The 55470-nt window shown below is 65.2% G+C and carries 57 protein-coding genes (1 of these 57 only partly in view); 37 read left to right on the forward strand and 20 right to left on the reverse strand.

The genetic code is table 11. The annotated features are described in order from the left end of the window. From DVS29_RS12635 to ptsP (DVS29_RS12660), 6 genes are all read left to right on the forward strand, one after another. Nucleotides 1-1348, forward strand: a 1348-nt coding sequence (locus DVS29_RS12635; protein WP_164707903.1) for an ammonium transporter, incomplete at its 5' end; no start/stop codon positions are given. Between the two features lie 352 nt (nucleotides 1349-1700). Beyond that, a complete protein-coding gene (gene gshA, locus DVS29_RS12640) occupies nucleotides 1701-2990 on the forward strand; it encodes a glutamate--cysteine ligase (RefSeq protein ID WP_118180809.1) in 1290 nt (429 codons plus the stop codon). Nucleotides 2991-3106: 116 nt separating this feature from the next. Next, entirely contained in the window at nucleotides 3107-4063 is a 957-nt protein-coding gene (gshB, locus tag DVS29_RS12645) for a glutathione synthase (RefSeq protein ID WP_118180810.1), read from the forward strand. Between the two features lie 320 nt (nucleotides 4064-4383). After that, on the forward strand, nucleotides 4384-4863 hold the full coding sequence (locus DVS29_RS12650) for a PTS sugar transporter subunit IIA (RefSeq protein ID WP_118180811.1): 480 nt from the start codon (nucleotides 4384-4386) through the stop codon (nucleotides 4861-4863). A gap of 47 nt (nucleotides 4864-4910) precedes the next feature. Continuing rightward, nucleotides 4911-5180 (forward strand): HPr family phosphocarrier protein, encoded by a 270-nt coding sequence (locus DVS29_RS12655; protein WP_118180812.1) that lies wholly within the window; start codon nucleotides 4911-4913, stop codon nucleotides 5178-5180. A gap of 383 nt (nucleotides 5181-5563) precedes the next feature. Continuing rightward, the gene (ptsP, locus tag DVS29_RS12660; RefSeq protein WP_118180999.1) at nucleotides 5564-7315 is read left to right on the forward strand and encodes a phosphoenolpyruvate--protein phosphotransferase; all 1752 of its coding nucleotides are present in this window, start codon (nucleotides 5564-5566) and stop codon (nucleotides 7313-7315) included. A 93-nt stretch (nucleotides 7316-7408) separates the two neighbouring features. Here ptsP (DVS29_RS12660) and DVS29_RS12665 read toward each other — a convergent pair whose 3' ends face one another. The 3 genes from DVS29_RS12665 to gpmA form a co-directional block, all read right to left on the reverse strand. Further along, nucleotides 7409-8164, reverse strand: coding sequence for a HesA/MoeB/ThiF family protein (locus DVS29_RS12665; RefSeq protein WP_118180813.1), 756 nt, complete (start codon nucleotides 8162-8164; stop codon nucleotides 7409-7411). 148 nt (nucleotides 8165-8312) lie between these two features. Continuing rightward, nucleotides 8313-9875 (reverse strand): S41 family peptidase, encoded by a 1563-nt coding sequence (locus DVS29_RS12670; protein ID WP_118180814.1) that lies wholly within the window; start codon nucleotides 9873-9875, stop codon nucleotides 8313-8315. A gap of 285 nt (nucleotides 9876-10160) precedes the next feature. Continuing rightward, entirely contained in the window at nucleotides 10161-10907 is a 747-nt protein-coding gene (gene gpmA, locus DVS29_RS12675) for a 2,3-diphosphoglycerate-dependent phosphoglycerate mutase (protein ID WP_118180815.1), read from the reverse strand. Between the two features lie 145 nt (nucleotides 10908-11052). Between gpmA and DVS29_RS12680 the strand changes: the two genes are divergently transcribed. From DVS29_RS12680 to DVS29_RS12695, 4 genes are all read left to right on the forward strand, one after another. Next, the gene (locus tag DVS29_RS12680) at nucleotides 11053-11478 is read left to right on the forward strand and encodes a rhodanese-like domain-containing protein (protein WP_118180816.1); all 426 of its coding nucleotides are present in this window, start codon (nucleotides 11053-11055) and stop codon (nucleotides 11476-11478) included. Then, nucleotides 11475-11738 carry a glutaredoxin 3 gene (gene grxC, locus DVS29_RS12685; RefSeq protein ID WP_118180817.1) on the forward strand — a complete coding sequence of 88 codons (264 nt, stop codon included), beginning with the start codon at nucleotides 11475-11477 and terminating at the stop codon, nucleotides 11736-11738. The genes DVS29_RS12680 and grxC overlap by 4 nt, the downstream gene beginning before the upstream one ends. A 135-nt stretch (nucleotides 11739-11873) precedes the next feature. Further along, a complete protein-coding gene (gene secB / locus DVS29_RS12690) occupies nucleotides 11874-12344 on the forward strand; it encodes a protein-export chaperone SecB (RefSeq protein ID WP_118180818.1) in 471 nt (156 codons plus the stop codon). A gap of 21 nt (nucleotides 12345-12365) precedes the next feature. Next, nucleotides 12366-13364, forward strand: a complete 999-nt coding sequence (locus DVS29_RS12695) for an NAD(P)H-dependent glycerol-3-phosphate dehydrogenase (RefSeq protein WP_118180819.1) — start codon at nucleotides 12366-12368, stop codon at nucleotides 13362-13364. Between the two features lie 134 nt (nucleotides 13365-13498). On the opposite strand, the gene trmL is transcribed toward DVS29_RS12695, so the two are convergent. Continuing rightward, the gene (gene trmL / locus DVS29_RS12700) at nucleotides 13499-13969 is read right to left on the reverse strand and encodes a tRNA (uridine(34)/cytosine(34)/5-carboxymethylaminomethyluridine(34)-2'-O)-methyltransferase TrmL (protein WP_118180820.1); all 471 of its coding nucleotides are present in this window, start codon (nucleotides 13967-13969) and stop codon (nucleotides 13499-13501) included. 33 nt (nucleotides 13970-14002) lie between these two features. Continuing rightward, on the reverse strand, nucleotides 14003-14818 hold the full coding sequence (locus DVS29_RS12705) for a ComF family protein (protein WP_118180821.1): 816 nt from the start codon (nucleotides 14816-14818) through the stop codon (nucleotides 14003-14005). 81 nt (nucleotides 14819-14899) lie between these two features. Here DVS29_RS12705 and DVS29_RS12710 point away from each other — a divergent pair, with 81 nt between their 5' ends. The 8 genes from DVS29_RS12710 to DVS29_RS12740 all read left to right on the forward strand — a co-directional run bounded on the left by DVS29_RS12710 (nucleotide 14900) and on the right by DVS29_RS12740 (nucleotide 22136). Then, the gene (locus DVS29_RS12710; RefSeq protein ID WP_118180822.1) at nucleotides 14900-15865 is read left to right on the forward strand and encodes a methyltransferase domain-containing protein; all 966 of its coding nucleotides are present in this window, start codon (nucleotides 14900-14902) and stop codon (nucleotides 15863-15865) included. A 253-nt stretch (nucleotides 15866-16118) separates the two neighbouring features. Next, nucleotides 16119-16595, forward strand: a complete 477-nt coding sequence (locus DVS29_RS12715) for a DUF2244 domain-containing protein (protein WP_118181000.1) — start codon at nucleotides 16119-16121, stop codon at nucleotides 16593-16595. Between the two features lie 66 nt (nucleotides 16596-16661). Beyond that, on the forward strand, nucleotides 16662-18344 hold the full coding sequence (coxB, locus tag DVS29_RS12720) for a cytochrome c oxidase subunit II (protein WP_118180823.1): 1683 nt from the start codon (nucleotides 16662-16664) through the stop codon (nucleotides 18342-18344). Between the two features lie 44 nt (nucleotides 18345-18388). Then, nucleotides 18389-20002 (forward strand): cytochrome c oxidase subunit I, encoded by a 1614-nt coding sequence (gene ctaD, locus DVS29_RS12725; RefSeq protein WP_118180824.1) that lies wholly within the window; start codon nucleotides 18389-18391, stop codon nucleotides 20000-20002. Nucleotides 20003-20129: 127 nt separating this feature from the next. Next, nucleotides 20130-20264, forward strand: coding sequence for a cytochrome oxidase small assembly protein (locus DVS29_RS37815; protein WP_240655569.1), 135 nt, complete (start codon nucleotides 20130-20132; stop codon nucleotides 20262-20264). Between the two features lie 46 nt (nucleotides 20265-20310). After that, on the forward strand, nucleotides 20311-20892 hold the full coding sequence (locus DVS29_RS12730) for a cytochrome c oxidase assembly protein (protein ID WP_118180825.1): 582 nt from the start codon (nucleotides 20311-20313) through the stop codon (nucleotides 20890-20892). A gap of 29 nt (nucleotides 20893-20921) precedes the next feature. Further along, nucleotides 20922-21143, forward strand: coding sequence for a DUF2970 domain-containing protein (locus DVS29_RS12735; protein WP_118181001.1), 222 nt, complete (start codon nucleotides 20922-20924; stop codon nucleotides 21141-21143). 135 nt (nucleotides 21144-21278) lie between these two features. After that, nucleotides 21279-22136, forward strand: coding sequence for a cytochrome c oxidase subunit 3 (locus tag DVS29_RS12740; RefSeq protein ID WP_118180826.1), 858 nt, complete (start codon nucleotides 21279-21281; stop codon nucleotides 22134-22136). 271 nt (nucleotides 22137-22407) lie between these two features. Here DVS29_RS12740 and DVS29_RS12745 read toward each other — a convergent pair whose 3' ends face one another. Next, nucleotides 22408-22617, reverse strand: coding sequence for a twin transmembrane helix small protein (locus tag DVS29_RS12745; RefSeq protein WP_118180827.1), 210 nt, complete (start codon nucleotides 22615-22617; stop codon nucleotides 22408-22410). A gap of 87 nt (nucleotides 22618-22704) precedes the next feature. On the opposite strand from DVS29_RS12745, the gene DVS29_RS12750 reads away from it, so the two are divergent. From DVS29_RS12750 to DVS29_RS12770, 5 genes are all read left to right on the forward strand, one after another. Next, on the forward strand, nucleotides 22705-23421 hold the full coding sequence (locus tag DVS29_RS12750; protein ID WP_118181002.1) for an SURF1 family protein: 717 nt from the start codon (nucleotides 22705-22707) through the stop codon (nucleotides 23419-23421). Between the two features lie 195 nt (nucleotides 23422-23616). After that, nucleotides 23617-24300, forward strand: coding sequence for an SCO family protein (locus DVS29_RS12755; protein ID WP_118180828.1), 684 nt, complete (start codon nucleotides 23617-23619; stop codon nucleotides 24298-24300). A 31-nt stretch (nucleotides 24301-24331) separates the two neighbouring features. Beyond that, complete coding sequence (locus DVS29_RS12760; RefSeq protein ID WP_118180829.1) at nucleotides 24332-25444, forward strand: COX15/CtaA family protein; 1113 nt, start codon at nucleotides 24332-24334, stop codon at nucleotides 25442-25444. Nucleotides 25445-25453: 9 nt separating this feature from the next. Then, nucleotides 25454-26359 carry a heme o synthase gene (gene cyoE, locus DVS29_RS12765; RefSeq protein ID WP_118180830.1) on the forward strand — a complete coding sequence of 302 codons (906 nt, stop codon included), beginning with the start codon at nucleotides 25454-25456 and terminating at the stop codon, nucleotides 26357-26359. 16 nt (nucleotides 26360-26375) lie between these two features. After that, nucleotides 26376-27005, forward strand: coding sequence for an SCO family protein (locus tag DVS29_RS12770; RefSeq protein WP_118181003.1), 630 nt, complete (start codon nucleotides 26376-26378; stop codon nucleotides 27003-27005). Nucleotides 27006-27059: 54 nt separating this feature from the next. Here the strand turns inward: DVS29_RS12770 and DVS29_RS12775 are convergent, their stop codons facing one another. Then, the gene (locus tag DVS29_RS12775; RefSeq protein ID WP_118180831.1) at nucleotides 27060-27350 is read right to left on the reverse strand and encodes a YciI family protein; all 291 of its coding nucleotides are present in this window, start codon (nucleotides 27348-27350) and stop codon (nucleotides 27060-27062) included. Between the two features lie 375 nt (nucleotides 27351-27725). On the opposite strand from DVS29_RS12775, the gene DVS29_RS12780 reads away from it, so the two are divergent. Together DVS29_RS12780 and DVS29_RS12785 are read left to right on the forward strand one after the other, a co-directional pair. Next, nucleotides 27726-28538, forward strand: coding sequence for a MetQ/NlpA family ABC transporter substrate-binding protein (locus DVS29_RS12780; protein ID WP_118180832.1), 813 nt, complete (start codon nucleotides 27726-27728; stop codon nucleotides 28536-28538). Nucleotides 28539-28721: 183 nt separating this feature from the next. Beyond that, nucleotides 28722-29309, forward strand: a complete 588-nt coding sequence (locus tag DVS29_RS12785) for a hypothetical protein (RefSeq protein ID WP_118180833.1) — start codon at nucleotides 28722-28724, stop codon at nucleotides 29307-29309. 177 nt (nucleotides 29310-29486) lie between these two features. Here DVS29_RS12785 and DVS29_RS12790 read toward each other — a convergent pair whose 3' ends face one another. Then, entirely contained in the window at nucleotides 29487-30434 is a 948-nt protein-coding gene (locus DVS29_RS12790; RefSeq protein WP_420816105.1) for a GNAT family N-acetyltransferase, read from the reverse strand. Between the two features lie 364 nt (nucleotides 30435-30798). Between DVS29_RS12790 and DVS29_RS12795 the strand changes: the two genes are divergently transcribed. The 5 genes from DVS29_RS12795 (at nucleotide 30799) to nagE (ending at nucleotide 38235) form a co-directional block, all read left to right on the forward strand. Then, nucleotides 30799-31533, forward strand: a complete 735-nt coding sequence (locus tag DVS29_RS12795; protein ID WP_118180835.1) for a GntR family transcriptional regulator — start codon at nucleotides 30799-30801, stop codon at nucleotides 31531-31533. Nucleotides 31534-31604: 71 nt separating this feature from the next. After that, nucleotides 31605-32708, forward strand: a complete 1104-nt coding sequence (gene nagA / locus DVS29_RS12800) for an N-acetylglucosamine-6-phosphate deacetylase (RefSeq protein ID WP_118180836.1) — start codon at nucleotides 31605-31607, stop codon at nucleotides 32706-32708. Beyond that, nucleotides 32692-33720, forward strand: a complete 1029-nt coding sequence (locus DVS29_RS12805; protein WP_205962442.1) for an SIS domain-containing protein — start codon at nucleotides 32692-32694, stop codon at nucleotides 33718-33720. The genes nagA and DVS29_RS12805 overlap by 17 nt, the downstream gene beginning before the upstream one ends. A gap of 12 nt (nucleotides 33721-33732) precedes the next feature. Next, nucleotides 33733-36318 (forward strand): phosphoenolpyruvate--protein phosphotransferase, encoded by a 2586-nt coding sequence (ptsP, locus tag DVS29_RS12810; protein ID WP_118180838.1) that lies wholly within the window; start codon nucleotides 33733-33735, stop codon nucleotides 36316-36318. A 141-nt stretch (nucleotides 36319-36459) separates the two neighbouring features. Continuing rightward, the gene (nagE, locus tag DVS29_RS12815) at nucleotides 36460-38235 is read left to right on the forward strand and encodes an N-acetylglucosamine-specific PTS transporter subunit IIBC (protein ID WP_118180839.1); all 1776 of its coding nucleotides are present in this window, start codon (nucleotides 36460-36462) and stop codon (nucleotides 38233-38235) included. Nucleotides 38236-38316: 81 nt separating this feature from the next. Here nagE and cydX read toward each other — a convergent pair whose 3' ends face one another. From cydX to rpoH, 5 genes are all read right to left on the reverse strand, one after another. Next, on the reverse strand, nucleotides 38317-38478 hold the full coding sequence (cydX, locus tag DVS29_RS12820; RefSeq protein ID WP_118180840.1) for a cytochrome bd-I oxidase subunit CydX: 162 nt from the start codon (nucleotides 38476-38478) through the stop codon (nucleotides 38317-38319). Between the two features lie 17 nt (nucleotides 38479-38495). Next, nucleotides 38496-39632: a cytochrome d ubiquinol oxidase subunit II gene (cydB, locus tag DVS29_RS12825; protein WP_118180841.1), complete on the reverse strand. Its 1137-nt coding sequence runs from the start codon at nucleotides 39630-39632 to the stop codon at nucleotides 38496-38498. A 38-nt stretch (nucleotides 39633-39670) separates the two neighbouring features. Further along, nucleotides 39671-41266: a cytochrome ubiquinol oxidase subunit I gene (locus DVS29_RS12830; RefSeq protein ID WP_118180842.1), complete on the reverse strand. Its 1596-nt coding sequence runs from the start codon at nucleotides 41264-41266 to the stop codon at nucleotides 39671-39673. Next, on the reverse strand, nucleotides 41253-41516 hold the full coding sequence (cydP, locus tag DVS29_RS12835; RefSeq protein WP_118180843.1) for a cytochrome oxidase putative small subunit CydP: 264 nt from the start codon (nucleotides 41514-41516) through the stop codon (nucleotides 41253-41255). Before cydP ends, DVS29_RS12830 begins: the two co-directional genes overlap by 14 nt. A gap of 336 nt (nucleotides 41517-41852) precedes the next feature. Beyond that, on the reverse strand, nucleotides 41853-42800 hold the full coding sequence (gene rpoH / locus DVS29_RS12840) for an RNA polymerase sigma factor RpoH (RefSeq protein WP_118180844.1): 948 nt from the start codon (nucleotides 42798-42800) through the stop codon (nucleotides 41853-41855). A gap of 359 nt (nucleotides 42801-43159) precedes the next feature. Here rpoH and DVS29_RS12845 point away from each other — a divergent pair, with 359 nt between their 5' ends. Continuing rightward, nucleotides 43160-43804 (forward strand): acyloxyacyl hydrolase, encoded by a 645-nt coding sequence (locus tag DVS29_RS12845; protein ID WP_240655573.1) that lies wholly within the window; start codon nucleotides 43160-43162, stop codon nucleotides 43802-43804. Nucleotides 43805-43849: 45 nt separating this feature from the next. Continuing rightward, entirely contained in the window at nucleotides 43850-44233 is a 384-nt protein-coding gene (locus DVS29_RS12850; protein WP_118180845.1) for a nuclear transport factor 2 family protein, read from the forward strand. Nucleotides 44234-44344: 111 nt separating this feature from the next. On the opposite strand, the gene leuA is transcribed toward DVS29_RS12850, so the two are convergent. Next, nucleotides 44345-46012 carry a 2-isopropylmalate synthase gene (gene leuA, locus DVS29_RS12855; RefSeq protein ID WP_118180846.1) on the reverse strand — a complete coding sequence of 556 codons (1668 nt, stop codon included), beginning with the start codon at nucleotides 46010-46012 and terminating at the stop codon, nucleotides 44345-44347. Nucleotides 46013-46516: 504 nt separating this feature from the next. After that, complete coding sequence (gene ybiB / locus DVS29_RS12860) at nucleotides 46517-47497, reverse strand: DNA-binding protein YbiB (protein WP_118180847.1); 981 nt, start codon at nucleotides 47495-47497, stop codon at nucleotides 46517-46519. A 293-nt stretch (nucleotides 47498-47790) separates the two neighbouring features. Here ybiB and DVS29_RS12865 point away from each other — a divergent pair, with 293 nt between their 5' ends. Both DVS29_RS12865 and maiA read left to right on the forward strand, forming a co-directional pair. Beyond that, the gene (locus tag DVS29_RS12865) at nucleotides 47791-48489 is read left to right on the forward strand and encodes a fumarylacetoacetate hydrolase family protein (protein ID WP_118181005.1); all 699 of its coding nucleotides are present in this window, start codon (nucleotides 47791-47793) and stop codon (nucleotides 48487-48489) included. Nucleotides 48490-48526: 37 nt separating this feature from the next. Further along, nucleotides 48527-49171: a maleylacetoacetate isomerase gene (maiA, locus tag DVS29_RS12870; protein WP_118180848.1), complete on the forward strand. Its 645-nt coding sequence runs from the start codon at nucleotides 48527-48529 to the stop codon at nucleotides 49169-49171. Between the two features lie 4 nt (nucleotides 49172-49175). On the opposite strand, the gene ftsY is transcribed toward maiA, so the two are convergent. Further along, on the reverse strand, nucleotides 49176-50450 hold the full coding sequence (ftsY, locus tag DVS29_RS12875) for a signal recognition particle-docking protein FtsY (RefSeq protein WP_118180849.1): 1275 nt from the start codon (nucleotides 50448-50450) through the stop codon (nucleotides 49176-49178). Between the two features lie 256 nt (nucleotides 50451-50706). Here ftsY and rsmD point away from each other — a divergent pair, with 256 nt between their 5' ends. The 3 genes from rsmD (at nucleotide 50707) to DVS29_RS12890 (ending at nucleotide 52323) form a co-directional block, all read left to right on the forward strand. Then, nucleotides 50707-51333, forward strand: a complete 627-nt coding sequence (gene rsmD, locus DVS29_RS12880; protein WP_118181006.1) for a 16S rRNA (guanine(966)-N(2))-methyltransferase RsmD — start codon at nucleotides 50707-50709, stop codon at nucleotides 51331-51333. Between the two features lie 114 nt (nucleotides 51334-51447). Continuing rightward, the gene (gene coaD, locus DVS29_RS12885; protein ID WP_118180850.1) at nucleotides 51448-51945 is read left to right on the forward strand and encodes a pantetheine-phosphate adenylyltransferase; all 498 of its coding nucleotides are present in this window, start codon (nucleotides 51448-51450) and stop codon (nucleotides 51943-51945) included. Between the two features lie 114 nt (nucleotides 51946-52059). After that, on the forward strand, nucleotides 52060-52323 hold the full coding sequence (locus tag DVS29_RS12890) for a YfhL family 4Fe-4S dicluster ferredoxin (RefSeq protein WP_118180851.1): 264 nt from the start codon (nucleotides 52060-52062) through the stop codon (nucleotides 52321-52323). Nucleotides 52324-52420: 97 nt separating this feature from the next. Here the strand turns inward: DVS29_RS12890 and hisC are convergent, their stop codons facing one another. The 4 genes from hisC to DVS29_RS12910 all read right to left on the reverse strand — a co-directional run. Continuing rightward, entirely contained in the window at nucleotides 52421-53497 is a 1077-nt protein-coding gene (gene hisC / locus DVS29_RS12895) for a histidinol-phosphate transaminase (protein ID WP_118180852.1), read from the reverse strand. A 66-nt stretch (nucleotides 53498-53563) separates the two neighbouring features. Further along, nucleotides 53564-54166, reverse strand: a complete 603-nt coding sequence (gene pth, locus DVS29_RS12900) for an aminoacyl-tRNA hydrolase (protein ID WP_118180853.1) — start codon at nucleotides 54164-54166, stop codon at nucleotides 53564-53566. Nucleotides 54167-54300: 134 nt separating this feature from the next. After that, nucleotides 54301-54933 carry a 50S ribosomal protein L25/general stress protein Ctc gene (locus DVS29_RS12905; protein WP_118180854.1) on the reverse strand — a complete coding sequence of 211 codons (633 nt, stop codon included), beginning with the start codon at nucleotides 54931-54933 and terminating at the stop codon, nucleotides 54301-54303. A 171-nt stretch (nucleotides 54934-55104) separates the two neighbouring features. Next, nucleotides 55105-55470: the end of a ribose-phosphate pyrophosphokinase gene (locus DVS29_RS12910; protein WP_118180855.1), read on the reverse strand. The gene runs 588 nt beyond the window's last position; only the last 366 of its 954 coding nucleotides appear in the window; its start codon lies beyond the right edge, outside the window; the stop codon is at nucleotides 55105-55107.

Below are 55470 nucleotides of genomic sequence, written 5' to 3' on the forward strand. Positions count from 1 at the left end.
GGCCGCGGCTGCCTCGGCGCCCGCTGCCGACGCCTCGGCGGCACCGGCGGCCAGCGCCCCGGCGGACGCCTCGGCCGCGGCTGCCGCGGCGCCTGCCGCACCGACCGCGCCGTTCTCGGTCGATTCGTCGAAGATCAATTCGGGCGACACCGCCTGGATGCTGACCTCCACCGCGCTCGTGCTGTTCATGACGATTCCGGGCCTCGCGCTGTTCTACGCGGGTATGGTGCGCAAGAAGAACGTGCTCGCAACGGTGATGCAGAGCTTCGCGATCACCTGCGTCGTGACGGCGATCTGGACGATCATCGGCTACAGCCTGGCGTTCACGCCGGGCGGCGCGTTCCTCGGCGGCTTCTCGCGCGTGTTCCTTGCCGGGATGAACTACATCCACGGCGACAAGGCGACGACGCTGACCGTCAGCCACCTTGCGCCGACGATCCCGGAAACGGTCTACTTCGTGTATCAGATGACCTTCGCGATCATCACGCCGGCGCTGATCACGGGCGCGTTCGCGGATCGCATGAAGTTCTCGGCGATGCTGATCTTCATGTCGCTGTGGTCGATCATCGTGTATTCACCGATCGCGCACATGGTCTGGGAACCGACCGGCTGGCTCGCTGCCGCTGGCATCCTCGACTTCGCGGGCGGCACGGTGGTGCACATCAACGCCGGTATCGCGGGTCTCGTCTGCTGTCTGGTGCTCGGCAAGCGCGTCGGCTACGGCAAGGACGTGATGGCGCCGCACAACCTCGTGCTGACGATGATCGGCGGCTCGATGCTGTGGGTGGGCTGGTTCGGCTTCAACGCGGGTTCGGCGGTTGCGGCTGACGGCCGTGCCGGTTTCGCGATGCTGACGACGCAGGTTGCAACGGCCTTCGCCGCGCTCGCATGGATGTTCGCCGAGTGGATCGCGAAAGGTAAGCCGTCGGTGCTCGGCATCGTCTCGGGCGCAGTGGCAGGTCTCGTGGCGATCACGCCCGCATCGGGCTTCGTCGGCGTGACGGGCGCGATCGTGATCGGTATCGCGGCGGGCGTGATCTGCTTCTGGTCGGCCACGTGGCTCAAGGGCAAGATGGGCTACGACGATTCGCTCGACGCGTTCGGCGTGCACTGCGTCGGCGGTATCGTCGGTGCGTTGCTGACGGGCGTGTTCGCGGTCAAGGACATCGGCGGCGCCGATGGCAGCGTGATCCTGCAGGCAAAGGGCGTGCTGACGACGCTGATCTACAGCGGCGTGGTGAGCTTCATCCTGCTGAAGATCATCGACATGACGATCGGTCTGCGCGTGACGGAAGAGGAAGAGCGCGAAGGTCTCGACGTGATCCTGCACGGCGAGCACGTCGAATAATCGAGCGGCAAAGAACTGACGGCGCGCCGCCTGCGCGGCTGGCGCGCCGCGACAATCAAGGTAGCAGCACAGCGAGTTTGGCCCGCCTTTCCGGCGGGCTTTTTTCTTGCCGGTCCGCCTCCATCTACACGGCATGGAGCCCGGTTCCCGCTGCCGCACTTCCTATAATCGAAAGGCCGGACCGCCGCTCGAAGGCGCTCTGGCAGCGCCGCTCCGGCGATACGCAGCGACTATCGGCCCGATAGGAATGCTTGTCGGGGAGGGGCTGGAATCCGCCTTGCGCTTTCCAGGGTTGTCCCCAAATTCAGAGGTCAGTTCCTCTACAATCGCTGCTTTAGTCCGTGAGTGCTCAATGGTTCCGCACCTCGTCACCGCGCTGAATGGTCCGCTGCTCGATCTCGAGCGCCGGATCCTGGACGCCACCCCGTCGATCGAACGCTGGTTCCGCCTCGAATGGCAGGAGCACACGCCGCCGTTCTATTGCTCGGTGGACCTGCGCAACGCGGGCTTCAAGCTCGCGCCGGTCGACACGAACCTGTTCCCGGGCGCCTTCAACAATCTGCCGCAGGAAGTGCTGCCGCTCGCGGTGCAGGCGGCGATGGCGTCGATCGAGAAAATCTGCCCGGACGCGAAGAATCTGCTGGTGATTCCGGAGCGTCACACGCGCAACGCGTTTTATCTGGAGAATGTCGCGCGGCTGGCCACGATCATGCGTCAGGCGGGCCTGCACGTGCGTTTCGGTACGCTCGACGAGGACATACACGGGCCCACCACGATCGCCCTTTCGGACGGCCAGAAGATCGTGCTCGAGCCGCTCGAACGCTCGGCGCGCCGGCTCGGGCTGAAGAATTTCGATCCGTGTTCGATCCTGCTGAACAACGATCTGTCGGGCGGCATTCCACCGGTGCTCGAGAATCTGCACGAGCAGTACGTGCTGCCGCCGCTGCATGCCGGTTGGGCCGTGCGCCGCAAGTCGACTCACTTCTCGTGCTACGACGACGTCGCGAAGAAATTCGCGAAGCTGGTCGACATCGATCCGTGGATGGTGAATCCGTACTTCGCGCATGTGGAGGGTGTGGACTTCCAGGCGCGCACCGGCGAAGAGAAGCTCGCGGAAGCGATCGACGGCGTGCTGAAGAAGATCGCGAAGAAGTACCGCGAATACGGTATCTCCGAGCGGCCGTACGTCGTGATCAAGTCGGATGCGGGCACGTATGGGATGGGCGTGATGACGCTGCACGACGCGTCGGAAGTCGCGGCGCTCACCACGCGCGAGCGCGCGCGGATGGCCGCCACGAAAGACGGTCTCGAAGTGCATGACGTGATCGTGCAGGAAGGCGTGTACACGTTCGAACGGATTGGCGAGGAAGTGGCGGAACCGGTCGTCTACATGATCGACCGCTACGTGGTGGGCGGCTTCTATCGCGTGCACGGCAGCCGCGAGCGCGACCAGAACCTGAACGCGCCGGGCATGCATTTCGTGCCGCTCGGCTTCGAACACACGGCGTTGCCGGACGCGCACGCGAAGCCGGGGGCGGCGCCGCCGAACCGCTTCTACATGTATGGAGTGGTTGCGCGGCTCGGGCTGCTGGCGGCATCGGTGGAACTGGAAAAGACTGATCCGGAAGCGATCCAGGTTTAGGCCCGGGCTCGCGCCGATGCATCCACACACGCAGGCGGAATAGCCAGCGAACGGACAGCGGCCGGCATTCCGGCCGAGGACAGGAACAGCGCCCGCGAGGACGCTTCGGGAGTTTCATGGACATTCTCTTTATCGCCGATCCGCTCGACCAGTTCCGGATCTACAAGGACACGACCTACGCGATGATGGCGGAGGCCGCGCGCCGCGGGCACACGCTTTACGCGTGCGAGCCGCACCACCTCGCGTGGACGGGCGGCGCGGTCGAAGCGCATGCGCGGCGCTTCCAGATCGTCGGCGACCAGCAGGACGGGCACCGCGACGTCTGGTACGCGGCCGAAGCCGCGAGCACGCGATCGCTCGCGAGCTTCGGCGCGGTGCTGATGCGCAAGGACCCGCCGTTCGATATGGAGTACGTGACGTCCACGTGGCTGCTCGAGATCGCCGAACGCGGCGGCGCGCGCATCTTCAACAAGCCGCAGGCGATTCGCGATCACTCGGAGAAGCTCGCGATCGGCGAGTTTCCGCAGTTCGTGTCGCCAACACTTGTTACGCGCGATCCGGCGCGGCTGCGCGCGTTCCAGGCCGAGCACGGCGACGTGATCCTGAAGCCGCTCGACGGGATGGGCGGCATGGGCGTGTTCCGCGTGAAGGCCGATGGCATGAACCTCGGCTCGATCGTCGAGATGCTGAGCCACAACGGCGCGCGCACGGTGATGGCGCAGAAGTTCATCCCCGAGATCAAGGATGGCGACAAGCGCATTCTGCTGATCGGCGGCGAGCCGGTGCCGTATTCGCTCGCACGCATTCCGCAGGGCAACGAGGTGCGCGGCAATCTGGCGGCGGGCGGCCTTGGCCGTGCGCAGCCGCTCACGCTGCGCGATCGCGAGATCGCGGAAACGCTCGCGCCGGTGCTGGCCGCGCGCGGCCTGCTGCTGGTCGGGCTCGATGCAATCGGCGACTGGCTCACTGAAGTCAACGTCACGAGCCCTACGTGTTTCCGCGAGATCATGGATCAGACGGGCTTCGATGTCGCCGCGATGTTCGTCGACGCGCTGGAGCGCGCCGTCGGTTGAAATGCTCGAACGCGCGCTGCATATCGCAGTGCGCTGCCGCACACGACTGTTGCGGCGAGCCGGTGCGCGCGTGCGGACATCAGCACGCACGGTCGGGAAGCGCGAAAATGACCCTGATACAATGCCCGTTTTCCGGTATCGACCGCGCTTCCGGCGCCGGCCGCATCCGGCGCGGACAGGGTTCCGGACGCACGCCGCTGGGCTCCACAGGCCGGGCAGGTCCATCAAACACGCGTGCGTTCCGGCCCTCGTGACTTCCGGCCAGACCTCATCCCGGCTGTTCGCCGCGCGCTGAGGCCGTTTTTCGCAGCAAGGCTGACATGGCAGGCATTCTGATCATCGCTCATACCCCGTTCGCTACCGCGCTACGGGATTGTCTCGCTCACATCTACGGCGGTTTGCCCGCGCGCATCGGTTGCATCGACGTGACGCCGAACTGCGACCCCGTGCAGGTCGTGGCGCAGGCGCATGCCGAAATCGACCGGCTTCAGGAAGAGAACGGCGCGCTCGTGCTGACCGACATGTTCGGCGCGACGCCGGCCAACATCGCCGCGCGGCTCGCGTCGCCGCAGGTGCGCGTGCTGGCGGGCGTCAACCTGCCGATGCTGGTGCGCGCCGTCTGCTACCGCGCGACGCCGCTCGATACGCTCGTCGACAAGGCGCTCGCCGGCGCGACGAAGGGCATCCACGAGGTCGGCACCGCGGCCAATGCGTCGGAGTGCGCGACGCTCGGCAACTGCGTGACGGCCATGCCGCCCGATAAATGTTTCGAAGAAAAAGCCAAACCCGTCGGTTCGTGACGACCGGCATCCTCTGTTGACCTACCCATCCGCGCCTGGAAGACCTCATGCTGCAACAGGAAACGACGATCGTGAACAAACTCGGCCTGCACGCACGTGCTTCGGCCAAACTGACGCAACTCGCGGGCAACTTTCAGTCCGAAATCTGGATGAGCCGCAATGGCCGGCGCATCAACGCGAAGAGCATCATGGGCGTGATGATGCTGGCGGCCGGCATCGGCAGCACGGTGGTGATCGAAACCGAAGGCAACGATGAGAAGGAAGCGATGGACGCGCTGCTCAAGCTGATCGCCGACAAGTTCGGCGAAGGTCAGTAAGCGCTGCTTCAACGCTTCAGCGCTCCAGCGCTTCACGTTTGCGTCGAAAAGCCGCGGTTCGCCGCGGCTTTTTTTGTTCGTCGACAATTGGCACACGCGCGAAATAACGCAAACGCGCTGCGACGAACATGTGCGTGACGCATGACCGTGGCAAGCTTCGCGCGGGCGATGAAGCGCATGGCTGACAGATGCGCGGAATTTTCCAGCAAGTTGTCAGAAACGTCGAAACACATCGAAAGCAACGGGTCGTTCCGCACGCGATGAGAGCGCGTGCGATGTTGCGGCGCACACGCCTCGCGGTGACGCGGAATTTATAATGGTCCGCGAGGTCTGAGAGCATTGCAGCGGTCTGCCGCGGCATCACACAACTAGAGGAGGTGCGCGTGTCGTTCACGCTGCATGGAATTCCCGTATCACGCGGTATCGCCATCGGACGGGCTTATCTGATTGCCCCGGCTGCGCTCGACGTCGACCATTATCTGGTCGAACCCACGCAGATCGAATCCGAGGTCGAGCGTTTTCGTGTCGCGCAGGGCGTCGTTCATCAGGAGCTCGATACATTGCGCGCGGATCTCGCGGCGGATGCGCCGAGCGAGATGGGCGCGTTCATCAACGTCCACACGATGATCCTGAACGACCAGATGCTCGTGCAGGAAACCATCGATCTGATCCGCACTCGCCGCTATAACGTCGAGTGGGCGCTCACCGAGCAGCTCGAGCGGCTGTCGCGCCATTTCGACGACATCGAAGACGAATACCTGCGCGAGCGCAAGGCCGACATCCAGCAGGTGGTCGAGCGCGTGCTGAAGGCGCTCGCGGGCGCGAACGGCAGCGTGCTGCCCAATGGCCAGCACGGCTCGTGCAGCGAGATGATCGTCGTCGCGCACGACATCGCGCCGGCCGACATGATGCAGTTCAAGGGGCAGACGTTCCAGGGTTTCGTCACGGATCTGGGCGGCCGTACTTCGCATACCGCGATCGTCGCGCGCAGCCTCGGCATTCCGGCGGCGGTCGGCGTGCAGCAGGCTAGCGCGCTGATCCGCCAGGACGATCTGATCATCGTCGATGGCGACAGCGGCATCGTGATCGTCGATCCCGCGCCGATCGTGCTCGAAGAGTACTCGTACCGGCAAAGCGAGAAGGCGCTCGAGCAGCGCAAGCTGCAGCGGCTCAAGTTCTCGCCGACGCAGACGCTCGACGGCACGCGCATCGAACTGTGCGCGAACATCGAACTGCCCGACGACGCGCAGCAGGCGCTCGAAGCGGGCGCAACGGGTATCGGGCTCTTCCGCACCGAGTTCCTGTTCATGAATCACAAGCACCACCTGCCGGAAGAAGAGGAGCAGTTCGTCGCGTACAAGCGCGCCGTGGAGCTGATGAACGGCATGCCGGTGACGATCCGCACGATCGACGTCGGCGCGGACAAGCCGCTCGACGCGCTCTCGGGCGGCGACGGTTACGAGACGGCGCCGAACCCGGCGCTGGGGCTGCGCGCGATCCGCTGGAGCCTGTCCGAGCCGCAGATGTTCCTCACGCAGCTGCGCGCGATCCTGCGCGCGTCCGCGTTCGGCTCGCTCAAGATCCTGGTGCCGATGCTCGCGCATGCGCAGGAGATCGACCAGACGCTCGACCTGATCCGCGAAGCGAAGCGTCAGCTCGACGACGCGGGGCTCTCGTACGATCCGAACGTGCGCGTCGGCGCGATGATCGAGATTCCGGCCGCGGCGATCGCGTTGCCGTTGTTTCTCAAGCGGCTCGATTTTCTGTCGATCGGCACCAACGACCTGATCCAGTACACGCTCGCGATCGACCGCGCGGACAACTCCGTCGCGCATCTGTACGACCCGCTGCATCCCGCGGTGCTGCATCTGATCGCGTTCACGCTGCGTGAAGCGAAGCGCGCGAACGTGCCGGTGTCGGTCTGCGGCGAGATGGCGGGCGACCCGGCGTTGACGCGCCTGCTGCTCGGCATGGGGCTCACCGAGTTCTCGATGCATCCGAGCCAGTTGCTGGTGGTGAAGCAGGAGATCCTGCGCTCGAATCTGAAGACACTCGAAAAGCCCACCGCCGAGGTGCTGGCGGCGTGCGAGCCGGACGAGATTCAGGCTGCGCTCAAGCGCGTGACTGGGGTGTGAGGTCGCGCGGCATCACGGCGAATTAAAACACCGCGTTAAAAGCACCGCACGGAAGGCACGCGCGTCGCTGGGTTGGCGACGCGCGTTGCCGCTTCAGCGATGCGTGCCGCCGCACACGGCGCAATCGGCCTGGCGGCCGATGCGCATCGTCGTCCATTCCATCCTCAGCGAGTCGAGCATCATCAGCCGGCCGACGAGCGTGTCGCCGATGCCGCCGATCACGCGCAACGCTTCCGCCGCCTGCATCGCGCCGATGATGCCCACCGTCGGCGCGAACACGCCCATCGTCGAACACGCCACTTCTTCGAACGGCTGATCTTCCGGGAACACGCACGCATAGCACGGCGATGCTTCGTCGCGGAAATCGAAGGTGCTGATCTGGCCGTCGAAGCGCAGTGCCGCGCCGGACACGAGCGGCACGCCGTGCTTCACGCACGCACGATTGATCGCGTGGCGCGTCGCGAAGTTGTCCGTACAGTCGAGCACGACCGTTGCGCGCGGAACGTGCCCGTCGAGCCATGCGTCGTCCGCGCGCGCGCTCACCGTGTTCACGCGCACGTCCGGATTCAGCTGGGCGATCGCATCGCGTCCCGACTCCACCTTCGCGCGGCCAACCGAAGCTGTGACATGCAGGATCTGCCGCTGCAGGTTCGTGAGATCGACGTTGTCCGCATCGACGAGCGTGAGCTGCCCGACGCCCGCGGCCGCGAGATACATCGCCGCCGGCGAACCGAGTCCGCCTGCGCCGATGACGATTGCATGCGCGTCGAGAAAGCGTTGCTGCGCCTCGATGCCGATCTCGTCGACGAGGATATGGCGGGAATAGCGGAGGAGCTGGTCGTCGTTCATGGCTTGCGCGGGTGTGAGAGCCTGGGGTCGCGCAACGGGCTGGGTGGCCAAGGAAGTGCGCAGTGTCGTGATTATTCTAATCGCGCGGGAGGGAAGACATCGCGGCCCGGCGTGGCGCCGGACCGCGATGGATGCTGCGAGCGTGCTGTCAGTTCGCCGGAGCCGAAGCCGGAGCCGGCGCGCTCGCGCCCGGCGTGACCGGATTGGACGGCTTCACCGCGACCGGTGCCGAAGCCGACTGAGGTGGCTTGTTCTGCGCGAGACGGCGTTCGAGCATCGACTTCGACTCCTGCACCGGCTTGCCTTCGAGCTTGTTCAGCGCCTGGCTCAGCATGAAGTCGTCAGCCGAACCGAACTCGACCGGCTTGCGGTCGCGATCCTTCTGACGCTGTTCCGGCGTCTTCTTGTCGTTCTCTTCCTCGAGCTGGCGCAGCTGGTCGAGACGGTCCTGCTCGCGCTGTTCCAGTTCCTTCTTCTCATTCGGATCCTGCGTGTTCGCGAGGTGGTTCGAATAGTCGACTTCGCGCGTGACGAGCGCGTCGTCCGGATCGCCGTCGGCGAACTGGTCGACCGGAATGTCAGGACGGATGCCGATGTTCTGGATCGAGCGGCCGCTCGGCGTGTAGTAGTACGCCGTGGTCAGACGCAGCGCCGTGTCCGACGTCAGCGGACGCACCGTCTGCACCGAGCCCTTGCCGAACGTGGTCTTGCCGACGATCAGCGCGCGGTGCTGGTCCTGCAGCGCACCGGCCACGATTTCCGAAGCCGACGCGGAGTACGCGTTCGTCAGCACGATCATCGGCACGGTCTTGAAGATGGGCGCCTCGTTCTTCAGCGGATCGCCGTCGAACGAAGGCAGACGGTAGTTCTCGAAGGTGTCGCGATAGACCTGCTTCGAGTCCGGAATCTGGCCGTTGGTGGACACCACGACCGAATCCGGCGGCAGGAACGCGCCCGCCACGCCGACCGCGCTCTGCAGCAGGCCGCCGCCGTTGTTGCGCAGGTCGAGGATGAAGCCCTTCAGGTTCGGCTGCTGGCGCGCGATGTCCTGCAGCTTGTCCGCGAGATCAGGCGTGGTGCGTTCCTGGAAGCTCGTAATGCGGATGTAGGCGTAGCCCGGCGCGAGGATCTTCATCTTCACGCTCTGGACCTTGATGATCGCGCGCGTGACGGTGAGCGGGAACGTGCGGTCGTCGGTCTTGCGGTAGATGGTGAGCGTGACCTTCGTGCCCGGGTCGCCGCGCATCTGCTTGACGGCTTGATCCAGCGTCATGCCGCGCACGGGCTTGTCGTTGATGCGCGTGATCAGGTCGCCCGGACGGATGCCGGCGCGGAACGCGGGCGTGTCTTCGATCGGCGAGATGACCTTGATGAGACCGTCTTCCGACGAGATCTCGATACCGAGGCCCGCGAAGCGGCCCTTGGTCTGCTCCTGCAGTTCTTCGTAGTCCGTCTTGTCGAGATACGACGAGTGCGGATCGAGGCTCGACACCATGCCCTTGATCGCGGCCGTGAGCAGCTTCTTGTCGTCGACGGGTTCGACGTACTCGTGCTTGATCTGTCCGAACACTTCAGCGAAAAGCCGCAACTGGTCGAGCGGCAAAGGCGACGACGCCGCCTGCTGAGCAGACGCGGACAACTGCAGGGTTGCAAATACGCCAGTGGCGAGGCCTGCGGCGATGAGGCCGATATTTTTCAGGTTCTTTCGCATAGAGTTGGGGAGCGTTCGGTAGCGCGTGGGTGCGTCTGGGTGGAAAGCGACGGACAAGTATAACTGCACACCCGTACGCCCTGTGCGGAAGCACAGACAATCGCGTTTCGACAGCGCACATCGGAACAGGTTCGTCGCTGGGCCGGTATCGACCAGCATGAGACGCGGGACCTGACGCGATCGTGACGTCAGGCTGGCCTGGAAGACAGTTTGAAACCAGGGCCTGCGGGCCGCGGCGTGGCCGCGTCCCGCATAGTGGGCAACTGCAGGCGCCGGGTGCCGGCGTCAGGCCTTCTTGCCCTGGTTCGCGACGGCGGCCTGCGCGGCGGCGATCGCTTCCGCGTCGCCCAGGTAGTAGTGCTGGATCGGCTTCAGGTTCTCGTCGAGCTCATAGACGAGCGGCACGCCGTTCGGGATGTTCAGCCCGACGATGTCCGCGTCCGAAATGCCGTCGAGGTACTTCACGAGCGCGCGGATCGAGTTGCCGTGCGCGGCGATCAGCACCTTCCTGCCGGACTTGATGGCGGGCGCGATCGATTCGTTCCAGATGGGCAGCACGCGCGCGACGGTGTCCTTCAGGCACTCGGTGAGCGGCAGCTGCTCGCGCGGCACCTTCGCGTAGCGCGGGTCGTTGTACGCGGTGCGCTCGTCCGACGGATCCAGCGCCGGCGGCGGCGTGTCGTAGCTGCGGCGCCAGACCAGCACCTGCTCGTCGCCGTACTTCGCGGCGGTTTCGGCCTTGTTGAGGCCCGACAGCGCGCCGTAATGACGCTCGTTCAGGCGCCACGAATGCACGACCGGCAGGTACATCAGGTCCATTTCGTCCTGCACGTGCCAGAGCGTGCGGACCGCGCGCTTCAGCACCGACGTGTACGCGATGTCGAACGTGTAGCCCGAATCCTTCAGGAGCACGCCGGCCTGGCGCGCTTCGCGGTTGCCCTGTTCGGTGAGGTCGACGTCGACCCAGCCGGTGAAGCGGTTTTCCTTGTTCCACGTCGATTCGCCGTGGCGGATGAGAACGAGTTTGTACATGGGAGTACCGGTCGGTAGTGAGGAAGCGGTGCGTGCGCAGGCTCGCCGCAATGGGGAGCCATACTCGCGTCGGACGGTTATTTTATAATGCCCGGATTGTGCGACCCGGTTTTCCTCTTCTTCTATCTCTTTCGACGGATCCTGCGTGAAGTTCTTCACCGATTACATCAACCTTGTACTCATTGCTGTCGTCCTCATCTCTGGGGGGATGCTGCTGTGGCCGACCATCCTGCGGCGCGGACGCAGCGGCATTTCCGCGGCGGAAGCCACGCAGCTGATCAACCGGCGCAACGCGGTCGTGATCGACCTGCGCTCGGCGGCGGAATTCGCGAACGGGCATCTCCCTTCGGCGCGGCAGGTCGAATTCGCCGAGCTGCAGGCGAAGGTCGGCTCGCTCGCGAAGAACAAGAGCAATCCGGTCGTGCTGGTCTGCCAGACCGGCCAGCAGTCGCATAAGGCAGTGCGCGTCGTGCAGGACGCGGGCTACGCGGAAGTCCATGTTCTCGACGGCGGCCTGAACGCCTGGGAGAAGGCCGGCATGCCGGTCGTCAAGCAAGGAGCGGCAAAGTGAAGAAAGTCGTGATGTACAGCACGCAGGTGTGCCCGTATTGCCAGATGGCCGAACGTCTTTTAAAGTCGCGCGGCGTCGATCAGATCGAGAAGATCCTGATCGACCGGGAACCGGCCCGGCGCGAGGAAATGATGTCCCGCACCGGCCGGCGTACCGTGCCGCAGGTGTACATCGGCGAGACGCACGTCGGTGGCTATGATGATCTGTCCGCGCTCGACCGCGCAGGCGGTCTGATGCCGCTGCTCGAAGCGGCCGCCTGATTTCGCCAGGTCGGCGCCTCGCGCGTTCACAGCCGCGGCCTGGTTCGCCGGCCGCGCTGCGAAAGCGCTCATCAAGAGGTGGTCTCGCGCGTTCGCGCCCGTTGCCACGCAATCCATTCAGGGAAGCAACAGATCATGTCCGACGACAACAACCAGCCGTTTTTCAACATCCAGCGCATCTATCTGAAGGACATGTCGCTCGAGCAGCCGAATTCGCCGGCCATCTTCCTCGAGCAGGACATGCCGTCCGTCGAGGTGGAAGTCGACGTCAAGGCTGAGCGTCTCGCCGAAAGCGTGTTCGAAGTGCTCGTCACGGGCACGGTCACCGCCAAGGTGAAGGACAAGGTCGCGTTCCTGATCGAAGCCAAGCAGGCCGGCATCTTCGATATCCGCAACATCCCGGTCGAGCAGGTCGACCCGCTCGTCGGCATCGCGTGCCCGACGATCCTGTTCCCGTACCTGCGCTCGAACATCGCGGACGCGATCACCCGCGCCGGCTTCCCGCCGATCCACCTCGCGGAAATCAACTTCCAGGCGCTCTACGAGCAGCGCGTTGCGCAGCTGGCCGCCCAGGAAGGCCAGCCGCAAAGCAACGCGACGCATTAAGCGCTCGCCACGGTGCCGGCTATGAAGGTTGCCGTTCTCGGCGCCGGTGCATGGGGCACCGCACTCGCGGGCCATCTGGCCGCGCGGCACGACACGGTCCTCTGGGCGCGCGACGGCGCGCTCGTTTCCACCCTTGCCACGTCCCGCGAGAACGCCCGCTATCTGGCGGGCGTCTCGCTGCCGTCCGCGCTTCGCTACGAGGCGCGGCTGGAGGCGGCGCTCGCCCATGCAAACACCGACGACGCGCTGTGCGTAGTCGCGGCGCCTGTTGCCGGGCTGCGCGACATGCTGCGCACGATGCGCGACATGCAGGCGGTGCCCGCGCATTTCGTGTGGCTGTGCAAAGGCTTCGAGGCGGAGTCGCAACTGCTGCCGCATCAGGTCGTCGCGGCTGAGTTGCCGGATCACGCGAGCAATGGCGTGCTGTCCGGCCCCAGTTTCGCGCGCGAAGTGGCGCAGGGGCTGCCGGTGGCGCTGACGGTCGCGAGTGCTTCGGTGGCGTGCCGCGATCGCACGCTCGCCGCGTTCCATCATGGTGCGATGCGGATCTACACGGGCGACGACGTGGTCGGCGTCGAGGTGGGCGGCGCGGTGAAGAACGTGCTGGCCATCGCGACGGGCATTGCCGATGGGCTCGGCCTCGGGCTCAACGCGCGCGCCGCGCTGATCACGCGCGGGCTCGCCGAGATGGCGCGGCTCGGCGTGACGCTCGGCGGCCGCACGGAGACGTTCACGGGGCTCACGGGCCTCGGCGACCTGATCCTCACCGCAACCGGCGACCTGTCGCGCAACCGCACGGTTGGCGTGCAGCTCGCGTCGGGCCGTACGCTCGACGACATCCTCGGCGCACTGGGGCATGTCGCGGAGGGCGTGCGTTGCGCGCAGTCCGTGCTGGCGCTGGCCCGCGCGCATTCGCTTGAGATGCCGATCACGCAGGCCGTCTGCGCGGTGCTGTTCGACGGCGTCGCGCCACGCGATGCGGTCAGCGCGTTGCTGCGCCGCGACGCGAAGGCGGAATAGCCCGACCTCCGACGGAGCGCTGGGTTTCCGTCGATCGGTTGCTGCGTCTACGGTTTTCCCTTTTTCGATAGATGAAGCGACGCCGTGCGGATCGCGCTGAGCGCGCCGCGCCGCGCGGCCGTTGCCGTTCGTCGCTACGCTCCGCCTTCGAAGCCGGCTTGTCGCCATGCCTCGAACACCACCACCGCCACCGTGTTCGACAGGTTCAGGCTGCGGTTGCCGGGTCGCATCGGCAGGCGCACGCGCTGTTCCACCGCGAAACGCTCCAGCAGCGCGGCGGACAGGCCGCGTGTCTCGGCGCCGAACACGAACCAGTCGCCGGGCCGGAAGGACTTCGAATGGAACGGGCTCGAGCCGCGCGTGGTGAACGCGAACATACGCGCCGGGTCCGGGCGTTCGCTGTCGATCAGCGCGTCCCAGTCGCGATGCACGCGCATTTCCGCGTACTCGTGATAGTCGAGGCCCGCGCGGCGCATTTTCGCGTCGTCGAGCGGAAAGCCGAGCGGCTCGATCAGATGCAGCCGTGCGCCGGTGTTCGCACACAGGCGGATGACGTTGCCGGTATTCGGCGGGATTTCCGGTTCGACCAGTACGACGTTGAACATGACTTCGATCGCTTGGGAAGCTCGTTTAGACAGCTAGTTTTTCGGAGTACGCAGCGCGACGAAGTTCGTCACGCGCCGCGCGCCGGCGTGTTTAAGCGCGATGGCGACGGCTTCGAGCGTGGCGCCCGTCGTCATCACGTCGTCGACGATACCGACGTGCAGGTCTTGCACCGAAGCCGCCACCTGAAATGCGCTCGCAACGTTCTGACGCCGCGCGTCGAGATCGAGCCTCGACTGCGGCGCCGTATCGACCACGCGGCGCAACAGCGTCGCGCTGCCACGAACGCGCAGTGCGCTGGCGAGCGGCTTTGCGATCTGCCACGCCTGGTTGTGGCCGCGCTCGATCAACCGTTGCCACGCCAACGGCACGGGCGCGATCAGGTCCGGCAACGCGCTCGCGCCGGGTTCGTCGGCGGCTTCCCGTGCGCGGTGCGCGAGACATCGACCGAACCCGGTTGCCAGCATCAGGCGCGCGCGAAACTTCAGACCGAGCGCGAGGCGATCGAGCGGCGGACGATAGTCGGCGAGCGCGAACGTGGCGTCGAACGGCGGCGGTGCGGCAACGCAGTCGGCGCAACGACGTTCAGCATCGCGCATGCCGTGGCTCGCTCCCGCGTGTTGACGTCGATTTCGCGCGAGCGGCACGGCGCACACGTTGCAGCGCAAGCGAGGCTCGTTCCAGTACGCGTCGTCGCAACCGGCACACACCGGTTGCTGCGACATATTGCCGCACAGCGCGCACACATTCGGCAGCACGACCTGCAGCGCGCGGTCGAGTGACGACGAAATGCGTTTCGCGAACCTCGCGATGCCCGCATCCTGTCGGAGTCGAAAATCGGCGTAGCGCATGCGTCGCGACCCGCGAAGGCCCTCGCTCTGAATGCTTCGGAGCGAGCGAGTATACTTCGCACACTTCGCCCGTAGACCGCCATGTCCCCTGTATCCGCCAAATCTGGCCGTCCGGCCTATGACGCCCGGCGCCTGCGGCGCATTTTCGACCGTCGCGCAGCGGCCTTCGAAGACGTCGCCTTCCTGCCGCGCGAAATCGCGCTTCGCATGAACGAGCGCCTCGACTACATCAAGATTTCACCGGCCAGCGTGCTGGATGCCGGCTGCGGCGCCGGCGACGACATCCCCGCGCTGCGCACCCGCTTTCCCGAAGCGCCCGTGTTCGGCGCGGATCTCTCGCATGCGATGCTGACGCGCGCGCTGCGCCACGACACGGACGACACCGGCTGGCGCCGATTCCTGCCGGCGTCGATCGGCAAGGCGCTCGGCAACCGCGGTCCGCGTTTCGCGCAGGCCGACTTTTCCGCGCTGCCGTTCGCGCATGGCGCGTTCGAACTCATCTGGTCCAATCTCGCGCTGCACTGGCATGCGCGCCCCGACCTCGTATTCCCGGAGTGGCAGCGCGTGCTGAAGGTGAACGGTCTGCTGATGTTCAGCACGCTCGGCCCCGATACGCTGAAGGAGTTGCGCGGCGCCTGGGCAGAGATCGACGCCGCGCATGGTCTCGGGTCGCGCGCACATGTGATCGACTTCGTCGACATGCACGATCTCGGCGACATGCTGGTCGAGAGCGGCTTCGAGATTCCCGTGATGGACCAGGAAGTGATCACGATCACCTACAAGTCGCCGGAATCGCTGCTGGCGGACGTGCGCCGCTGGGGCGCCTATCCGTTCGAGCGCGAAGCGGCTGCGGCGCGTGTGTCGCGCAGGCTGCACAAGGCCTTGCTGGCCGCGCTGGAAGCCCGCAGACGGCCGGACGGCACGCTCGCGCTGACCTTCGAGGTGATCTACGGACACGCGTGGAAGGCCGTGCCGCGCACCACTGCCGAGGGGCACGGAATCGTGCGGATCGAGGACATCGGACGGGGTCGGGCAAGGAATCGGTAAGCGGGTAAAGGGGCCATCCGTTATGTCAGAAATTACCGGTCCAGAAGGCGGGCAAAAGGTGCGTCAAAAGGGCGCAGAGGCTTGTCGCGCCTGGCTTTTCGGCCGATAGCCGTTTGCTTGTGGATGCCATTGAACGCGCCTATAATGCGTCAGTTTGTCGCCCGGGGTCCCCATATTTGGGGTGGCAGGCCCGAGTGTTGAACGACGAGCACGAGATGTGATTCCATCGGTCGTGTCGGCGGAGGAGGCAGCGATGCATGCAACCGGTCTGCTGGCGGAGCAGGAGCCCGTCCTCAAGGACTGGCTCATGAAGCGCAACTGCTCCGTGTCGCCCCGACAGTTCGTCTACTTCTACATCTCGCTTGCGCTGTTCTCGCTGTTGATTGCATTCCTGCTGTTGCTGAACGGCGCCTGGCTTGTGCTGCCGTTCACCGGTATCGAGTTGCTGTCTGTCGGCGTCGCGTTCGTGCTGTACGCACGTCATGCGGTCGACTACGAACGTATCAGGCTGTTTCCAAACCGGCTCGTGATCGAGCAGGTGAGTGCCGAACAGTTGACGCAGTTCGAGTTCAACCCGCGCTGGGTGCGGGTCGAAGCGGGAGCCACGCCGCGTGACCGGATCACACTGGTTTCGCGCGGTCAGACGATCATGATCGGGCAACACCTCGCGCAGTACCGGCGCGCACAGTTCGCCGGCGAGTTGCGCGCATGGCTCACGCGTTGCGGTTAGACGCGCCAGGTCGCGGCCGGTTCAGGGACGGCGCGGCGAAGCCTTCCAGCGGGGTCGAGGGTTTGAATGGAAATTTTGGGTAAGGAAGCTATGAAAACAATCAAGCGAGCCCTCTCGGGCGTGCTGGCGTGTAGCGGGCTGCTCTTCGCCGGCGCCGCCCTTGCAGTCGGCGACAGTCCAGGCGGCCCCCGCGTCAACGAAATCAACTTTCAGCCGCCTGCCACCCGGATCGCGGAGGAGCTCTACAACCTGCACATGATGATGTTGCTCCTGTGCACGGTGATCTTCGTCGGCGTGTTCGGCGTGATGTTCTATTCGGTCTTCGCCCACCGCAAATCGCGGGGCCACAAGGCCTCCAATTTCCATGAAAGCACCAAGGTCGAAATCATCTGGACGATCGTCCCGTTCGTGATCGTCGTGCTGATGGCGCTGCCGGCCACGAAGGCCGTCGTCGCGATGAAGGACACCACCAACGCCGATCTCACGGTCAAGGTCACCGGCTATCAGTGGAAGTGGGGCTACGACTACGTGAAGGGCGAGGGCGAGGGCATCAACTTCCTGTCCACGCTGTCCACGCCGCGTTCGGAAACGAACGGCCAGGCGCCGATCACCGATACGTACCTGCAGGAAGTCGACAACCCGCTCGTTGTGCCGGTCAACAAGAAGATCCGCATCATCACCACCGCGAACGACGTCGTGCACTCGTGGTACGTGCCAGCCTTCGGCGTGAAGCAGGACGCGATTCCGGGTTTCGTGCGCGACACGTGGTTCAAGGCCGATCGCATCGGCACGTTCCGCGGCTTCTGTACCGAACTCTGCGGCAAGGAACACGCGTTCATGCCGGTCGTGGTGAAGGTGCTGTCGGATGACGACTACACGAAGTGGGTCGACGACGAGAAGAAGAAAATGTCGGCGGCAGCGGACGATCCCAACAAGACCTACACGCTGGCCGAGCTCAAAGAGCGCGGCGAGAAGGTCTACATGGCGAACTGCGCGGTGTGCCACCAGCCGACCGGCAAGGGCGCGGGCGCGTTCCCGGCGCTCGACGGCAGCAAGATCGCCAACGGCCCGATCGCGAACCACGTGAGCATCGTGCTGCACGGCAAGAACGCGATGCCGTCGTGGGCGCCCACGTTGTCCGACGTCGAGATCGCGTCGGTCATCACGTTCGAGCGCAACTCGTGGGGCAACCATACCGGCGACATCCTGCAACCGCGTCAGGTTGCCGATGCGCGTAACGGCAAGATGCCCGAGGGCGGCGATCATCTGGCGGGCGGTGCGGCTGGCGCGAGCGATGCGGCAGCGGCAAGCGGCGCAGCAGCAAGTGGCGCTAGTGGCGCGGCAGCGTCGAGCGATGCAGCGGGCGCAAGCGGCGCAGCGGCAGCATCGGGCGCAGCGAGCGGCTCGGACAGCGCGGCTTCGGCCCCGCAGGCAAGCCTGCCGGCCAGCATCTATTTCGACACGGGCAAGAGCACGCTGCCCGACGACGCGAAGGCGGCCGTGCAGGCTGCAGCGGATTACGCGAAGGCGCATCCTGATGCGAAGTTCACGCTGTCGGGCTTCACCGACGCGACGGGCTCGGCAAGCACCAACGCGGATCTCGCGAAGCGCCGCGCGCAGGCGGTTCGCGATGCGCTGAAGGCAGCCGGCATCGCGGAAGACCACATCATCTTGAAGAAGCCGGAAACGATCACGGGCGGTAGCGACGCCAAGGAAGCCCGGCGTGTTGAAATCAGCCCGGCGGCCTGACGTCATACCGACGGCCGCAGCAGTATTCGTTTTAGGAGATTGTCATGTCTAGCATCGGACACGATGTAGTCACGGGCCACGAGCACGGTCACGACGACCACGCGCACGCTACCCCGCATGGCTGGCGTCGCTGGCTGTTCGCCACCAACCACAAGGACATCGGGACGCTGTACCTGCTGTTCTCGTTCATCATGTTCCTGTCCGGCGGCGTGATGGCGCTGCTGATCCGCTCGGAGCTGTTCGAGCCCGGCCTGCAGATCATGCGTCCGGAGTTCTTCAACCAGCTCACGACGATGCACGGCCTGATCATGGTGTTCGGCGCGATCATGCCGGCGTTCGTCGGTTTCGCGAACTGGATGATCCCGCTGCAGATCGGCGCATCGGACATGGCCTTCGCGCGGATGAACAACTTCAGCTTCTGGCTGCTGCCTGTGGCGGCGGTGCTGCTGGTGGGTTCGTTCTTCGTGCCGGGCGGCGCAACCGCCGCGGGTTGGACGCTGTACGCGCCGCTCTCCACGCAGATGGGCCCGGGCATGGACTTCGCGATCTTCGCGATCCACATCATGGGTGCCTCGTCGATCATGGGCGGCATCAACATCGTCGTCACGATCCTGAACATGCGCGCGCCCGGCCTCACGCTGATGAAGATGCCGATGTTCGTGTGGACGTGGCTGATCACCGCGTACCTGCTGATCGCCGTGATGCCGGTGCTCGCGGGCGCGATCACGATGGTGCTGTTCGACCGCCACTTCGGCACGTCGTTCTTCAACGCGGCAGGCGGCGGCGACCCGGTTATGTACCAGCACATCTTCTGGTTCTTCGGGCACCCCGAGGTGTACATCATGATCTTGCCGGCGTTCGGGATCGTGTCGCAGGTGATCCCGGCGTTCTCGCGCAAGCCGCTGTTCGGCTATAGCTCGATGGTGTACGCGACGGCGTCGATCGCGATCCTGTCGTTCATGGTCTGGGCGCACCACATGTTCGCCACGGGCATGCCGGTCACGGGCCAGCTGTTCTTCATGTACGCGACGATGCTGATCGCGGTGCCGACGGGCGTGAAGGTGTTCAACTGGGTCGCGACGATGTGGCGCGGTTCGCTCTCGTTCGAAACGCCGATGCTGTTCGCCGTGGGCTTCCTGATCGTGTTCACGTTCGGCGGTCTGTCGGGCCTGATGCTCGCGATGGCGCCGCTCGACATCCAGTATCACGGCACCTACTTCGTGGTCGCGCACTTCCACTACGTGCTGGTGGCGGGGTCCCTATTCGCGCTGTTCTCAGGGTGGTACTACTGGTCGCCAAAATGGACCGGCTGGATGTACAACGAGACGCGCGGCAAGATCCACTTCTGGGCGTCGCTGATCTTCTTCAACCTCGCGTTCCTGCCGATGCACTTCGTCGGTCTGGCCGGCATGCCGCGTCGTTATGCCGACTACCCGGCGCAGTTCACCGACTGGAACCAGGTCATCACGATCGGTGCGTTCGGCTTCGGTCTCGCGCAGGTGTACTTCCTGTTCGCGGTCGCGCTGCCGGCTTATCGCGGCGGCGGCGAGCACGAAAAGGCGTCGGACAAGCCGTGGGATGGCGCGACGGGCCTCGAGTGGACCGTGCCGAGCCCGGCGCCGTTCCACACGTTCGAAATTCCGCCGACGGTCGAATAATCGATCGGCCGGAAGCAGCACCAAGCCAAGCTAATACGGAGTCCGGCTTCGCTTCGCTGCGAAGCCGGGTTTCGCGAGGCGGTCAGGGCCGCCTCGATTTCAAACCGCAGGTTCAGGGAAGTTCAGCATGACCGGCAGTCCACAAAAAAGACGGTCGCCCGAAGAGATTCGCAAGGGCAACATCAGGCTCGGCCTGATCCTGTTCGCGATCGTGGCCGCTTTTTTTGTGGGGATCTTCGTCAAGCAATGCTTTTTCGCGTGACGTCGTGGCCCGTTTGTTTTGACGTGATGTTCGCCAGGAATTCGTGATGTCGACGCAGCCCCCCGCCGAGGCCGATCGCTCTTTCAACCGGCCGATGCTGATCAAGCTCGTCGTCGTCGCGTTCCTGATGTTCGGTTTCGGGTTCGCGCTGGTGCCGATGTACCGCGCGATCTGCCAGGTCACCGGCATCAATAACCTGGTGCAGCGCGATACGACGCTGCGCGACGCGAAGAATACGCAGGTCGACATGGCCCGCACGATCTCGGTCGAATTCGACGCGAACGCGCGCGGGCCGCTGGGTTTCATGCCGGAGCAGCGTTCGCTCGACGTGCATCCGGGCGAAGTGATGACGGTGATGTACGACGTATCGAACCAGCAGGACCGGACGGTGCAGGCGCAGGCGATCCCGAGCTACGCACCGCGAGAGGCAACCGAGTATTTCCGCAAGATCGAGTGCTTCTGCTTCACGCAGCAGACGCTGCAAGCGCACGAATCGAAGCGGATGCCCGTGGTGTTCGTCGTCGATAAAAAGCTGCCGAAGGATGTGAAGACGATCACGCTGTCGTACACGTTCTTCGAGCTGAACACGCCGGCGCCGGCTGCGGCCGACACGAAGAATCCGGCATGACGGGGCGTTCGATGAAGGCGGAGACGGCCATGGACGGTAGCGGCGGCAACGGTGGCAGTGGCGCCCGCAAGAGCAGTTTCGGGCAGTCGATGAAGGCGGTGCTGTGGTCGTTTTTCGGCGTGCGCAAGCGCCGCGACCTCGAAGCCGATGCGACGCAGCTGAATCCGGTGCATCTGATCATCGCGGCGCTGCTGGGCGCGGCGATTTTCATCGGCATCCTGATCGCCGTCGTGCACTTCGTGGTCGGCTGAAACATGGAGACGCGCCAGGCGAGCCTGGCGTGCAAGAGAGATACACACGGAGCAGCGCGAAGCGACGCGCTGTCGATTACAGGCCGGATTCAACCGGCCCGAGCGGAACAACTGGACTGAAGTGGAGAATCAAGAATGAGCGGTCAAAACGATAGCCCGTACTACTTCGTGCCGCACCCGTCCCGGCACCCGATCACCGCGGCGCTCGGGCTGCTGGTGATTCTGGGTTCGCTGGCGGCGTGGGTGAACGGCGAGCCGTGGGCGCCTTTCACCGCGCTGGCCGGCTTGCTGTGGCTGCTCTTCGTGCTGTGGCACTGGTTCGGCGACGCGATCTCCGAGTCCGAAGGCGGCATGTACGGCAAGCGCGTCGACAAGTCGTACCGCTGGAGCATGAGCTGGTTCATCTTCTCCGAAGTGATGTTCTTCGGCGCGTTCTTCGGTGCGCTGTTCTACGCCCGCGAGATCGCCCTGCATCAGCTCGGCAGCCTCGACTACAAGCTGATCTGGCCGGATTTCTCGGCGGTGTGGCCGAACAACGGTCCCGCTGCGCTCGTCGGCACGTTCAAGTCGATGACGCCGTGGCCGGTGCCGACCATCAACACGGCACTGCTGCTGTCGTCGGGCGCCACGCTGACGGTGTCGCACCACGCGCTGCGCGACGATCACCGTACCAAGGCGATCGGCTGGCTCGCCGCGACGATCGTGCTGGGCCTGTGCTTCCTGTTCCTGCAAGGCTTCGAGTATTACCACGCGTATAACGAGCTGAACCTGACGCTCGCGTCCGGCGTGTACGGCTCGACGTTCTTCCTGCTCACCGGCTTCCACGGCTTCCACGTGTTCCTCGGCGGCACGATGCTCACCGTCGTGCTGGTGCGGATGATCCGGGGTCACTTCAAGCCCGATCACCACTTCGCATTCGAAGGCGCGGCGTGGTACTGGCACTTCGTCGACGTCGTGTGGCTGGGTCTGTACGTCGTCGTGTACTGGCTGTAAGCGGGGTTGCTACGCTAACGAGGAAGGAACCGGCGTTCGCGCGGCGCATCGAACATGCAGCGCGAGGGCCGGCCAGACCGCCGTCCAACTGACCGCGGCGCGAAGTGAACACAGGTTTGAATCGCAGCGCCGCCCTCGACCCACGTCACGGCGGCGTTGTGCTTGATGGGTGTGGAATGCAGGGGCGTGGTAGGCGCGATGCGGTGCGACGCAGCGTCTCACCCAGCCGGGCGCTCGGGTTCACGGCGCGAGCCGCATATCCCGTGTCAGGCTAACGGCCGAGCGGAATGCCGGTCGACTGGATCCAGCCCATCCAGTGTGCGAAGAGGATGAACAGGAACAGCGAGATGGACAGTCCGACCCGCGTCGCGAGGGACCACACCATGCGCTTCGACTGGCCCTTGTCGTGCACCATGAAGTACAGGGCCGAGATCATGCTGGCGATGATCAGTACGAAGGCGATGGGAACGAGTATGTGCATGGAAGCAGCGAAATATCGAAAGCGTAAAGACGATTGGGTCATTATCTCACCGTGCGTCCCGGGGCGCGCGGCGTTGGTGCGGGCACAATGAAGATCCGCTGGATGCCCGCGCTGCTGATCCTGATCGTCGTCGCCGTGACGGTGCGGCTCGGCTTCTGGCAGCGCGACCGCGCGCATCAGAAGGAAGCGCTCGAGGCGCGCATCACGCAGTTCGAAAACGCGCCGGCGCAGCAGCTGAGCGCGGCGCCGGTCGCGCTGAAGGACATCGAGTTTCATCGCGTGAAGGCGGTGGGGCGTTTTCTGACCGACTACGTCGTCTATCTGGATAATCGCCCGTATAACGACCAGCCGGGCTTTTACGTGGTGATGCCGCTTAAACTCGCTGACGGCGGCGTCGTGCTCGTGAATCGCGGCTGGTTGCCGCGCAACCAGGACAATCGCACGACGATCGCGCCGTACACGACGCCGGAGGGCGATGTCGAAGTGGAAGGCATCGCGCGCGCGGATGCGTCGAAGGCGTTCGAACTCGGGCAGGGCGGCTCGGCGCCGCATCAGCGAATCCGGCAGAATCTCGACGTCACCGCGTACGCGGCGGAAACCGGCTTGCCGCTGCAGCCGTTCGTGATCCAGCAGAGTAGCGACGACCACGACGGACTGGTGCGCAACTGGCCCGTCCCGACGATGGATGTCGGGCGCAACTATGGCTACATGCTCCAGTGGTGGGGCATGGCGGTCGCGGCCGTCGCATTCGGGCTGTACGCCGCGCGCCGCGCGGCGAAGAAGGAACAGGCGCCGACGGTTTGACGGCGACGGCGGCGCGAGGGCGCTTCAACGCGCCCGCGAGTTATTCGCGAAGCGCGATCCACGCCGCACGGCGTGCGTACCACGTAGCGTCATAAGGCCGCAGTGTCGGACATCGCCGTCCGATCCGGGCGATCATTTCGAAGCAGCGGACTGGGCACCTCGTGCCGCCGGTCCAACATGAAAAGAGGTTCAGTAGTGTCGACGCCATCCCCCCGCTCACAGCAGTCGAATCCGTCATCGGCCGGGGCGCGCGCCGCGGGCAGCGCGTCGGGCCGGACGAACCCGGGCGCGCGCCAGGGTTCGTGGCGGCGGGGCCGCTGGACGCTGCTGCTGCTCGCCGTGATCTGCGCGGCGCCGATCATCGGGTCCTATCTCACCTATTACGTGTTCAAGCCCGCTGGCGGCACCACGAGCTACGGTGCGCTGATCCAGCCGCAACGGCCGATTCCGGAGTCGCTCACGGTGACTGGCGCCGATGGCAAGAGCGTCCCGCTCGCATCGCTGCGCGGCCGCTGGCTGATGATCTCGGTCGACAGCAGCGCCTGCGACAAGACCTGCGCGACCAAGCTGTACTTCATGCGGCAGGTGCGCGCTACGCAGGGCGGCGAGCGCGGGCGCGTCGTCGAAGTCTGGCTGCGCACCGATAGCACGCCGGTGCCCGACGTGATCCGCAACGCGTATCCGGACACGCAGACGTACGTCGCCGATCCTGCTGCACTGGCCGCATGGTTGCCGGTCGATGCCGGCACGACGCTGCAGGATCACATCTTCGTGGTCGACCCGAACGGCAACCTGATGGAGCGCTTCCCGAAGGATCCGAACCCGACGAAGATCAAGGGCGACATCACGAAGCTGCTGAAATGGTCGAGCATCGGCTGATTCGCCTGGCTCGCGACACAAACAGGACACCATGTTTTACGTATTGCAACTCGGACTGATCGGCCTCTGCATCGCGCTGCTGCCGCTGTCGTACGTCTGGGTGAAGGCGGACGACAACAAGTTCCGCAAGCTCGTCTGGGTGACGACCTTCCTCACGCTCGATCTGGTGATGTTCGGCGGCTTCACGCGGCTGACGGATTCGGGCCTCGGCTGCCCCGACTGGCCCGGCTGCTATGGCACGTCGTCGCCGTTCATCGCGCACACGCAGATCGCTGCCGCGTTTGCCGCGATGCCGACGGGGCCGGTGAGCATGTCGAAGGCGTGGATCGAGATGATCCACCGCTACTTTGCGATGGCGATCGGCGTGCTGATCATCGCGCAGATGGTGCTCGCGTGGACCGCGAAGCTGCGCCGCCGTCCGCTGCACGTGTCGCCGTGGTGGCCGACGTCGCTGCTGCTGCTGATCGTCGTGCAGGGCGTCTTCGGCGCGTTGACCGTCACGATGAAGCTCCAGCCGATCATCGTGACCACGCACCTGATGCTCGGCCTCGCGCTGCTCGGCACGCTCGGCTGGTTCGCCGCGCGGCAGACGCCGCTGCCCGCGTACGAGCCCGATGCCGGCCGCTGGCGCGCCGCGGCGCTTGCCGCGCTGGCGCTGCTCGTCGTGCAGATCGCGCTGGGCGGCTGGGTCAGCACGAACTACGCGGTCCTCGCGTGCACCGACTTCCCGACCTGCAACGGCCAGTGGATTCCGCCGATGGATTTCGCGCACGGGTTCCACCTGTGGCGCGCGCTCGGCATGAACGGCGACGGCGACTACATCACGCAGGCGGCGCTGGTGGCGATCCACTGGACGCATCGCACCTTCGCATTCGTCGTGATCGCTTATCTGGTGTGGTTCGCGCTGCGGATGCGCCGCTACGAATCACTGCGGCGGCCGGCCAACGGCGTATTGCTGGTGGTCGCGATCCAGTTCGCGACGGGCCTGTCGAACATCGTGCTGCAGTGGCCGTTGCCGGTTGCGGTGGCTCACAACGGCGGCGCCGCGATCCTGCTGCTGCTCGTCGTCATGCTAAACTTTCGAATCGCCTATAGCCGTCCCGGCCGCGCCGCTGTACCCGCGCGCGACGCCGCGCCAGCGTGATTGCACACCATGGACAGCACAACTCTCTCCCACCATCCCGGCAACCGCATCTCCCAGTACCTGGCGCTGACGAAGCCGCGTGTCACGCAGCTCGCGGTGTTCTGCGCGGTGATCGGCATGTTCCTGGCCACGCCGGGCATGGTGCCGTGGAAGGTGCTGATCGGCGGCGCAGTAGGCATCTGGCTGCTCGCGGGCGCCGCGTTCGCGATCAACTGTCTCGTCGAGCAGAAGGTCGACGCGAAGATGCGTCGCACCGCGTGGCGGCCGTCCGCGCGCGGTGAAATCACCACGGTGCAGATTCTGCTGTTTTCGGCGGTGCTTGGCGGCATCGGCATGTGGACGCTCTACACGTTCACCAATCCGCTGACGATGTGGCTCACGCTCGCCACCTTCGTCGGCTACGCCGTGATCTACACACTGCTGCTCAAACCCGCTACGCCGCAGAACATCGTGATCGGCGGCGCGTCGGGGGCGATGCCGCCGGCGCTGGGCTGGGCCGCGGTCACGGGCGCGGTGCCGGGCGATGCGTGGATCCTGGTGCTGATCATTTTCGTGTGGACGCCGCCGCATTTCTGGTCGCTCGCGCTGTATCGCCGCAAAGACTATGAAAACGCCGGCCTGCCGATGCTGCCCAACACGCACGGCGAGCAGTACACGCGGCTGCACATCCTCCTCTACACCGTCATCCTGTTCGCGGTCACGCTGATGCCGTACATCTCGGGCATGAGCGGGCTCGTGTATCTGACGTCTGCCGTCGTGCTCGGCGCGATCTTCCTCGGCTACGCCTGGAACATCTACCGGGAATATTCCGACGCGCTCGCGCGTAAGACCTTCCGTTACTCGATCGTTTATCTGTCGCTGCTGTTCGCGGCATTGCTGGTCGACCACTACACGCGCGCGTTGATCGGCGCGTAAATCCACAGGCTGCATGATGCTGACACGATGGCTTGCGCGCGCGTCGCGCGCCGCCTTGTTGGCTGGCGCCGTTGCGCTCGCCATGGGCGGCACGGCGCTGCTGACGGGGTGCGGTAAAGAAGAACCGGCGTTCCAGAATCTGGATATCACCGGCAATACGCAGTTCGGCTCGAATTTCTCGCTGCCCGATACGAACGGCAAGACGCGCACGCTTGCCGACTACAAGGGCAAGGTCGTCGTGCTGTTCTTCGGCTATACGCACTGCCCGGACGTGTGCCCCACGACGATGGCAGAGCTCGCGCAGGCGCTGCAGCAACTCGGCCCCAACGACGCGAAGCGCGTGCAGGTGCTGTTCGTCACCGTCGATCCGGAGCGCGACACGGCGCAGCTGCTGAGTCAGTACGTCACGGCGTTCAATCCCACTTTCGCGGCGCTGCGTCCCGCTGACGATGCGCAGCTGAAGCAGGTGACGAAGGACTTCCGCGTCTACTACGCGAAGGTGCCGGGCAAGACGCCGGACAGCTACACGATGGACCATACGGCGGCGAGCTACGTGTTCGATCCGTCCGGCAAACTGCGTCTGTTCGCGCGCGACGGCCAGGGCGCGAGCCCGTGGGTACACGACATCAAGCTGCTGCTTGACTGAGGTTCGTCGTGTTGCATCGTACTGCTTCGTGTGCCGCGTCAATCACGCGGCGCATCACTTCAGGTTCGGCACATCGATGCCCGGTGCGAGCCTTGCCGCGCTGAATTCCGTGATCTCGTAGGTGGCGAGTTGCTGCTCGGCGAATGGGTCGGTGGCGAGGATCGCATCGAGCTGCGCGCGATCGATACCCGTCGCGAGAATCACACCGCCTTCGCGCGGAATGCGCGGTCCCGCGATCAGGAATACGCCCGCTTCGAAATGTCGCTTGAGGAAGGCGCGATGCGCTTCGAGCGCCGCATCGACGCGTTCGAGCGGCGCGCAATAAGTGAGTTTGACGACGTACATACGATTCCCGCTGGCTGAATGGCGCCGATGACGCGCAGTACTGGGCTCGCAACGCGGACGCGATCGGCGTTCCGCGCAACGAGGTCGGGTGGCTTCCGACATTATCGGCGTGCATCGGCATTCGCGTGCCGCGGGCGTTCGTAGTCCCGATCTCGCTGCCGTCGTTATTCCGCTCGCGGCACCGCGCCGCATCGCATGCATATCGATATGCGATCCCGGTATTTCCCTTCGCACGCGCGCTGTGCCAACATCACGGCCCCGGTTTTAGCCGCAACCGCCGGATTCATCGGCGGCGGGTCATATCGCATTACGTCGCATCACCACGCAGTATCGCAACCGCCTCAAACAGTCTTAGCAAGAGAACACGAGAACACCATGCAGCGCAGACATCTCCTCAAAGCCCTCTCCGCCAGTTTCGCCGCAATCGCGCTGACCACCAGCGTGGTGGCGCGCGCCGACGATCAGGTCATCAAGGTCGGGACCATCAGCGGTCCCGACGCGCAGATCTGGTCGGTTGTGCAGAAGGTCGCGAAGCGCGAGGGCCTCAACGTGAAGGTCATCGAGTTCAACGACTACGTGCAGCTGAACGCCGCGCTCGACGCGGGCGATCTCGACGCGAACAGCTTCCAGCATCAACCGTATCTCGACAGTCAGGTCGAGCAGCGCGGTTATCACATCGTCAGTGCCGGCCTCACCTATATCTCGCCGCTCGGCGTGTATTCGAAGAAGCTGAAGTCGCTGAAGGATCTGCCGCAAGGCGCAAAGATCGCAGTACCGAACGATCCGTCGAACGAGAACCGCGCGCTGCTGCTGTTGCAGGCGCAAGGCGTGATCAAGCTGAACGCTGGAGCCGGCACGAACGGCAACAACGCGACGCCGCTCGACGTCGCCGCGAATCCGAAGAAGGTGAAGCTCGTCGAACTCGACGCGGCGCAACTGCCGCGTTCGCTCGCGGACGTGGACGCTGCCGCGATCAACACGAACTACGCGCTGGCAGCAGGCATGCAACCCACGAAAGACGCGATCGCCCTCGAAGACGTGTACAGCCCGTACGCCAATCTGATCGCCGTGCGCGCAGTGGACAAGAACAAGCCGTGGGTGAAGAAGCTTGTGGCGGCGTACCAGTCGGACGACGTGCGTCAGTTCATCAAGACGCAGTTCAAGGGGGCGGTGGTGCCGTCGTTCTGACGCGTGCCATCGGAATTACTCTTGTAGCAGAAAGCCACGGCGTGCCGTGGCTTTTTTTCGTCAAGGATTTTCCCAATCACGCGCGATCTTCCTTTCTGGCTATGTGCACTTCTATGAGTCAATGATACGGTTACCTAATCATCGAACGTCGTAGAACGTCATGCAGAATGGGAAAACCATGCGATGGGGCAGGTTGCACTCCGGATCGTTGATATTCAGTCGGAACCCGCGCATCGCTTTTCGGGTGTCGTCTATCGCGGGATCCCGTGGGATCTCACTCATCTCGACGCTTTCGCGTTTAAGACCGATCTAGGGCTCGGTAGCGAAATTTCTGTGCTCGTGCTCTTCTCGTGCCACTGCTTCTCGCACAGTTTCCGGCGAGACGGGCGCGAGCGAAGGTTCATACCTGAGAGCGAGATTTACGACGACGGGCGGGAACGACGCGTGTTGAGCCCCGAGCGCTATGCGCTGTCCCGTAAACTTCTACGGCAAATCATCATTCACTTGCCGTCGCGGCGTATCACGATCGCAGGTGAACGCGGGCCAAATTTCGTGACGCTCGAAAATACGAATCATGACGGTACGACGTCGCTTTATGCGGTCTTCTTCGAAGTGGAGAAAGACGACGCGCGCAGGCGCCGCCTGATCCTGCGGGTTCAATCGGCCTACGTGCTGGACGAAGGATTGACGAAGCGGCAAGCTGGCGCTCGCAAGGTCGCGTTCGAAACCTTGCTGCGTGCGGCGTACCTCGGAAAGAAGATTCGAGGATAGGTGCGCAGAAAGACCAACGGCCACCTGTTGGTGGCCGTTGCATGCGGGACTCTCTATCCATCTTTCGACAGAACTCCCACTCCTGGTGGGACCCGGTTGCCCGGGCGGCGCTACGTTTTTCGCACCCGCTCGTACGTAGTTTTCAGGTCAAATGCTACCAGCCAGGTAGTTCACGGGTCAAGGCACGGACCGCATCTCCTGCAACTCCCGCTCCCACCGCTCCACCACGAGTTCTGTCCCGAACCGCTGCTCGACCGCGGACGCCGCGCAGCGAAACTCCCAGCGTTCCGCGAGACGTCGCGCATCCTGCAGCGTCGCGGCCGTGGTCAGCGACAGCTTCGTATAGCCCGCGCGCTGCGCGAAGCCGACCGCTTCATCCACGAGCCGCGCACCGAGGCCCATCCGACGAACATCGGGCTCGACGTACAGCAGACTCACCCGCGCGACGGTGGTCGATACGCCGACCACCATCACCGACCCCACGATCGCATCGCCCTGCTGCGCGACCCAGCACGCCTCGCGCAACGGATCGGCTGAACTCGCGTATTCCGCCACGGTGTGAGCGAGCATGCCTTCGAACAGGTGGTTCCAGCCGTACTCCGCCGCAAAGCTTTGTGCCTGCCGATGGACGAGCCAGCTCAGATCTCCCGGCTGCGGCGCGCGCAGCGTGATCGGGGCCTCGCGCATGCGCTGGCGCAACAGCGATTCGACGGTCTGCATGGCCGCCAGCAGTCGCTGCTGCTCACCTTCCGACAGCGTGGACAGCACGGCGGACACTTCCTCGTTCGCCGCGGCGTCGAGCGGCGCGTAGGTTGCGCGACCCTTGTCGGTGAGCGACAGCAGCGACTGGCGCGCATCGGTTTCGGACGGACGGCGGCTGATCAGCTCGCGGCGTTCGAAGCTCGCGAGCAGACGGCTCAGGTAGCCGCTGTCGAGCCCGAGATGGCGCGCGAGGGCGGACGCGGTATCGGCATCGCCACGCGACAGCGCGTGCAGCACGCGCACTTCGGTCAGCGAGAACGGGCTGTTCTGAAGATGCTCGTGCAGCGCGCCGATGTGTTGCGTGTAGAAGCGGTTGAAATGCCGGACGGCTTCGGCGCGATGCCGCGCTGATTCGCTCAAGATTGGGTTTCCAGGTGGGGTTGCATGCCAATCATCACTATATTGGATCGGATCGGCAAGAAAAACCGCCATTCCGCATAAACGACGTGATAACCGCTTACATCGAGCTTCGATGTCAAAGAATATTGCACGAACCACGAGCGGACCACTCGCGCCCCAACTGGTCTTGCTGACGAGACCAAGGGTAAATCCTGGGCTCTTCCGGATGCCCGAAACACCTGCGAAACGGGCAAAAAATCATTTGTTAACAACAGCTTATGTCGAACTTCTCACGATAATACCAGTTCGTTGACTGGTATTATGTTGGTTATATAATGGGCTCCGCTTCGATGCCGTTACCTGCCACCTTCGCCATCCGGTCGAGCCCATGGAAACCCGCTGGTCCGCTCTCACGCCCGACGCGCGGAACCTCACTCCGCTCTATCTGCAACTCGCGCGCAACCTCGCCGATGCGATTCACTGCGGCGTCTGGTCCGCGGGCGAGGCGCTGCCGTCGGAGCGCACGCTGTCCGATGCGATCGGGGTCTCGCGCATCACCGCCCGCAAGGCGATCGCGCTGCTCGTCGAGCAGGGGCTGATCCGGCGCGCTCGCGGCGCGGGCAGCTTCATCACGCCACGCGTCGAAGATCCGTTGTCGCGCCTCGTCGGCTTCACGAAGAAGATGGAGCAGCGCGGCTTCAAGCCCGATTCGGTCTGGCTCGAACGCGACGTCCGCGCCGCGACGCGCGACGAGATCGTGCATCTCGGCCTGTCGCCGGGCGCGGCGGTTGCGAGTCTGCGTCGGTTGCGGCGCGCGGACGGCATCGTGATGGCGGTCGAACACTCCACGCTGCCCGCTTCGATCGTGCCGGACCCGAGTGCGATCGACGCGTCGCTGTACGGCTTTCTCGAGCAGCGCGGCATGGCGATCACGCGCGCGTTGCAGCATTTTCGCGCGGTGAACGCATCGAGCGAGATCGCGTCACTGATGGACGTCGAGCCGCGCACCGCACTGCTCGTGATCACGCGCATCGGCTACAGCTCGGACCAGCGCGCGATCGAACTGACAGATACCTATTGCCGCAACGACTACTACGACTTCGTCGCCGAACTGCGCTGCTAGCGCGGTCTTCCGCGACGGCCGCTGCGCATTGCATCGGACCCTACCCGCATCACGCTTGACCAGAGACTCTCATGCTGACCGGAAACATACTGACGACTGAAGGCTGGATTCACGGCACGATCGAGTTCGCGAACGGCCGCATCACAGCGCTCAAGGGCGATCCCGTCGATCCGTCGACCAACGATTCGCCGTACATCCTGCCGGGCTTCATCGATCTGCACGTGCACGGCGGCGGCGGCGCGGACGTGATGGAAGCGGGCAACGCGATCGAGACGATCACCCGCACGCACGCCCGCTACGGCACGACGAGCCTGCTCGCGACGACGATGACCGCGCCGCGCGACGAGCTGATGAGCGTCGTGGCCGGCCTCGGTCACAACGCGCGCAATCGCGCGCCGGGCGGCGCGCGCGTGCTCGGCGTGCATCTCGAAGGGCCGTACATCAACCCCGGCAAGCTCGGCGCGCAGCCGGACGCCGCGGTGTCGGCGGTGCTCGACGAAGTGCTGAAGTATCTGTCGATCGCGCCGATCCGCGTCGTCACGCTCGCGCCGGAAATCTCGGGGCACATGGACATCATCTCCGAGATGGCGGCGCGCGGCGTGCGCGTGCAGCTCGGCCATTCGCTCGGTACCTACGACGACGCGGTCGCCGCGCTCAAGCACGGCGCGTGCGGCTTCACGCATCTGTTCAACGCGATGTCGCCGCTGCATCACCGCAATCCCGGCATGGTCGGCGCGGCCCTCGCGCACGCCGAATACGCGGAGATCATTCCCGACCTGCTGCACGTGCATCCGGGCGCGATCCGCGCCGCCATGCGCGCGATTCCGCGTCTTTACGTGGTGACCGACAGCACGTCGGCGACCGGCATGCCGGACGGCGAATACCGCCTCGGCAGCCAGCACGTCACCAAGTGTCTCGGCGGCGTACGCCTTGCCGACGGCACGCTCGCAGGCAGCACGCTGACGATGGATCAGGCGCTGCGCAATCTCGTTTCGCTGGGCTTGCCCATGGCGGACGTTTCAAACCGTCTGTCGCGCTACGCCGCCGACTATCTCGGCATCGAAGATCGCGGTCGCATCGCGCGTGGCGCGTGGGCCGACGTCGTCGTGTTCGATCGTGAACTGGCACTGAGCGCGACGTACGTCGAAGGAGAATCGATTGTCGAATATGCTTAACGAAGCGCTGGCGTCGGCCGAGGTCGTCGCCGCGCAGCTCGCCGATACCGCGCGCGTCGAAGCGCTCGCGTGGCAACTCGCCGACGCGCCGCGCCATGTCGCGCTGACTGTCGCGCGCGGCAGTTCGGATCACGCCGCGAGCTATTTCGCGAGCCTGACGATGAGCCGCATCGGCCTGCCGGTCGCGTCGCTGCCGATGTCGGTCGCGACCTTGCAGCAGGCGCCGCTGCGCGTGCGCGACCAGCTCGCGCTCGCGTTCTCGCAGTCAGGCAAGAGCCCGGATCTCGTCGGCACGATGACCGCGCTGCGCGACTCCGGCGCATTGACCGTCGCCGCGGTGAACGTGCCCGATTCGCCACTTCAGCAGGCGTGCGACAGCTATCTGCCGCTCGCGGCGGGCCCCGAACTGAGCGTCGCGGCCACCAAGAGCTATATCGCGATGCTCTCCGTCTCCGCGCAGCTCGTCGCGCACTGGCAGGGCGATGCGGCGCTGCTCGATGCGCTCGCCGCGCTGCCCGACGCGCTGCATGCCGCGGGCCGGCTCGACTGGTCGAAGGCAGTGGTCGCGTTGCGCGGCGTCGAGCGGATGATCGTGATCGGCCGGGGCCTCGGTCTCGCGATCGCGCAGGAGGCCGCGCTGAAGCTGAAAGAGACGTCGGGCATTCAGGCCGAAGCGTTTTCGAGCGCCGAGGTGCGTCACGGCCCGATGGAGCTGATCGACCGCGACTATCCGCTGCTCGTGTTCGCGCCGCGCGGCCCCGAGCAGGCAGGTCTGCTGCAGCTCTCGCGCGACATGCGTTCGCGCGGCGCCAACGTGCTGCTCGCCGCGCCCGAAGACGTGCGCGACGTGCCGGCCGACGTGATGCTGCCGCTGATTTCCACTGCCAATCCGGCGCTCGATCCGATCGCCGCGATCCTGTCGTTCTACGTGATGGCCGCGGACCTTTCCGCGGCGCGCGGCCGCAATCCCGATGCGCCGCGCCACCTGAACAAAGTCACCGAAACCCATTGATCGAGAAACGCGATGCGACGTGTTGAGGAGTCCCATTTGTCGAGCCCTGCCCAAGGCCTTGTCGTGCTGATCGCGCCGTTGAGCGGTCCGGTCGTGCCGCTCGCCGAAGTGCCCGATCCGGTGTTCTCGGGCGGCATGTTCGGCGACGGCATCGGCATCGATCCGCTTGCCGGCAAGCTGGTCGCGCCGTGCGCGGGTGTCGTGTCGCATCTGGCGCGCACCGGCCACGCTGTCACGCTGACGACGCCCGAAGGCGCCGAAATCCTGCTGCACATCGGTATCGACACGGTCGCGCTGAACGGCAAGGGCTTCGCGCCGATGGTCGAGCAGGGCGCGACGGTCGAGGCCGGCGACGTGCTGATCGAGTTCGATCAGGACCAGATTGCGTGCGCGGCGCCGAGCCTCGTGTCGGTGGTTGCGATCGCGAATTCGGATGCGTTCGAGATCGTCGAGCGCGCGGGACGCGGCACGCTGACCGCGGGCGAAACGCCGCTGCTAGTGCTGCGCGCGCGCGACGGCGCGGCGAGTCCCGCGGAACTCGTGTCCGCGGTGGTGCAGGAAGAAGCGCGCCGTCAGGTCACGCTGACGCAGCATGGCGGTTTGCATGCGCGGCCCGCAGCGCGTGCGCGTGAAGCCGCGCGCGGTCTCGATGCGCGTGTCGAAGTGCGTTATGAAGGTCGCAAGGCGACGGTGGAAAGCGTGGTCGGTCTGCTCGGCCTTGGCGCCGGCGAAGGCGCGACGATCGAACTGCTCGCCGTTGGACCGCAGGCACAGGCAGCCGTCGATGCGGTGGCCGCCGAGCTGTTGCGCGAAGTGCATGGCGAGATCGAAGAGAAGCCTGCACGTGAGGCCTCGCCGGCACCAAAGACCATGCCCAATACCAGCGCCGCCGCATTGCCGCCCGGCACGCTTGCGGGCGTGTGCGCGGCGCCGGGCGTCGCGGTCGGCACGCTGGTGCGCTGGGACGACGCGGAGATCGAGCCGCCCGAGCAGGCCGCGGGCACGTCCGCAGCGGAAAGCCGTCTGCTCGACAAGGCGCTCGCCGCGGTCGATGCTGAACTCAACACGACGGTGCGCGACGCGTCGCAGCGCGGCGCGCATGGCGAAGCGGGGATTTTCGCGGTGCATCGCGTGCTGCTCGAAGACCCGACGCTCGTCGACGCCGCGCGCGATCAGATCAGCCTCGGCAAGAGCGCAGGCTTTGCGTGGCGCGAAGCGATCCGCGCGCAGATCGCGGTGCTGTCGAACGTCGGCGATGCGCTGCTCGCCGAACGCGCCGCCGATCTGCGCGATCTGAACAAGCGCGTGCTGCGCGCGCTCGGCTATGCGCAAGGCGCCGGTCGCGTGCTGCCCGCCGAAGCGGTGCTTGCCGCCGGCGAATTCACGCCTTCGGATCTGTCGTCGCTGGACCGTACACGCGTCACGGCGCTCGTGATGGCGCGCGGCGGCGCGACGTCGCACGCGGCGATCATCGCGCGGCAGCTCGGCATTCCGGCGCTGGTCGCGGTCGGCGATGCGCTGCATACGATTGCCGAAGGCACGCAGGTCGTCGTCGATGCGAGCGCTGGGCGCCTTGAACATGCGCCGACTGCGCTCGACGTCGAACGCGCGCGCAACGAACGTCAGCGTCTGGACGGCGTGCGCGAAGCGAACCGCCGCACGTCGCAGCAGTCCGCCGCAACGAAGGACGGCCGCGCGATCGAAGTCGCCGCGAACATCGCGACGCTCGACGACGCGCGCACCGCAGTCGACAACGGCGCGGATGCGATCGGCCTGCTGCGCACCGAGCTGCTGTTCATCCATCGCTCGACCGCGCCGACCGTCGACGAGCATCGGCAGAGCTATCAGTCGATCGTCGATGCGCTCGCGGGCCGCACGGCGATCATCCGTACGCTCGATGTCGGCGCGGACAAGGAAGTCGACTATCTGACGCTGCCGCCCGAACCGAATCCGGCGCTGGGTCTGCGCGGTATCCGGCTCGCGCAGGTGCGCCCGGATCTGCTCGACGACCAGCTGCGCGGCCTGATCGCGGTGCAGCCGGCGGGCGCCGTGCGGATCTTGCTGCCGATGGTGACGGACGCGGGCGAGCTCGTCGCGTTGCGCAAGCGCATCGATACGCTCGCGAAGGAAGCCGGGCGCACGGAGCCGGTCGAAGTCGGCGTGATGATCGAAGTGCCGTCCGCGGCATTGCTGTCGGACCAGCTGTCGAAGCACGCGGATTTTCTTTCGATCGGCACCAACGACCTCACGCAGTACACGCTCGCGATGGACCGCTGCCAGCCGGATCTCGCCGCGCAGGCGGACGGGCTGCATCCGGCTGTGCTGCGCCTGATCGGTCATGCGGTGCAGGGCGCTGAGAAGCACGGCAAGTGGGTGGGCGTGTGCGGCGCGCTCGCGGGCGATCCGCTCGCGGTGCCGCTGCTCGTGGGCCTCGGCGTGACCGAACTGTCCGTGGATCCCGTCTCCGTGCCAGGTATCAAGGCGCGGGTGCGCAATCTCGACTATCAGCTGTGCCGCCAACGCGCGCAGGACGTGCTGGCGCTCGAATCGGCGCAGGCCGTTCGCGCGGCCAGCCGGGAAATCTGGCCGCTCGACTGACACGATGAAGCAGGCCGGTGAACTTTCAGGTTCGCAGGCCTTTGTGCACTATATTTCGCATACCGAAATATTGGGCGCTAATTTGACTTGACCGTAATTTCAACGACGACTCGACGAGAGACACAAGGAGTGGAGGTTTAGATGGATGGGAACCCGTTTCTGAAGATTCAGCGCCTCGGACGCGCGCTGATGCTGCCGATCGCGGTGCTGCCGGTTGCCGGCCTGCTGCTGCGGCTCGGTCAACCCGATGTGTTCAACATCAAGATGATCGCCGATGCAGGCGGGGCAATCTTCGACAACCTGCCGTTGCTGTTCGCGATCGGCGTGGCGGTCGGCTTCGCGAAGGAAAACAACGGCGTCGCGGCGCTCGCGGGCGCGATCGGCTATCTGGTCGAAATCGCGGTAATGAAGGACATCAACGACAAGCTCAACATGGGCGTGCTGTCGGGGATCATCGCGGGTGTGGTCGCGGGGCTGCTGTACAACCGCTACAAGGACATCAAGCTGCCCGACTACCTCGCGTTCTTCGGCGGCAAGCGCTTCGTGCCGATCGTCACGGGGCTCGCGTGCGTGGTGCTCGGCATCGTGTTCGGCTATGCGTGGGGCCCGGTGCAGTCGGCGATCGACTCCGCGGGCCACTGGCTCACCACGGCCGGCGCGCTCGGCGCGTTCGTGTTCGGCCTGCTGAACCGGCTGCTGCTGGTGACGGGTCTGCACCACATCCTGAACTCGCTCGCGTGGTTCGTGTTCGGCACGTTCACGCCGCCGGGCGGCGGTGCGGCGGTGACGGGCGACCTGCATCGCTTCTTCGCCGGCGATCCGACCGCGGGCACCTTCATGACGGGCTTCTTCCCGGTGATGATGTTCGGCCTGCCGGCGGCCTGTCTCGCGATGTATCACGAGGCGCCGAAGGAACGCCGCGCGATGGTGTTCGGCCTGCTGTTCTCGATGGCGCTGACGTCGCTCTTGACCGGCGTGACCGAGCCGATCGAGTTCAGCTTCATGTTCCTCGCGCCGGCGCTGTACGCGATCCACGCGGTGCTGACGGGTCTGTCGCTCGCCATTTGCTCGGCGCTCGGCATCAAGCTCGGCTTCACGTTCTCGGCCGGTCTGATCGACTACGTGCTGAACTACGGGCTATCAACGAAGGGTTGGGAAGCGATTCCGATCGGTATCGCGTATGCGATTGCCTACTATGGGCTGTTCCGTTTCTTCATCCGCAAGTTCAACATGGCGACGCCGGGTCGTGAACCCGCTGGTGCGGACGCGCCGACCGAGTCGTTCGCGAGCGGCGGTTTCGTTGCGCCGACGGCCGGTGCGGCGGTGCCGCGTGCGCTGCGTTATATCGCGGCGCTGGGCGGCGCGTCGAACCTGACGCTCGTCGATGCGTGCACGACGCGTCTGCGTCTTTCGGTAGCGGATCCGGCGAAGGTGTCGGAAGCGGAGCTGAAGGCGATCGGTGCGCGCGGCGTGCTGAACCGCGGCGATAACAACGTGCAGGTCATCATCGGGCCTGAAGCCGATACTATTGCCGATGAGATTCGTACCGCGATTGCTTCGGGTGATGTTGCGCCTGCGGTCGTTACGCAGAAGCCGGCAAGCGCCGCGCCTGCGGCTGTGGTGAGCAACGACGGCACGCACGGTCCGCTCGATCCGGATCCGCTGCGCTGGCTCGCGGTATTCGGCGGCGCGGGCAATGTCGCGTCGCTGGATGCGGTGGCGGCGACGCGCCTGCGTCTCGTCGTGCGCGATGCGACCGCAGTCGACCGTCAGCGTCTGAGCGCGCTCGATGTCGCATGGGTTGCCGCGGACACGTTCCACATCGTCGTGGGTTCGGCCGCGGCGCGCTATGCCGCGCAACTGTCGTCGCGAGTGCAGCCGGCAGGTACGGGTGGCGCGGCGTTGTCGCCGGCCTGACGAACGGCGTCATCGATGCGGGAATGCGGCGCTCAAGCGCTGCATTCCCGCGCTTCACTCAAGCGCGTGCTCCACGCGCATCTAGTCTTCGACGTCCCTTGCGCCAGCCGACGCGCTACGCATTCCCACACGCGCGTCAACCGGCACGCGCTGGCCGAGCCGCCACGCTTCCAGCCACATCACGTTGATGACGCCGAACGCGAGCGCCACACCGACCCCGAGAATCCACGCGAAGTACCACATGGCCGATTACCTCCTGTTCAGTACATCGAATGATGGTTTTCCTCGATCGCGGCCGCGGTGACCTTGCCGCGCATCACGCGATACACCCAGCTGGTGTAGATCAGCACGATCGGCAGGAACACGATCACCGCGCCTAGCATGATGCCGAGCGTCATCTGGCTCGAGGTCGAATCCCACACCGTCAGACTGCTGCGGCCGTCGAGCGACGACGGCATGATGAACGGAAACATCGAAAGTCCCGCGGTCAGGATCACGCCGGCAACCATCAGTCCGGTCGCGAGAAACGAGCTCGTTTCGAAGCGCGGCTTCGACAGCAGCGCGGCCATCGCACCGCCGACGATGCCGAGTACCGGCGCCGCGATCATCCACGGATAGGTCGCGTAGTTGTTGAGCCAGAGCCCCGGCGCGCCCATCACCTGTTTGAGCAGCGGATTCGCGGCGACGTCGGGCGGCGGTGCCGACACGATCTGATAACCGCCGATGAGCGTCGCGATCAGCACGCCCGCCATCACGAACAGCACGATGGTGGCAATCGCGGCGAAGCGCAGTGCGATCGCGGCGCGCTGCTGCACGATGCCATCGGATTTCATCTTCACGAACGCGGCGCCGTGCGCGACCAGCATCGCGACGCTGACGAGGCCGCACAGCAGCGCGAACGGATTGAGCAGCGCGAAGAAGCCGCCGTGATAGGTGACGCGCATGTCCGTGTCGAACGCGAACGGCACGCCCTGCAGCAGGTTGCCAAACGCGATGCCGAACACCAGTGCCGGCACGAAACCGCCTGCAAACAGCGCCCAGTCCCATGCGGTGCGCCAGCGCGGGTCGTCGCGCTTGCCGCGGTAGTCGAAGCCCACCGGCCGGAAGAACAGCGCGAACAGCACGAGCAGCATCGCGAAGTAGAAACCGGAGAACGATGCGGCGTACACGAGCGGCCACGCGGCGAACATCGCGCCGCCCGCGGTGACGAGCCACACCTGGTTGCCTTCCCACGTCGCACCGACGGTATTCACGACGATGCGCCGCTCGCCATCGGTCTTGCCGATGAACGGCAGCAGGATCGCCGCGCCCATGTCGAAGCCGTCGGTCAGCGCGAAGCCGATCAGCAGCACGCCGATCAGCACCCACCAGATCAGTTTCAGTGTCGGATAGTCCATGATGGTTCCATGCGTCGGTGCGTGATCGAAGTGGCCGGTCAGGTGGCCGTGGAACGGGGAAGCGCCGTGTCCGCGAGCGGCTTCTGTTCGTGGAAGTAGCGGCCCGTATGCAGTGACGAGGGTCCGAGCCGCGCGTACTTGAACATCAACGTGATCTCGATGATGAAGAGCGCGGTGTAGAACACGACGAAGCCCGCGAGGCTCAGGTACAGGTCGCCGGCGGTGAGGCTCGATGCGGACAGCGAAGTCGGCAGGATGCCGGCGATGGTCCACGGCTGTCGTCCCACTTCCGCGACGATCCAGCCGAACTCCGCGGCGAGCCACGGCAGCGGTATCGCCCACACGGCCCAGCGCAGGAACCAGCGGCGCCTCTCCAGCAGCAGCGTGCGCTGCGCGCAGAACCAGAACGCGACGGCGAAGGTTGCGAGGAACAGGAAGCCGAGCCCCACCATCAGCCGGAACGAGAAGAACACCGGCAGCACTGGCGGCACGGTCTTTTTCGCCGCGGCCTTGATCTGCTCCGCGCTCGCATCCGTGACGGCGGCCGTGAACTGCTTGAGCATCAGGCCGTAGCCGAGATCGTCCTTGTGCTCGGCGAAGGTCTGGCGCACGGCGTCGTCCGCCATGCCTTCCTTGATCTGCTGCAATGCCCCGTACGCGATCATGCCGCTGCGGATGCGCGCTTCGTTCTGCGCCATCAGGTCCTTGAGACCGACCACGGGTTCATCGAGCGAACGCGTCGCGATCAGACCGAGCACCCACGGAATCCGGATCGCGTAGTCGGTGCGTTCCGCCTGCTGGTTCGGCAGACCGATGATCGTGAACGGCGCGGGGGCGGGCGCGGTGTCCCACTCGGATTCGATTGCGGCGAGCTTCATCTGCTGCACTTCGCCGGTGCGATAGCCGGACTCGTCGCCGAGCACGATCACGCACAGTGTGGACGCGAGGCCGAAGCCGGCCGCGACCGCGAACGAGCGCAGCGCGAATTCGGTGTCGCGGCGCTTGAGCAGATACCACGACGAGATGCCGAGCACGAACATTGATGCAGTGACGTAACCCGCCGACACCGTATGCACGAATTTCACCTGCGCGACCGGGTTGAAGATGACCTGGAAGAGGCTCGACAGCTCCATGCGCATCGTTTCGTCGTTGAACATCGCGCCGACTGGATTGTTCATCCAGCCGTTCGCGATCAGGATCCACAGCGCCGACAGGTTCGAGCCGAGCGCGACGCAGAACGTGACGAACATGTGCTGCACGCGCGAGAGACGGTTCCAGCCGAAGAAGAACAGCCCGACGAAGGTCGATTCGAGGAAGAACGCCATCAGCCCTTCCACCGCGAGCGGCACGCCGAAGATGTCGCCGACGTAGTGCGAGTAGTACGACCAGTTGGTGCCGAACTGGAATTCGAGCGTCAGGCCGGTCGTCACGCCCATCGCGAAGTTGATGCCGAAGAGCTTGCCCCAGAACTGCGTCATGTCCTTGTAGATCGGCTTGCCGGTCATCACGTACACCGACTCCATGATGACGAGCATCCATGAGAGACCCAGTGTCAGCGGCACGAACAGGAAGTGATAGAGCGCGGTGACGGCGAATTGCAGACGCGACAGGTCGACGACTTCAGCGGTTGGCATGGCGGTCCCCATGGTTGACCTGCGACGCGGGCAGCGACAGCAGCGCCTGCGCGACGGCAGCGGGCGGCAGAGACATGTTCTCCGCCTGCGGATGATTGAAGAACGTGTACTTCAGCGTCATCAGCAGTACGAACTTGATGACGAGCACAATGACGATGTCGCGCGCGAAGGTCGGGCCGCGGGCCCATGCGGCCAGACGCGTTCGCAGCGACGCACGCTTCGTGACGGTATTGGTGAGCGAAGTGGACATGATTGCGCGATGGCTGCCTGATGGAAGTCTCGAACATGCTTGGCCGAAACGGCGTGGGCCACTGTTACGGATTCTAGGCACTGCGTCGACGATGGGCGCGCCTGGCGGTGTGGCAAAGCGCCGCGAACGCCCGTCCTGTTGTCCAGTATTGCGATCAAGTTTGACGGAAGTCAAACCGCGCACGGCCTTTCGCGAAGAAAAAATCCGGTTGCGCAGGCACGCGTTTGTGCAGATCGTGAGGCTGATGCAGCAGACGAAAAAAAGCCCTGCTCTGTTTCCAGAGCAGGGCTCGATTTGATGGCCAAACCAGCCGGACGCTTGCGCCGGCTGAAACGCTTACGTGTACTCGGCGAGCGCGCCGCGCATCTTCTTCATCGCGCTCGCTTCGATCTGGCGAATGCGTTCCGCGGATACGCCGAATTCGTCGGCCAGTTCGTGCAGCGTCGAGCCGCCCGAGCCGTCGTCCGCGACGTTCAGCCAGCGCGCTTCGATGATCCGGCGGCTGCGCGCATCGAGCGACTCGAGCGCGGACGCGATGCCGTCGCTGTGCAGCCGGTCGCGCTGACGCGCGGCGAGCACGGCGGTCGGCTCGTTGTGCGAATCGGCCAGATACGCGATCGGCGCGAACGATTCCTCGCCGTCGTCCACCTGGCCTTCGAGCGCGATGTCGCCGCCCGCGAGACGCGTTTCCATCTCGACGACTTCCTCGCGCTTCACGTTCAGTTCCTGCGCGAGGTCGTTCACTTCTTCCGGCGTGAACGACTGCAGGCCCTGCTTGTGGCTGCGCAGGTTGAAGAACAGCTTGCGCTGCGCCTTCGTGGTGGCGACCTTCACCGTGCGCCAGTTGCGCAGGATGTACTCGTGAATCTCGGCCTTGATCCAGTGCATCGCGTACGACACGAGACGCACGTTCTGTTCTGGGTCGAAGCGCTTCACGGCCTTCATCAGACCGATGTTGCCTTCCTGGATCAGATCCGCGTGCGGCAACCCGTAACCGAGGTAATTGCGCGCGATCGACACCACGAGCCGCAGATGCGACAGCACGAGATGGCGCGCAGCGTCGAGGTTGTTGTGCACCCGGTAATCCGTGGCGTATTCGCGCTCCTCCGCCGCGGTCAGCATCGGAATGCGGTTGACCGCCTGGATGTAGGCATCGATGTTGCCCAGCTGGCCGGGCAGCATCTGGAACTGCGACGAGGACTGCGCGAGCGCCAGAGCACCTGCCGGAGCGGCCTTGGCCGACGACGGGCTCAGAGTACTCGGAAGGGTCATTGCGTTGCTCACGTAAGAAACTCCTTTGGACCAGACAAACGTCTGCTCAATCAAGCGACTCCACGGTGGATGTTAGCACTCTCGTCAATCGAGTGCTAATGGTTAGAGTGCGCGGAGGCGTCCGGGTTCCCCATATCCTATCGAAATCTGCCTTCTGATAGACAGTATAGGACGCCTGCAGCTTTTCCGGGATACGCGTAGGATTTCCCCGTCCAGCGACGCTTCCGCCGAGAAAGTTCTAATTTTCTGACCTTTCGGATGACAATTCGTCAGATTTGACGGTGCTGGCTTAGGTCTGATGTTTGCTACCCAATTCCCGCCGTACACATAGCGCGTAAACCGTTGTTTCACAATATTGAGCAACTGGGGCGATGATGGACAAAAACAAGATGCCGTGGCGCGGTTTCGCGCTGCGAGGCGCGCTTGCGCTGACGCTGTCCGGCCTCGCGGGCGGCGCGCTCGCCGATGAGGCCACACCCGCTTCCGCCACGATCCCCAGCACCGAAGCCGCCAACACCTCGACCGACGCGGCGTCCGGAAACCGTTGGGGCATTCAGCTCGGCGCCGGCATCGCCAATCACGATATGAAGAAATTCGACCTCGGCATCGTGTGGGATCCGCATCTGAACTGGTGGTACTTCGGCGGCTTTCACTTCACGGCGGTCGTCGAGGGACACGCGGCGTTGTGGCATAGCACGGCGTCGAACAACGTGAACGGCAACATCGGCGAATTCGGCATCGAGCCGGTGATCCGGATCATCAAGGATTCGGGCGCGATCCGGCCGTATATCGAAGCAGGCGCGGGCGTGCGTGTGCTGACCCACCCGAGAATCACGAGCACCTATACGGTGTCGACGGCGTTCCAGTTCGCCGACATCGTGGGCGTGGGCGCGGAATTCGGCGGCCATCAGCAGTATCTGGCAGGCTTGCGACTGGAGCACGTGTCGAACGCCAGTATCAAAGACCCGAATCCTGGTATAAATTTCACCCAGCTATATCTGCAATACAACTTCTGACGGCGGCCGCGTTCCCGCGGCAGCCTGCGCTCAAGGGGCTGTGCGATGGCGGCAAAGTTGATCGAGGCGATCCGTGAACTTGAACGCGACCGATTTCGCGCGATGGTCGACGGCGATGGGCCGCTGCTCGACGAGCTGCTGTCGGAAAACGTCAGCTACATCCACACCAACGGCAAGCGCGAGACCAAGCAGCAGTTCATCAATGCGATCGCCGCCGGCCGCCGCCGCTACCGGCAGATCGAGATCCAGTCGCAGGAAGTGATGCCGGTTGGCGCAGAGACCTGCGTGGTGACCGGGCGCGCGCTGATCGAGATGGAGGCGAACAACGGCGCGTTGCTGTTTCCGATCGCGTACACCGCGATCCAGGCGCAGGAGGGCGGCCAGTGGCGGCTGGTTGCATGGCAGGCGACGCGCTGCGCGCTCGAATGACGCCGGTCGGCGTATTTCGCGCAGCCGCCTCGTGAGCGACCGCCGGTCGCGGACGGCGGGTTTTGCCGTCCACGTCAGCGCTGTCACCTGCCTTCAACTCAGGTTGCTGGATCAGGCCGCCGCGCGTGGCGTGACCGAGTTCCACACCGACGCATCCGTGCGGTTCACGCTGCTCACGATTGCATCGACGGTTGCTGCCGCATCGTCCGTCGCCACGCCGACGCCGTAGCGCGCCGGCCGGTCGCCCACCCGGCACCCGACGAACACCGCCGCGCGGCCGTCGGCGGTTCGCGCGCTCTCGCAGAACGTCACCTCGATCCCATGTCCCGCCGCCGCGCCGACGACCCCGGCGATTGCGCGCGCATGGGCGTCGTGGGCATCGCCGCGGGCGGCGTCGAACGCCGGCAGCGCGATATCGCGGTTCTGCCAGCGTACTGAGCCGTTACCGACCCGCGCCGCCGGCCCCTTCGTGTCGAAGTACTCGCGCGCGAACAGGCCGCAGATCGCGTCGCCCGTGACCTCTTCGCCGGACGCATCCGCGACCTGCTGCACCGCGTGGCTGAACTCGATCTGCACACGGCGCGGCGGCGTGAAGCCCATGCCACGCTCGATCAGATAGGTCGAGCCGCCTTTGCCGGACTGGCTGTTGACGCGGATCACCGCGTCGTAGCTGCGGCCGACGTCGGCCGGATCGACGGGCAGATAGGGCACTTCCCAGACGGCGTCGTCCTGCCGCTGCGCGAAGCCCTTGCGGATCGCGTCCTGATGCGAGCCCGAGAACGCGGTGTAGACGAGGTCGCCCGCATACGGATGGCGCGGATGCACCGGCAACTGGTTGCAGCGCTCGACGACGCGGCGCACCGCATCGATATCGGAGAAATCGAGGCCCGGATCGATGCCCTGGGTGTACAGGTTCATCGCGAGCGTGACGAGGTCGACGTTGCCGGTGCGCTCGCCGTTGCCGAACAGGCACCCTTCGACGCGGTCCGCACCCGCGAGGATCGCGAGTTCCGCGGCGGCCACGGCCGTGCCGCGGTCGTTATGCGGGTGAACCGACAGCACGATGCTGTCGCGGTACGCGAGGTTGCGGTCCATCCACTCGATCTGGTCGGCGAACACGTTGGGCATTGCCGCTTCGACGGTGGCGGGCAGGTTCACGATCATCTTGCGATCGGGCGTGGGGCGCCACGTCTGCGAAACCGCGTCGCACACTTCGCGCGCGAAGCTGAGCTCCGTCATGCTGAAGGTTTCCGGCGAGTACTGGTAGGTCCACTGCGTGTCCGGCCGGGCGTCCGCATGCGCGCGGATCGTCTTCGTGCCCTCGACGGCGAGCGCCTTCACCTCGTCTTTCGACTGATTGAACACGATCTTGCGGAACGACGGGCAGATCGCGTTGTACAGATGGACGATCGCGCGCGGCACGCCTTCGAGCGCTTCGAACGTGCGGGCGATCAGGTCTTCGCGCGACTGCACGAGCACTTCGATCGTGACGTCGTCGGGAATGCGCTTTTCGACGATCAGCTTGCGGACGAAATCGAAGTCGGTCTGCGAGGCCGACGGAAAGCCGACTTCGATTTCCTTGAAACCGATCGCGACGAGCATCTCGAAGAATTCGGTCTTCTGCGCGATGCTCATCGGCTCGATCAGCGACTGGTTGCCGTCGCGCAGGTCGGTGCTCATCCAGATCGGCGCGCGTTCGATCGTGCGGGTCGGCCACTTGCGGCCGGTCAAGCGGACAGCGGGAAACGGTCGGTACTTCTCAGCAGGGTTGCGCAACATGGTGTGCCTCGTTCGTGATGTCGTGTGCGAAGGGGGGTGGCGTCGGGCGGCTGGCGGGCTGCCACAGGTGCACGCGCCGCCAGCCGGTGGCTAGCGGCAGCAACGAACGGGGACGGACGACGCACGTCATGGCGATGATGACGCCGGCGACGAACGTGACAGAAGCCCATGCAACGTGCATTTGACCCTCGCGATCCGGCCGCACGATATGCGGACGAATACAGACGACTCAGGTTGTGAAGGAACTGCGGTTTGGGGTGAAGCGGAACTGCTGGGAGGACCACGCTTGCGGCCGGGCGGCCACGCACGCGGCGCTACGCCTGGCTTACGCTAGACGTAGCGATAGGGGCCGCGCTAGGCGGCCGGAGATAATTCGGAGGGTGTTCGGAAGGGAACGCATTTTTTTAATGTATGCGAGCCTTCGTTGATCTGTCAACTACGGATTTGCCTGAGGATTCTTGTCGGACGGCGTTGCAACGTGGCGTGGATCCCGCTGATGCAGGGTCAAGCCGCCCGCTTCGAGACTTCCGCGATCAGTTCCACCTGACGCGCGATCGCGGACGGCACCGGCGTGTCGCCCCGCATCACCGCGTCGATCCACGCGGCGGTCGTCGCGGCGTCGCGGGCTTCGGGCAGATCGACGTGCGGCGCATCCGGCGACGAGCGCTCGGCCGTCACCAGCGTTTCGCAGGCGCCGTCGTGCAGCCAGTCGACCTGAACCTGGCGCCGCGTATCCGCGACGGCCTCGCCTTCGGTGCCGCGCGCGAGCAGCGCGCCGCCCTGCGCGACTTCGGCGTGCGCAGCGAACAGTTGCGTCAGGCTTTCGCGATACGGCGGGTGCGTGTAGTTCACGAGTCGCAGCCCGGCCGGCGCGAACGGCTGCAGGATCTTCACGAGCGTGTGCGTGGAATTGCGCACGCCCATCCGGCGGCGGATCGCGAGCAGCCGCGCGAGCTTCGGCGCGAGCACGCCGATCGGCGCGAACGCGAAGCGGCGCGTCGCAAGCTGCGTTTCGATCGTTTCGCGGGAGCTTGCATGCTCGATGCCGAGCGCGGCGAAGATTTCGGCGCTCGTCACACGGCCCGGGTCTTCGGTCACGCCGTGTACCAGCACGGGCACGCCTTCCCGAGCGAGCAGCAGTGCCAGCAGCGGCACGAGGTTCGCCTGCTTGCGCGCGCCGTTGTAGCTCGGAATCGAGACCACGCGGTGATCGCCGGCGGCGACGCGCACGCGCTCGAAGGTGCCGTGCGCCGCGGTCAGCATCGCGTTGAGCTCCTCGGCGGTTTCGCCTTTCAGCCGGTACGCGAGCAGCACCGCGCCGAGTTCCAGATCTTCGACGCGGCCGTCCAGCATCGCGGTGTAGAGCTCGCGTGTGTCGTCGGCGGAGAGCGAGCGGGCGCCGTGCGGGCCGCGGCCGATTTCCTTGATGAAACGGGCGCACGAAAACGGCGTAGTGCCGGCGGGGGTGGCGATCGGATCGGTCATCGTGTGGGGCATGGCGCCGGGCGGGCGGCGCTGTATGAGTGGGTCGCTGGGTGGATCGCTGGGTGGGTCGATTACGTTCCGAGTATCGCATGACCGCGCGAACCGATTCGGCGCTTGTTGGTGCCGCGGTCCGCGGCCGCGCTTTGTCGGATCGTGGCGATGCGATGCATCTTTACCCTGCCCGCCAGCGCGCGGCGCATACGGCGAGGCGTTACACTCGCGTTTTCTATCCGGCCGAACGCGGCGCGCGATCGATGCGCGGCCTCGACGCCGGTCACCACACGGAGAACGCAATGGGCTATGTGTTTGCGCCAGCGCCGGCAGTCGCGGTGCCGGTAGTGGGTTCGGACGACCGCTTTCCGGTGCGCCGCATTTACTGCGTCGGCCGGAACTACGAGGCGCACGCGCGCGAGATGGGCCACGATCCCGACCGCGAGCCGCCGTTCTTCTTCGCAAAGCCGGCCGATGCGGTCGTCTACGTCGCGCCGGGCGAGACCGGCGCATTCCACTACCCGTCGCTGTCGAAGAACGTGCACTACGAGATGGAACTGGTCGCCGCGATCGGTAAAGGCGGTAAAGACATCGCCGCGGAGCACGCGCTCGATCACGTGTACGGCTACGCGCTCGGTCTCGATATGACCCGCCGCGATCTGCAGGCCGAATCGAAGAAGCTCGGCCGCCCGTGGGACACCGCGAAAGGCTTCGACGGTTCGGCGCCGCTCGGGCCGATCCATCCGGCGTCGGAAGTCGGCCATATCAGCGAAGGCGCGATCTGGCTCACGGTCAACGACGAGGAAAAGCAGCGCTCGGACGTGTCGCAACTCATCTGGTCGATCCCGGAGACGATCGCGTATCTGTCGACGCTTTTCGAACTCCAGCCCGGGGACCTGATTTTCACCGGCACGCCTGAAGGTGTCGGCGCGATCGCGAATGGCGACGTGATGAAGGGCGGCGTGGCGGGCATCGGCGAGTTCAGCGTACGCGTCGTCTGACCATCGCTGGCGCAAAGACCGGAGGAGACATCCCACCATGCAGCTCTACGGCTATTTCCGCAGCTCGGCGTCGTACCGGGTTCGCATCGCGCTGAACCTGAAGGGCCTGTCGTACGATTACGTGCCGGTGCATCTGGTGCGTGGCGGCGGCGAGCAGTTCAAGCCGGAGTACCGCCAGCTGAACCCGGACGCGATCGTACCGACGCTCGTCGACGACGGCGCGGCGATCCAGCAGTCGCTGGCGATCATCGAGTATCTGGAGGAACTGCATCCGGAGCCGTCGCTGCTGCCTGGTACGGCCCGGGACCGCGCGTATATCCGCGCGGTGGCGCTGCAGGTTGCGTGCGAAATCCACCCGATCGACAACCTGCGCGTGCTCAAGTATCTGACCGGCACGCTCGGCGTGTCCGACGACGTGAAGAGCGAGTGGTATCGCCACTGGATCGCGGCCGGCTTCGAGACGCTGGAAACGCATCTCGTGGCGGACGGCCGCGCTGGCAAGCTGTGTTTCGGCGATACGCCGACGCTTGCCGATCTGTGCCTCGTGCCGCAGGTGTTCAACGCGCATCGCTTCAAGATCGACACGCAGCCGTACCCGACGATCCACCGCATCTACGAGTACGCGACGCAGCTCGATGCGTTCGCGACAGCGGCGCCGGGCGCGCAGCCCGACGCCGAGTAAGACCTCAGCCGAGCAGCGCGTCCGCGAATTCTTCGGCGACGAACGGCTGCAGGTCTTCCACCTTCTCGCCGACGCCGATGAAGTACACCGGCACCGGCCGCTGACGCGCGATCGCGGCGAGAATGCCGCCCTTCGCGGTGCCGTCGAGCTTCGTCACGATCAGGCCGGTGAGGCCGAGCGCGTCGTCGAAGGCCTTCACCTGTGCGAGCGCGTTCTGGCCGGTGTTCGCGTCGATCACGAGCAGCACCTCGTGCGGCGCGTCGCTCATGGCCTTGCCGATCACGCGCTTGACCTTGCGCAACTCTTCCATCAGATGCAGCTGCGTCGGCAGACGGCCGGCGGTGTCGGCCATCAGCACGTCGATGCGGCGCGCCTTCGCGGCGCCGACGGCGTCGAAGATCACCGCGGCCGGATCGCCACTTTCCTGCGACACGACCGTCACGTTGTTGCGCTCGCCCCAGATCGCGAGCTGCTCGCGCGCGGCGGCGCGGAACGTATCGCCCGCGGCGAGCAGCACGCTCTGGTCGAAGCGCTGCAGATGCTTCGCGAGCTTGCCGATGCTGGTGGTTTTGCCGGCGCCGTTCACGCCCGCGATCATCATCACGAGCGGTTGCGCACGGCCCAGCATCAGCGACTTTTCGAGCGGCTTCAGCAGATCGACGAGCAGTGCGCGCAGCGCCTGCTTGACCTGCTGCGCTTCGGTCAGACGTTCCGTGCGGACCTTCTCGCGCAGCGCTTCGAGCAGGAATTCGGTGGCGTCCACGCCCGCATCCGACATCAGCAGCGCGGTCTCGAGTTCTTCGTACAGGTCCTCGTCGATCTTCGTGCGCACGAAGATGCCGGTGATGTTCGTACTCGTTTTCGACAGACCGGAGCGCAGGCGCGTGAGCCACGAGCGTTTCGCGGCCGATTCGATGGGCGGCGGCGGAACGATTTCGACGGCTTCGAGCGCGATGTCTTCGCTCGCGGTGACGGTGACGGCCGGCTCAGGGCGCGGCGCCGGTTGCGGTGCGCGAGGCGCCGCGGCGGTGGGCGCGGGCGATGGCGCGCTGGCGGGCGGCGGTGCCCAGGCCGGAGCCGCGGGCTGCTCGCGCGCAGCGTCGGCTGCGGCATCGACATCGTCGTCGCTCGCGACATCAGGCGTTTGCGCCAACGATTCGGGCGACTCCGGCGACTCCGGCGACTCCGGCGACTCCGGCGACTCCGGCGACTCCGGCGACTCCGGCGACTCGGCTTCGGGTCCCTTCGACCCCTTGAAACGTTTGAAAAAGCTGAACATGGTCTGGCGTGTAGAGAGCGCGTGCCGGCGCCGGCGGCCGGTGACAGCGAACGGCGGCGCGGCGGGGAGCAGGGCAATGCGGGATGCAAGGCGCTTGAAGGCGGACATTTTATCAGGCGCACCCGACGCCGTCGTGGCGGCCGCCGGTCGCTTGCGCGCGACACGCTGTGGTAACGTGGTCGCTCCGGCCCGGAATTTCGCAATCCGACTCGAACGGCGATGTTCGCGGGCGTTTTTACCTGCATTGTCGATCCGCATGACCCGTTCTTCTTCTTCACGCGCATCGTCGCGAGCCGGCGGCGCTCAGGCGGCCGGCGGCAAACCGCACGCGATCCGCATCATCGGCGGCGACTGGAAGCGCACGCCGTTGCCCGTACTCGACCTCGACGGGCTGCGGCCCACGCCGGATCGGGTTCGCGAGACGCTGTTCAACTGGCTCGGCCAGCGGCTGGACGGCCAGCGCTGCCTCGACCTGTTCGCCGGCAGCGGTGCGCTCGGCTTCGAAGCCGCGTCACGCGGCGCGGCGCGGGTGCTGATGGTCGAGCGCAACGCGCGGGCCGCGCAGCAGTTGCGCGCGAACCAGGCGCGCCTCGAAGCCCGCCAGATCGAAGTCGCCGAAGCGGACGCGCTGCGTCTCGCCGCGAATCTCGCGCCGGCGTCGTTCGACGTCGTATTTCTCGATCCGCCGTTCGGCGACGACCAGCTGGACCGTGTGCTCGAACTGGCCGTGCCGCTCGTCGCGGTCGACGGATTCCTCTACGTGGAGTCCGGCCGCGCGCTCGATCTCACGCAAACCCCCGCGCTGGAGGGCTGGAGCGTGGCCCGTCAGGGTAAAGCCGGAGCGGTTCACTATCATTTGCTGCACCGCGAAAATGAGGAATAATGCGCGTTCGATAACAAGCGCCGGACGGTTCGCCGTCACGCGCGCGACAGGCGGCGGCTCGGCACCCAGCGGGTGCGCGCCGGCGCTCTCACTGGTCAGAAGAGGAGAAGTCTCATGGTAGTCGCCGTGTACCCGGGTACGTTCGACCCGCTGACGCGCGGTCACGAGGATCTCGTGCGGCGCGCGTCGAGCATTTTCGACACGCTCGTCGTCGGCGTGGCCGACAGCCGCGCCAAGAAGCCGTTCTTCACGCTCGACGAACGGCTCGCGATCGCCCATGAAGTGCTGGGCCACTACCCGAACGTGCAGGTGATGAGCTTCAAGGGCCTGCTGAAAGACTTCGTTCGCACGAACAACGCACGCGTGATCGTGCGCGGGCTGCGCGCGGTGTCCGACTTCGAGTACGAATTTCAGATGGCGGGCATGAACCGCTATCTGCTGCCCGACGTCGAGACGATGTTCATGACCCCGTCGGATCAGTACCAGTTCATCTCGGGCACGATCGTCCGCGAGATCGCGCAGCTGGGCGGGGACGTCAGCAAGTTCGTGTTTCCGTCGGTGGAGAAGTGGCTGGTTGACAAGGTCGCGGCGCACGGTGGACCGGCGGCCTGAACGGCGCGGTTGATCGCGGTTGCCGCTGCACCGTGGCGCCAGCGCCAGGCATGGGCGGCGCATCCGGCGTAAACTAGCGTTTTATGGTGTGAGCCGCCGGGAAGTGAGAGAAGTATGGCCTTGATGATTACCGACGAGTGCATCAATTGCGACGTGTGCGAGCCCGAGTGCCCGAACGACGCGATTTCGATGGGCCCGGAAATCTATGTGATCGACCCCAGCAAGTGCACCGAGTGCGTCGGGCATTTCGACGAGCCGCAGTGTCAGCAGGTGTGCCCCGTCGAGTGCATTCCGCGCGATCCGTCGCACGCTGAATCGCCTGAGCAGCTGCTCGTTAAATATCGCGCGTTGCAGGCGCAAAAGGCGGAGGGCGGTTGAGTTTGCATTGAAGTCGACCGGTATCCGATTCGCGCGTTGAATGACAAAGCGGACCTTCGAGGTCCGCTTTGCTTTTGATGCTTGTGTGCCCGGCTATCTATTCAAGAATCGCGCGCAGGCCATCCAGCAACTGGCGGCATTCGTCGTCCGTGCCGACGGTGATGCGCAGATGCTGCTCGATGCGCGGCTGCCTGAAGTGACGCACGATGATCTCCTTCTCCCGCAATGCCGCCGCAAGCGCGGCCGCATCGTGCTTGGGGTGACGCGCGAACACGAAGTTCGCCTTCGACGGAATCACGTCGAAACCCAGTGCCTCGAGTCCTTCGGTCAGCTGCTCGCGGCTCGTGATCACCTTCGCGCAGGTTGCGCGGAAGTACGCGTCGTCTTCGTATGCGGCGGTGGCGGCGGCCTGCGCCAGGCGGTCGAGCGGATACGAATTGAAGCTGTCCTTCACGCGGTTCAGCGCTTCGATCAACGCCGGATGGCCGAACGCGAAACCGACGCGCATGCCCGCGAGCGAACGCGCTTTCGACGCGGTGTGCACGACGAGCAGGTTCGGATACCGGTCGATCAACGCGACCGCCGATTGCGCGCCGAAATCCACATACGCTTCATCGACTACGACGACCGACTCCGTATTCACGTCGAGCATGCGCTCGATTTCAGCGAGCGGCAACGCGCGGCCGGTGGGTGCGTTCGGATTCGGAAACAGCACGCCGCCGTTCTGGTTCGCGCGCGCCAGATAGTCGTCGATGCGGATCGCGAACTGGTCGTCGAGCGGCAGCGTTTCGACGCGCACCTCGTAGAGTCGCGCGTAGGTCGGGTAGAAGCTGTACGTGATGTCCGGGAAGAGCAGCGGCTTGTCGTGCTTGAGCAGCGCCTGGAACACGTGCGCGAGGACTTCGTCCGAACCGTTGCCGACGAACACCTGATCCGCGTGGATGCCGTGATGCGCGGCGACCGTCTCGCGCAATTTGCGCGCGGTCGGGTCCGGATAGCGGCGCAGCGAATCGCCATGCGAGCCTAGTTCCTGTGCGATGGCTTCGCACACGCGCGGCGACGGCGCGTACGGGTTCTCGTTGGTGTTCAGCTTGACCGGGTGCGCGAACGCGGGCTGTTCTCCGGGTACGTACGGCGTCAACCGATCGACGATATCACTCCAGTAGCGGCTCAAGCGACCTCCTGTCTGACGTGGTGCGGTTGTGACGTGGTGCTGTGGTGCGAAGCGCCGGGGGAAGGGTTACGGCTGTCGATGCAGCTGCATCATCGCGCGTTCGAGTTCGCCCTTGACCACCATCGGCATGACCGCGAGCGAGCGCTCGATCGACGCGTCGATCACGTCCTGCTCTTCCTTGCGCGGCGGCTTCAGCACGAAGTTCGCGACATCCGGCTTCGCACCGGCGCGCGCGCTTTCGGGAATCAGGTCGCGCGGATGACCGATGCCGATCCGCAGCCGCCAGTACTGCTGCGACGACAGATGCGCGGAGATGTCCTTCAGGCCATTGTGACCGCCGCTGCCGCCGCCGAGCTTCAGCTTGACGGAGCCGGGCGGCAGGTCGAGCTCGTCATGCGCGACGAGGATCTGGTCCGGCAGGATCTTGAAGAAGTGCGCGAGCGCGACGACCGATTGCCCGGACCGGTTCATGTACGTCTGCGGCTCGAGCAGATGCACCTCTTCGCCGTGCAGACGCGCTTTCGCGTAGAAGCCGTGAAAGCGCCGCTCGTCGCGCAGCGTGGTGCCGGCTTCGCGCGCCAGTTGATCGACCAGCCAGAAGCCGGCGTTGTGGCGAGTCGCGGTGTATTCGGCGCCCGGATTCCCGAGCCCGACAATCAGCTTGATCATGATGGTTAAGCCGGCTGCTGTGAGCGTGGTGAACGTTGGGTCGACAAACGAAAAAAAACCCGCCGGGGCGAACCGCGGCGGGTCACGTCGTCCGTTCTGTCAAACGGATCGAGAGGATACCGCTTACTTGCCAATCAGGCAGCCGGCGTTTCGCCGCCTTCTTCTGCTGCTGCGCCGCCTGCTGCGGCTTCGTCAGCAACGACGCCAGCCGGGATTGCTGCTGCCGCGAGAACCGGGTTTTCCGCGTCGATGTGCGCAACGAGTGCGACGCCCTTCGGCAGCGAAACGTCCTTCGCGTGGACCGATTGACCTGCTTCGATCTTCGCCAGATCGACTTCGATGAATTCCGGCAGGTCAGCCGGCAGGCATTCGATTTCCAGTTCGGTCACGACGTGCGAGATCACCGCACCGCCCAGCTTCACAGCCGGATTCGTTTCCTGGTTCATGAAGTGGAGCGGCACCTTGGTGTGCAGCTTCTTCTTCGCATCGACGCGCTGGAAGTCCACGTGCAGCACGAGCTGACGGAACGGGTGGTATTGCACGTCACGCAGGAGCACCTGCTGCGACTTGCCGGCCACTTCCAGGTCGAGGATCGACGAGTGGAACACTTCCTTCTTCAGCGCGTGCCACAGCGCGTTGTGATCGAGTTCGATCAGTTGCGGTTGTGCATCTGCGCCGTACACGATACCCGGGGTCTTGCCCGTGATACGCAGGCGGCGGCTCGCACCCGTACCTTGCTTGCTACGCTCGAAAGCGACTACTTTCATGTGAATCTCCATTGCACTGCCCGCGACCAGGCAGTAAAAACAGGGGCCTTCACACCATTGGGTGGAGGCCCCGGACTTGCGGCACAGACCTTCGTCCGTCCATGCCGATTGTGCGCAGGCGTTGCATCAGGGATGCAGCGCCTGCGCAAATGCTTGTGCTTATTTCGCCGCTTATTCCGCGAACAGCGACATCACCGAATCGCCGCGGCGGATGCGCGAGAACGTTTCGGCGAGCAGACCGGCGCTCGTCAGCGAGCGGATCTTCGAGCACGAACGCGCTTCTTCGCCGAGCGGGATCGTGTCCGTCACAACCAGTTCATCCAGCGACGACGCCGCGATCCGCGCGCCCGCGCCACCCGACAGCACCGGGTGCGTGGCGTACGCGAACACCTGCTTCGCGCCGCGCTCCTTCAGCACCTGCGCGGCCTTGCACAGCGTGCCGGCGGTGTCGACCATGTCGTCCATGATCACGCAGGTACGGCCTTCGACTTCACCGATGATGTTCATCACTTCGGCGACGTTCGCCTTCGGACGACG

It is taken from the genome of Paraburkholderia phosphatilytica (assembly GCF_003443895.1).
GTDB lineage: Bacteria > Pseudomonadota > Gammaproteobacteria > Burkholderiales > Burkholderiaceae > Paraburkholderia > Paraburkholderia phosphatilytica.

What these genes read in the sequence shown, in the direction of transcription:
- ybiB (WP_118180847.1), bottom strand. Translation starts at nt 47,497, where the DNA reads ATGACCGATCCGATCGCCACCCCCGCCGGCACTACGCCGTTTTCGTGC.
- nagE (WP_118180839.1), top strand. Translation starts at nt 36,460, where the DNA reads ATGGATGGGAACCCGTTTCTGAAGATTCAGCGCCTCGGACGCGCGCTG.
- DVS29_RS12905 (WP_118180854.1), bottom strand. Translation starts at nt 54,933, where the DNA reads ATGAAAGTAGTCGCTTTCGAGCGTAGCAAGCAAGGTACGGGTGCGAGC.
- DVS29_RS12710 (WP_118180822.1), top strand. Translation starts at nt 14,900, where the DNA reads ATGTCCCCTGTATCCGCCAAATCTGGCCGTCCGGCCTATGACGCCCGG.
- cydB (WP_118180841.1), bottom strand. Translation starts at nt 39,632, where the DNA reads ATGGACTATCCGACACTGAAACTGATCTGGTGGGTGCTGATCGGCGTG.
- coxB (WP_118180823.1), top strand. Translation starts at nt 16,662, where the DNA reads ATGGAAATTTTGGGTAAGGAAGCTATGAAAACAATCAAGCGAGCCCTC.
- rsmD (WP_118181006.1), top strand. Translation starts at nt 50,707, where the DNA reads ATGACCCGTTCTTCTTCTTCACGCGCATCGTCGCGAGCCGGCGGCGCT.
- ftsY (WP_118180849.1), bottom strand. Translation starts at nt 50,450, where the DNA reads ATGTTCAGCTTTTTCAAACGTTTCAAGGGGTCGAAGGGACCCGAAGCC.
- DVS29_RS12795 (WP_118180835.1), top strand. Translation starts at nt 30,799, where the DNA reads ATGGAAACCCGCTGGTCCGCTCTCACGCCCGACGCGCGGAACCTCACT.
- cydP (WP_118180843.1), bottom strand. Translation starts at nt 41,516, where the DNA reads ATGTCCACTTCGCTCACCAATACCGTCACGAAGCGTGCGTCGCTGCGA.
- pth (WP_118180853.1), bottom strand. Translation starts at nt 54,166, where the DNA reads ATGATCAAGCTGATTGTCGGGCTCGGGAATCCGGGCGCCGAATACACC.
- DVS29_RS12785 (WP_118180833.1), top strand. Translation starts at nt 28,722, where the DNA reads ATGGGGCAGGTTGCACTCCGGATCGTTGATATTCAGTCGGAACCCGCG.
- DVS29_RS12650 (WP_118180811.1), top strand. Translation starts at nt 4,384, where the DNA reads ATGGCAGGCATTCTGATCATCGCTCATACCCCGTTCGCTACCGCGCTA.
- DVS29_RS12655 (WP_118180812.1), top strand. Translation starts at nt 4,911, where the DNA reads ATGCTGCAACAGGAAACGACGATCGTGAACAAACTCGGCCTGCACGCA.
- DVS29_RS12740 (WP_118180826.1), top strand. Translation starts at nt 21,279, where the DNA reads ATGAGCGGTCAAAACGATAGCCCGTACTACTTCGTGCCGCACCCGTCC.
- DVS29_RS37815 (WP_240655569.1), top strand. Translation starts at nt 20,130, where the DNA reads ATGACCGGCAGTCCACAAAAAAGACGGTCGCCCGAAGAGATTCGCAAG.
- coaD (WP_118180850.1), top strand. Translation starts at nt 51,448, where the DNA reads ATGGTAGTCGCCGTGTACCCGGGTACGTTCGACCCGCTGACGCGCGGT.
- ptsP (WP_118180838.1), top strand. Translation starts at nt 33,733, where the DNA reads ATGCGACGTGTTGAGGAGTCCCATTTGTCGAGCCCTGCCCAAGGCCTT.
- DVS29_RS12780 (WP_118180832.1), top strand. Translation starts at nt 27,726, where the DNA reads ATGCAGCGCAGACATCTCCTCAAAGCCCTCTCCGCCAGTTTCGCCGCA.
- DVS29_RS12735 (WP_118181001.1), top strand. Translation starts at nt 20,922, where the DNA reads ATGGACGGTAGCGGCGGCAACGGTGGCAGTGGCGCCCGCAAGAGCAGT.
- DVS29_RS12770 (WP_118181003.1), top strand. Translation starts at nt 26,376, where the DNA reads ATGCTGACACGATGGCTTGCGCGCGCGTCGCGCGCCGCCTTGTTGGCT.
- leuA (WP_118180846.1), bottom strand. Translation starts at nt 46,012, where the DNA reads ATGTTGCGCAACCCTGCTGAGAAGTACCGACCGTTTCCCGCTGTCCGC.
- cyoE (WP_118180830.1), top strand. Translation starts at nt 25,454, where the DNA reads ATGGACAGCACAACTCTCTCCCACCATCCCGGCAACCGCATCTCCCAG.
- DVS29_RS12845 (WP_240655573.1), top strand. Translation starts at nt 43,160, where the DNA reads ATGATGGACAAAAACAAGATGCCGTGGCGCGGTTTCGCGCTGCGAGGC.
- DVS29_RS12705 (WP_118180821.1), bottom strand. Translation starts at nt 14,818, where the DNA reads ATGCGCTACGCCGATTTTCGACTCCGACAGGATGCGGGCATCGCGAGG.
- nagA (WP_118180836.1), top strand. Translation starts at nt 31,605, where the DNA reads ATGCTGACCGGAAACATACTGACGACTGAAGGCTGGATTCACGGCACG.
- trmL (WP_118180820.1), bottom strand. Translation starts at nt 13,969, where the DNA reads ATGTTCAACGTCGTACTGGTCGAACCGGAAATCCCGCCGAATACCGGC.
- gshA (WP_118180809.1), top strand. Translation starts at nt 1,701, where the DNA reads ATGGTTCCGCACCTCGTCACCGCGCTGAATGGTCCGCTGCTCGATCTC.
- DVS29_RS12670 (WP_118180814.1), bottom strand. Translation starts at nt 9,875, where the DNA reads ATGCGAAAGAACCTGAAAAATATCGGCCTCATCGCCGCAGGCCTCGCC.
- DVS29_RS12760 (WP_118180829.1), top strand. Translation starts at nt 24,332, where the DNA reads ATGTTTTACGTATTGCAACTCGGACTGATCGGCCTCTGCATCGCGCTG.
- DVS29_RS12695 (WP_118180819.1), top strand. Translation starts at nt 12,366, where the DNA reads ATGAAGGTTGCCGTTCTCGGCGCCGGTGCATGGGGCACCGCACTCGCG.
- DVS29_RS12890 (WP_118180851.1), top strand. Translation starts at nt 52,060, where the DNA reads ATGGCCTTGATGATTACCGACGAGTGCATCAATTGCGACGTGTGCGAG.
- DVS29_RS12665 (WP_118180813.1), bottom strand. Translation starts at nt 8,164, where the DNA reads ATGAACGACGACCAGCTCCTCCGCTATTCCCGCCATATCCTCGTCGAC.
- DVS29_RS12775 (WP_118180831.1), bottom strand. Translation starts at nt 27,350, where the DNA reads ATGTACGTCGTCAAACTCACTTATTGCGCGCCGCTCGAACGCGTCGAT.
- DVS29_RS12830 (WP_118180842.1), bottom strand. Translation starts at nt 41,266, where the DNA reads ATGCCAACCGCTGAAGTCGTCGACCTGTCGCGTCTGCAATTCGCCGTC.
- DVS29_RS12865 (WP_118181005.1), top strand. Translation starts at nt 47,791, where the DNA reads ATGGGCTATGTGTTTGCGCCAGCGCCGGCAGTCGCGGTGCCGGTAGTG.
- gpmA (WP_118180815.1), bottom strand. Translation starts at nt 10,907, where the DNA reads ATGTACAAACTCGTTCTCATCCGCCACGGCGAATCGACGTGGAACAAG.
- maiA (WP_118180848.1), top strand. Translation starts at nt 48,527, where the DNA reads ATGCAGCTCTACGGCTATTTCCGCAGCTCGGCGTCGTACCGGGTTCGC.
- secB (WP_118180818.1), top strand. Translation starts at nt 11,874, where the DNA reads ATGTCCGACGACAACAACCAGCCGTTTTTCAACATCCAGCGCATCTAT.
- DVS29_RS12715 (WP_118181000.1), top strand. Translation starts at nt 16,119, where the DNA reads ATGCATGCAACCGGTCTGCTGGCGGAGCAGGAGCCCGTCCTCAAGGAC.
- cydX (WP_118180840.1), bottom strand. Translation starts at nt 38,478, where the DNA reads ATGTGGTACTTCGCGTGGATTCTCGGGGTCGGTGTGGCGCTCGCGTTC.
- DVS29_RS12850 (WP_118180845.1), top strand. Translation starts at nt 43,850, where the DNA reads ATGGCGGCAAAGTTGATCGAGGCGATCCGTGAACTTGAACGCGACCGA.
- DVS29_RS12745 (WP_118180827.1), bottom strand. Translation starts at nt 22,617, where the DNA reads ATGCACATACTCGTTCCCATCGCCTTCGTACTGATCATCGCCAGCATG.
- gshB (WP_118180810.1), top strand. Translation starts at nt 3,107, where the DNA reads ATGGACATTCTCTTTATCGCCGATCCGCTCGACCAGTTCCGGATCTAC.
- DVS29_RS12750 (WP_118181002.1), top strand. Translation starts at nt 22,705, where the DNA reads ATGAAGATCCGCTGGATGCCCGCGCTGCTGATCCTGATCGTCGTCGCC.
- DVS29_RS12730 (WP_118180825.1), top strand. Translation starts at nt 20,311, where the DNA reads ATGTCGACGCAGCCCCCCGCCGAGGCCGATCGCTCTTTCAACCGGCCG.
- ctaD (WP_118180824.1), top strand. Translation starts at nt 18,389, where the DNA reads ATGTCTAGCATCGGACACGATGTAGTCACGGGCCACGAGCACGGTCAC.